Origin of the sequence: Microbacterium sp. ARD32 (assembly GCF_031844385.1) — a bacterium.
Lineage (GTDB): Bacteria > Actinomycetota > Actinomycetes > Actinomycetales > Microbacteriaceae > Microbacterium.
On the sequence record NZ_JAUZVD010000001.1, the window covers coordinates 1,420,194 to 1,475,230 of the forward strand.

Consider the following 55,037-nt stretch of genomic DNA (forward strand, 5'->3'; position numbering starts at 1 on the left):
AGCCCTGGTCAAGGACTACACCGACGAGCAGATCTGGCAGCTGCGCCGCGGCGGCCACGACTACCGCAAGGTGTTCGCCGCCTACAAGGCCGCGCTCGAGCACAAGGGCCAGCCCACCGTCATCCTCGCCAAGACCGTCAAGGGCTACGGCCTGGGGCCGCACTTCGAGGGCCGCAACGCGACCCACCAGATGAAGAAGATGACGCTGGAGAACCTCAAGACCTTCCGCGACACCATGCAGATCCCGATCACGGACGCGCAGCTCGAGGAGAACCCGTACCTGCCGCCGTACTACCACCCGGGCGAGAACGACGAGACGATCCAGTACATGCTCGAGCGCCGTCGCGCCCTCGGCGGCTTCATCCCCGAGCGCCGCACCGAGCACACCTCGATCACGCTTCCCGGCGACGCCACCTACGCGCTCCCGAAGAAGGGCTCCGGCACGCAGGAGATCGCCACGACCATGGCGTTCGTGCGCCTGCTCAAGGACCTGCTGCGCTCCAAGGACTTCGGCAACCGCATCGTGCCGATCATCCCCGACGAGGCCCGCACCTTCGGCATCGACGCGTACTTCCCGACCGCGAAGATCTACAACCCGAACGGTCAGCACTACACCTCCGTCGACCGCGAGCTGCTGCTGGCCTACAAGGAGAGCCCGCAGGGCCAGATCGTGCACGTCGGCATCAACGAGGCCGGCGCCACGGCCGCGTTCACCGCTGCCGGCACGTCGTACTCCACGCAGGGCGAGCCGCTGATCCCGATCTACATCTTCTACTCGATGTTCGGCTACCAGCGCACCGGCGACGCGCTGTGGGCGGCCGGCGATCAGATGGCACGCGGCTTCGTGATCGGCGCCACGGCGGGCCGCACCACGCTGACCGGTGAGGGCCTGCAGCACGCCGACGGGCACTCGCCGCTGCTCGCCTCGACGAACCCGGCCACCGTGTCGTACGACCCGGCCTACGGGTACGAGATCGCGCACATCATGCGCTCCGGCCTGGAGCGGATGTACGGCGGCACGCACCCGCATCCGGATGTCATGTACTACATCACCGTGTACAACGAGCCGCTCGTGCAGCCGGCCGAGCCCGAGGATGTCGACGTGGACGGCATCATCCGCGGCATCCACCGCATCTCCGTCGACTCCGGCGAGGGACTGAAGGCGCAGCTGTTCGCCTCGGGCGTGGGCGTGCCGTGGGCTCTGGAGGCGCAGGAGCTGCTCCGCAAGGACTGGAACATCAGCGCCGACGTGTGGTCGGTCACCTCGTGGGGCGAGCTGCGCACCGACGGCCTCGCCGCCGACGAGCACAACTTCCTGCATCCCGACCAGGCGCCGCGCACGGCCTACCTCACCGAGAAGCTGCAGGGCGCCGAGGGTCCGGTGATCGCGGTGAGCGATTACATGCACGCCGTGCAGGACCAGATCCGGCAGTGGGTGCCGAACCCGTACTACACGCTCGGCGCCGACGGCTTCGGCTTCTCGGACACCCGTGCGGCCGCCCGCCGGTTCTTCAAGATCGACGGACCGTCGATGGTCGTGCGCACCCTGCAGGCGCTGGCCGACCAGGGCAAGGTGGAGCGCTCCGTGGTGGGCGACGCCATCGCCAAGTACGCGCTGCACGACGTGAACGCGGGCTCCAGCGGAAACGCGGGCGGCGAGAGCTGACACCAGTGACCGGTTCCGCACAGCCGGCCATGGACAAGGCCGCCACTCTCGCCTGGCTGCGCCGGATCTCCGGCGACATCGCCACGGTGACGATCAAGCGGCTCGAGGACACCCTGCCCTGGTACGCCGACATGCCGCCGGCCCGGCGCTCCGCCGTCGGGCTGGTGGCGCAGGCGGGCATCACCTCGTTCATCCAGTGGTACGAGGATCCGTCCTCCACTCCCTGGATCGCGGCGGACATCTTCGCGGCGGCCCCTCGCGAGCTGCTGCGCAGCGTGAGCCTGCAGCAGACGCTGCAGCTGATCCGGGTGACGGTCGCCGTCACCGAGGAACGGGTGGCCGGACGCGGCGACGAGCTGCGCGAAGCGATTCTGCTGTACTCGCGGGATGTCGCGTTCGCCTCGGCCGACGTCTACGCCCGTGCCGCCGAGGCGCGGGGGCTGTGGGATGCCCGGCTGGAGGCACTGGTGGTGGATTCGATCCTCACCGGCGAGGCCGACGAGGAGCTGCCCAGCCGCATCGCCGCGCTGGGATGGCACGGACACGGCGAGGTCTGCGTGCTGGTGGGCACCACGCCGCCGCAGTTCGATGTGGACCAGGTGCGCCGCATCGCACGCCGGCTCTCGGTGGACGTGCTGATCGGAGTGCAGGGGTCGCGCCTCGTTCTGGTGGTGGGTCGCGCCCGGGTGCCCGGCAAGGAGTCCGCAGAGGGTGAGGAGCTGCCGTTCGCCGAGATCGCGCAGCGCCTGGAGCCGTCGTTCGGCCCGGGTTACGTCGTGCTCGGCCCGCCGGTCGCCGCGCTGGTGGATGCCGGCCAGAGCGCCCGCGCGGCGCTCGCCGGCTTCGCCGTCGCACGGGGCTGGCGCGGCGCGCCCCGCCCCGTCGAGGCCGACGATCTGCTGCCAGAGCGGGCACTGGCCGGCGACACGCTCGCCAAGCAGACGCTGATCGAGCGGATCTTCCGCCCGCTGCAGTCGCACTCCCCCGATCTTGTCGCCACGCTGTGGAGCTACCTCGACAACGGACGGTCTCTGGAGGCCACGGCCCGCGAGCTGTTCGTGCACCCGAACACGGTGCGCTACCGCCTCAAGCGCGTCAGCGAAGTGATCGGGTGGGATGCCACCGGTCCCCGCGAGGCGCTCATCCTGCAGACCGCGCTGATCCTGGGCTCGATCGGCACCTCGGAGCCGCCCCGCCGCCGCCCCGCCCCGCGTCGTCGCTGAGACGCAGTCGGGGGCTCCGCACCTATCGGCTGTGCGCCACACACAAACGAAACGCGGATTCTTGTGATGGATCATCCACTCACTCCGCGCCATCGTTGGCAGAATGGATGGGTGATCGTCGTCGCCTGCCCTGGACAGGGCTCCCAGACCCCCGGTTTCCTCGCACCCTGGCTCGAGCTGGACGGCGTCGCCGATCAGCTCGCCGCGTTCTCCGAATCGGCCGAGGTCGATCTGGTCGCGCACGGCACCGAATCGGATGCCGACACCATCCGCGACACGCGCATCGCGCAGCCCCTGATCGTGGCTGCGTCGCTGATCGCGATGACGCAGCTGTCGCTCCGAGCCGGACGCGGCGCTGACGGCGTCGCGGGCCACTCTGTGGGCGAGCTCGCAGCCCTGGTCGGCGCTGGAGTGATCAGCGCGGATGCCGCGATGCGTCTGGTCGGCATCCGCGGGCGAGCGATGGCGGATGCCGCAGCCCAGGCGCCCACCGGCATGAGCGCTGTGCTCGGCGGCGACGCCGACGACGTGCTCGCACTGCTGGCGGAGCTGGAGCTCACCCCGGCCAACTACAACGTCGCGGGTCAGGTCGTCGCCGCGGGGTCGCTCGGGAGCCTGGCGACGCTGGCCGAGCGCGCCCCGCGCGGCGTGCGCGTGATGCCTCTCCAGGTGGCGGGCGCTTTCCACACCTCGTACATGGCACCCGCCGTCGCCACCCTCCGCACGGCTGTCGACGATGTGGTCGCGGACGACCCCGGCATCACGCTGTGGTCCAACCGCGACGGCGCCATCGTCTCCGACGGACGTGATGCGCTCGACCGCATCGTCACCCAGGTCTCCTCACCGGTGCGGTGGGATCTGTGCATGGAGTCGATGGCGGATGCCGGCATAACCGGGTTCATCGAGGTCGCACCCGCCGGCGCCCTCGTGGGCCTCGCCAAGCGCGGACTGAAGGGCGTCCCTCAGGTCGCGGTGAAGACCCCCGACGACCTCGACGCAGCAGTCGCGCTGCTGAATGGAGAAGCAGCATGACCCCCGCCATCACCCAGGCCACCGGAGCAGCGCACACTCGCATCCTCGCCGTCGGCGCCGCGCGCGGTGAGAACGCGGTCCCGAACGACGACCTGATCGGCCCGATCGACTCGAGCGATGAGTGGATCCGTCAGCGCACAGGCATCATCACACGTGCGCGCGCCGTTCCGGCCACCACGGCGATCGACCTGTCCGCGACCGCGGCAGCCGAGGCCGTCGAGCGCTCCGGCGTCGACCCGGCGCAGATCGATCTGGTCATCGTCGCCACCATCAGCAACCCGAAGCAGACCCCGTCGGTGTCCGCGATCGTCGCCGATCGCATCGGAGCGACGCCCGCCGCCGCGTACGACATCAACGCCGCCTGCGCCGGCTACGCCTACGCCGTCGCGCAGGCCGACGCGCTGATCCGTGCCGGCGCCGCGCACTACGCCGTGGTGATCGGCGCCGAGAAGCTGTCCGACATCGTGGACCCGGCCGACCGCAGCATCTCGTTCCTGCTCGGCGACGGCGCCGGTGCCGTCGTGATCGGCCCCAGCGACGAACCCGGCATCTCTGCCACCGTCTGGGGCTCTGACGGCTCGAAGGCCGACCTGGTGGGCATGAACCACACCCTCACCGACTTCCGCGACGGAAAGGCGCCCTGGCCGACGCTGCGACAGGAGGGGCCGCGCGTGTTCCGCTGGGCCGTGTGGGAGATGGCCAAGGTCGCCCGCGAGGCGCTCGAGAGGGCAGGCATCCAGGCATCCGATCTGGCGGCCTTCATCCCGCACCAGGCGAACCTGCGCATCGTGGAGGAGTTCGCCAAGCAGCTGGGACTCCCCGAGTCCACCGTGATCGCGCGCGACATCGAGACCACAGGCAATACGTCGGCCGCCTCGATCCCGCTCGCGACCCACCGTCTGCTCGAAGAACATCCCGAGCTCAGCGGTGGTCTGGCGCTGCAGATCGGCTTCGGCGCAGGGCTCGTCTTCGGCGCGCAGGTGGTGGTGCTCCCCTGATGGGGGCGCCCTTCCCTAGACTGTTCAGCGGTTCCGAAACAATCCGAGAAAGAGGAAACACCATGGCTCTCACCAACGACGAGGTCCTCGCAGGGCTTGCCGAGCTGGTCACCGACGAGACCGGCATCGACGCATCGGAGGTCGCGATGGAGAAGTCGTTCACCGACGACCTCGACATCGACTCCATCTCGATGATGACGATCGTCGTCAACGCCGAGGAGAAGTTCGGCGTGACGATCCCCGACGACGAGGTCAAGAACCTCAAGACCGTCGCCGACGCCGTCAACTTCATCGTCGCCGGCCAGGAGTGACACCGCGGATGCCACCCCCCGCTGCCGCAGGCGCGGGGCGTGGCATCCTCCTTCCCTGACATCCTCCTCACGAAGGACCCTTCATGACCAAGCGAATCGTCGTCACCGGGATCGGCGCCACGTCAGCTCTGGGCGGCACGGCCGCCGAGAACTGGACCAACCTGCTCGCCGGCGTCTCCGGCACGCGCACGCTGGAGCACGACTGGATCGAGAAGTACCAGATCCCCGTGCACTTCGCCGCAGAGGCCAGCGTCCGTCCCGAGGAGGTGCTGCCGCGCCATGAGGCGAAGCGGCTGGACCCGTCGACGCAGTTCGCGCTGATCGCCGCTCGTGAGGCGTGGGAGGATGCCGGCGCTCCCGACATCGCGCCGGAGCGCCTCGGCGTCGACTGGGCAACCGGCATCGGCGGCGTGTGGACGCTGCTGGACGCGTGGGACACCCTGCGCGAGAAGGGTCCGCGCCGAGTCATGCCGCTGACGGTGCCGATGCTCATGCCGAACGCCGGCGCCGGCAACCTCTCGCTCCACTTCCACGCCAAGGCGTTCGCCCGCACCGTGGTCAGCGCCTGCGCCTCGAGCACGGAGTCGATCGCCAACGCGTACGAGCACCTGCAGGACGGCCTGGCCGATGTGGTCATCGCCGGAGGAGCGGAATCCGCGATCCATCCGATCACGATGGCGTCGTTCGCCTCGGCGCAGGCTCTGTCGCGCCGCAACGACGACCCCGCCACCGCGTCGCGTCCCGGCGCGATCGACCGCGACGGCTTCGTGATGGGCGAGGGCGGCGCAGCGCTGGTCCTCGAGACCGAGGAGCACGCCAGGACGCGCGGCGCGAAGATCTACGCGTACCTCGTCGGCGGCGGCGTCTCGGCCGACTCCTACCACATCACGGGCAACGACCCTGAGGGGGCCGGCGCCGCCCGCGCCGTCGAGGCCGCTCTCGCCCAGGCGGGTGCGAGCCCCGACGAGGTGTCGCACATCAATGCGCACGCCACCTCCACCCCGGTCGGAGATCCCAATGAGTACGAGGCGCTGAAGCGCGTGTTCGGAGAGCGCATCGATCAGATCCCGGTCTCGGCGACCAAGGCATCCACCGGCCATCTGCTCGGCGGCACCGGTGCTCTCGAGGCCGTCTACACGATCCTCGCCCTGCGGGACCGCGTGGCTCCCCCGACCATCAACATGACCGAGCCCGACCCTGCCGTCCCGTTCAAGCTCTCGGTGCAGCCGCAGCCGCTCGGCGACGGCGACCTGCTCGCGATCAGCAACTCGTTCGGCTTCGGCGGGCACAACGCGGTGGTCGCCTTCCGCAGCGCCGACTGACGCCTCGACGAACAGACCATGGGGCTCGGGGACGGCGGGGCGGTTCAGCCGTCCCCGCGCCTGGTCCCCAGGTGACCGCCGTGATCTGATCGGGACAGGACGAAGCCTCCGTGACCCTCGGGGTCAGGAGGCTTCGTCGTCGTGCGGAGGATTCGCTTTCTCGTCGTCCGGGAGCGTGTCACCGGATCGGCGCTACTCACGCCTCCTCCGCAGGTCTGTGCGGTCGCTGTGCGCCGGGTGTCAGCCCACCTTGTGCAGCCAGACGACCCTGGCATCGTCGCCCGCGTGCCGGAAGGGCTCCAGCTCCTCGTCCCAGGCCGCGCCGAGTGCGACATCCAGCTCACGCTGCAGCTCGACCATGCTGCCCGCTGCGATCTCCATCGCGTAGCGGATGCGGTCCTCGCCGATCACGACGTTTCCGGCGGTGTCGGTCTGCGCGTAATGGATGCCCAGGTCGGGGGTGTGCATCCAGCGACCGCCGTCGTTGCCAGCAGTCGGGTCCTCCGAGACCTCGAAGCGCAGGTGCTCCCAGCCGCGGATGGCCGTCGCGATGGCGGAGCCCGTGCCCACCGGGCCGTCCCAGTAGAACTCCGCCCGGCGCGTGCCCGGCTGCACCGGCTGGTCGCTCCAGTCGAAGTTGACGGCGCGACCGACAGCGCGTCCGACCGCCCATTCCAGGTGCGGGCAGAGCGCGCGAGGTGCGGAGTGGACGTAGACCACTCCGCGTGCGTATCCCGTCGCCATGATCTCTCCGTTTCATCAGGTGCGTCTTCCCCTACGACCTGACCGAAGAACCTCGGCGAGCTATGCGGTTATGAGGTGATTATCACCCAGATCCGGGCGAATCACAAGCGTGTGATTCGCCCGGATGCTTCGACAGGCTCAGCAACCCGCCAGGGGTCCCTGAGCCTGTCGAAGGGTCGAGCCTGCGGATGCGGGGCTCAGGCCTCGCTCATGGCGAGCTTGGCCTGCTGTCCCTTGGCCGCGTAGTAGGCGGCGCGAGCGGCATCCTTGCGGGCCTGCTCGGCGTAGCCGTGCTCGAGCACGTCCTGCGGCACCTCGAACTGCTCGTGCGTGTTCCGGCCGTTGTACTTCTCGATGTAGGCGTCGAGCTCGGGGCCGGAGGTCCACGACGTGATCAGGTTGTAGCGCGGCTCGGTGCCGTTGTGCGTGGTGGCGTGCCAGAGGCGCTGCGTGTCGATGATCAGCTGCGCGCCGGCCGGCAGCGCGATGCGCACCTCGCCCTGCGGGTCGGTGCGGTTCTCACGCAGCACGAAGAAGCTGTCCTTGTCGTCGGTGAGGTTGAAGAACCCGCGGACGACCCAGCCGGTGCCGTCAGGGTTGAGGCGGTTGTTGTCGTCCTGGTGCAGGTTGTAGAGGCAGTCGCCGTACGGCGTGGGCTGCAGCTCGATCACGCGGCAGCGACCGACGTTCGCACCCGGCTCCTGAGCGCGACGGGTGAGGTTCGGGGCCTTGGCGACCTGCGAGTCGATCCAGACGCCGTCCTTGTCGGTGCGCGGCGGCTTGTGGTTCCAGAAGCCGTTGCACTCGATCTCGCCCTTGGCGCTCGCGAGCGGAGCGAAACGAGTGTCCCCGGAGGACTTCCAGTCGACGTACTCGATGTCCAGCCACTCCTTGGGGTCGAGCTCCTGAGCGTAGCTGTCGAGAACGACGAAACCGGTCTCCTCGAGGGCTGCGGACTTGATGTATCCCATGATCTCAGTCATGTCCTTTCGTAGCGGGCCAGCACGTTTTAACAGGCCCTACTTAGGCAAGCCTACATCGGGGCCCTGGACGCGCCGTGGAGCCCGGCTGCGCAGAATCGCTCCGGACTAGACTCGTTGCGGCAGCACCCACAGGCCCGCCCGATCGGAGGACTCACGCAGTGATGGCAACGGGGACCAATGTCGAAGCGAACGCGACGGGCACCATCGAATGGCTCGCCGCACCGACCACGAACATCGTCGTCCCGGTCTATCAGCGGCAGTACCGCTGGGACATCGGCGCCTGCGAGAAGCTGCTCTCGGACGTGCGCGCCGTGGCCGCGGAAGATGCCGATCACCGGCACTTCATCGGCTCGATCCTCTCCGCTCAGGATGCCGACGGCGGCGACCTCGTGCTGATCGACGGGCAGCAGCGGGTGACCACCGTCATGCTGCTGATCGCCGCGCTGCACCACGCCGTCCGCGAGAGCGACCCGGCCATCGCATCCGAGCTGGAGCGCGTGCTGGTGCGCGCCGACGACTCCACCCGCACCAAGCTGCGCCCGCACCACGCCTGGGCCGACCTCTACGAGTCGGTGGTGCTCGATCGTCGCTCGGATGCCGATCGCGAATCGCGCTTCGACGACAACTACGCGTTCTTCCGCAGCCAGGTGCACGCCGACGAGGCCGCCCGCATCTGGCAGGGACTGCAGAGGCTCGAGCACGTCTCGATCACTCTGGGCGCATCGGCGAACGCGCAGCAGATCTTCGAGAGCCTGAACTCCACCGGTCAGCCGCTGCGCGACCACGAGCTGATCCACAACTACATCCTGATGGGGCTCTCGCACGCCGAGCAGCTGCGCGTCGAGGAGGAGTTCTGGCTGCCGATCGAGCAGCACACCGGCGAGACGATCGGCGCGTTCTGGCGTCACTACCTGGTGATGACGACGGGCCGCGAGATCGATGCGGTCGGCGAGCACGGCGTGTACGCGGCCTTCCGCGGCTCCTTCCCCCGGCTCGACCTCGCACGGCTGCGCGAGGATGCCGCGGCCTGGCGCGAGCACGCCGAGATCTACGGCATCCTGCTGGACCCGAGTCGCGAGCCCGACGACGGCATCCGCCTGCACCTGCAGCATGTGAACGCCTTCGGCCGGGCCACCTATCCGCTCGTCATGAGCGCGTACGGCGATCACCGTCGCGGCGCGATCACCCGCGCTGAGCTCATCGAGGTGCTGGAGTGGGTGCAGGCGCTGTTCCTGCGTCGCGCGATCGTGGGCCTGCCGACGAACCGCCTGATCGCGCGGCTGTGCCGTGCACGGTCGCAGAGCCGGGATTCCCTGATGCGCGCCGTCGCGCGCATCACGCCCTCCGACGAGCGCGTGAGCGCCGTGCTGAAGTACGGCGAGCTCCCCCACCCCGCCTACGTGCTCGGGCGGCTCGAGAACGTGGCGGATCCGACCGGCTTCGACGTGGAGAGCATCGTGCCCGCCGCTCCCGCCGACGGGTGGAGCGGTGACGGCGTCCGGCCGTGGCGGGAGTACTCCGAGGACGAGCAGAACAGCCACCGCGCCCTCGCCCCCACCCTGGGCAATCTCACCCTGCTGGAGCAGTCGCTCACCGAGCGGGTGTTCGGCGCCTCGTACCCCGAGAAGCGCACGCAGGCGTATGCGCGCAGCGCGGTCGAGGAGAATCGTGCGCTCGCCCGGGAGGAGACGTGGGGCACGGCCGCGATCTCGGCGCGCACCGTTCGGCTGAGCGCGGACCTGGTGCGGATCTGGGCGCGTCCGGAGGTGGGCGAGATCGACGACGACGGACTGACGCCGGTGCTGGATGCCGTGCGCCGACGCGGATGGCCCGCCGGCTGGGATCGCGAGTTCGACTACTGCGAGTACCGCGGCGAGCACTGGGAGGTCAAGGACGTCAAGGCGCTCTTCAACCGCGTCTTCCGGCGCGCCTGGACCGACGACCGCCCGGCGGCCCTGGCATACAGCGCGCGCCACGGCGGGCCGCTGTACGACGAGATGGCCTGGAAGGGGCACTGGGACACGCTCGCCGAGGGATGCCACCTCTACATGGGCTGGGATTCCAACTACATGATGACCGCCCTGCAGGGCGTGCTGGAGGAGTCCGGCATCGCCGCCGAGGTGTTCGTGAAGTACTCCTACATCGGAGACGTGATGTGATGACCGACCGCACGACGACGCGCCGCATGCCCGGCTTGACGATCCAGGACCACACGCTCGCCGTTCCGCTGGTGTGGGGAGACCCGGCCGATGCTCGCACGATCGACGTGTTCGCGGCGGTCGTGACGCGTGAGGGCGGCGAGGATCTGCCGTACCTGCTGTACCTGCAGGGCGGCCCGGGGCACGAGGCGCCGCGCGCGTTCGGCAGTCCGTCGTCGCCCGCGTGGCTGGATGCCGCGCTGAAGGAGCATCGTGTGGTGCTGCTCGACCAGCGGGGCACGGGACGCTCGACCGCGATCGGCGATCGCGACCTGGAGCGTGGAGCGGATGCCGTGGCCGAGCGCCTCACGCACCTGCGGGCGGATTCGATCGTGCGCGACGCGGAGGCGCTCCGCGAGCACCTGGGCGCTGCGACCTGGAACGTGCTCGGGCAGTCGTTCGGCGGCTTCACGACGCTCGCCTACCTGTCGACGGATGCCGAGTCACTGCATCACGTGTACTTCACCGGCGGGCTCAGCACGATCGATCGCACGCCCGACGAGGTCTACGCGCTCTGCTACGACAAGATGCGCGTCGCCTCGGAACGCTACTACCGGCGCTTCCCCGAGCACCGCGACAGCATGCGCCGGCTGGTCGACCTCGCGGCATCCGGTGACATCGTGCTGGCGGACGGCGAGGTCGTCTCTCCCTCGCGTCTGCGCTCGGTCGGGTCGGCACTGGGCACCAACGACGGCTGGCAGACGGTCTGGTCGCTGCTGGAGCTCGACCCGGCATCCAACGCCTTCCGGCACGACCTGGCGGCGGCCATGCCGTTCGACGGCCGCAACCCGCTGTACTTCGTCTTCCACGAGTCCAGCTACGCGTCCGGTCACGCCACGCGCTGGTCCGCCGAGCGCGTGGAGCCGGCCGACTTCGTCGACGACATGTCGCTGTTCACCGGTGAGCACGTGCGCCGGGAGTGGTCCGAGACCGTGCCCGCGTTCCAGCCGTGGCGGGAGGTGACGCTCGCGCTCGCCGAGCACGAGTGGCCGAGGATCTACGACCGCAGCGCACTCGAGGCATCGGATGCCCGGGGAGCCGCTGCCGTCTACGTGAACGACGTCTACGTACCGGTGGAGTACTCGCTCGAGACGGCCCGGCTGCTGCCCGGCGTGACCCCGTGGGTGACGAGCGAGCACGAGCACAACGGCCTGCGCGCCGGCCCCGTGCTGGAGCACCTGATCGACCTCGCCCACGGACGCCGCGTGCGTTGAGGCCGCGATGGATGCATCGCCGAACACCGAGGGTCCCGGCCCCGGGGGCCGCATCCGGGTGGGCACGTCGGGATGGCGGTACGCCTCCTGGCGGGGTGACTTCTATCCGCGCGGACTCGTGCAGCGCCGCGAGCTGGCGTATCTGGGCGACCGCCTCTCCACGGTGGAGATCAACGGGAGCTTCTACTCGCTGCAGCGTCCGGACAGCTACCGGCGCTGGCGCGACAGCGTGCCCGACGACTTCACGTTCGCGGTGAAGGGGTCGCGGTACATCACCCACATGCGGCGCCTGCGAGACGTGCGCACCGCGCTGGCGAACTTCTTCGCCTCCGGCGTGCTCGCACTCGGTCCCGCCCTGGGCCCGTTCCTGTGGCAGCTGCCGGCGCGACTGGAGTTCGATCAGGGCCTGCTCGAGGACTTCATCGCGCAGCTGCCGACGTCCACCGCGCACGCGCAGGCGCTCGCCGGCGAGCACGACGAGCGGCTGGATGGCCGCGCCTGGCTGGAGATCGACGAGGACCGTCCGCTGCGGCACGCCCTGGAGCCGAGGGCGCGCAGCTTCGACGATCCGGCGCTTCCGGCGCTGCTGCGCGCGCATGGGGTCGCGCTCGCCGTGGCCGACACCGCCGGCCGCTGGCCTCGGTTCGACGCGGACACCGCCGACTTCGCGTACCTGCGGCTGCACGGCTCCACAGAGCTGTACACCAGCGGCTACGACGCCGGAGAGCTGCGAGCGTGGGCCCGGCAGGCCATCGACTGGGCGCAGGGCGACGCAGGCGGCACCGGACCGCGCGACGTGTACGTCTACTTCGACAACGACGCGCACGGTCATGCACCGCACGACGCCGTCGCTCTTGCGGCGCTCATCGCCGGCGAGGGGGCGGACGGCCGAGAGGGATAGGCGCGCCGTCGGCCGGTCACACTGCGGAGCGGCCGGGCTGCCCGGTCACGGGCGGGATCGGCGGATGCGGCGCGCGCGGCGCGCGTCGCGCACGTCGTTCTCGGCGTTGCGCTGGAGGCGCTCCGTGCCGCGCAGCTGCACCTGCAGCGTGCGCTCGGCCGGGATGCCGGCGCGCAGTTCCCGAAGCCGCTCGAGCTCCGCATCGAAGAGCGCACCGACGAGCAGCGCCATGTTGCCCAGCCACAGCCAGACGAGGAAGACCACGATCCCCGCGAACGAGCCGTACAGCCGGTCGTAGTTCGCGACGCTGCCGACGTAGAAGCCGAATCCCGCCGACGCCAGCGCGAAGAGCACGATGGCGATCGCCGCGCCGACGCTGACGAGACGGAAACGCGGATGCCGGACGTTCGGCGCGAAGTAGTACAGGATCGCGACGACCAGCATGACGACGAGCACGACGGCGGGCCAGCGCGCCAGCCGCCACACGGTGAGGGTGACCTCGCCGGCGCCCAGCGCCCGCCCCAGTGACCGGGCGACGGGCCAGCTGAGGGCGGCGAGCAGACCGGCGATCCAGACCAGCACGAACACCGCCAGAGTGATCAGCAGCTGCACGGGCTTCGCCTTCCACACCACGCGTCCCTCGGGCACGTCATAGGCGCGATTGATCGCCCGGCCGAGCGCGGTGACATAGCGCGCGACCGACCACAGCGCGACCACGAGCGAGATCGTCAGCACCCATCCGCCGCCGGCCGAAGCCGCGGCATCCTCGACGGGCTCCCTGATGTCCGCGATGATGCTCGCGTCGAGCACCTCCTCGCCGGCGTCCAGGATGGCGCTGATGACATCCTGCTTGCGCCCCGTCAGGCCGATCAGCGAGAACGCCGCGACGATCGCAGGAAACCCGGCGAGCACCGCGTAGAACGTGAGTCCGGCGGCGGCATCCGCGCTCGAGGTGCGGAAGAAGCCGCGCGCCACCCGGCCGATGACCAGCCTCCACTGAGCGCGATGCGCTCCGTCGCGTCCCGTCGCGGGCGGGTGTTCATGCCTGGGCATCCTCACAGTATTCCCCGCTTCCGTCTCGGCGCCGTCTCCCTTGCTCGCACCGCTCCCCCGATGCTAGGGCGCTCTCCCGGGTGCTGCCGCTGTCAACCCCCTGGGCATCTCACCTGCGGCGCGGGAGGGTCGTGCCATGACTGATGCGACATCCGCGACCCCGCAGAGGCACGCCGACGGCGAGCAGGAGCCGGACACCGAGGACCTTCAGGAGCCCAGCACCGAGAAGGACGTCGATGAGGAGCCCAGGGCCGAGAAGCCGCACGACCCCGAACCCGACCACCAGGCGGTGGGCATCGGTGTCGTCGGCGGACCCCAGACCGACACGGACGACACGGACGACGAGAGCGCCGAGTAGGGCGGGCGGGACTTGAACCCGCGATCGTTGGGTTATGAGCCCACTGCCTTCACCAGCTTGGCCACCGCCCCGTAGATGCACCAGCCTACCGGTGCGCTCCGAGCGCTCGCGCCGCCGAGTGCGTGTCGATGTGGCCCAGGTAGATCTCGGCGTTCGTGATCAGGCCGTCCCGCTCCTCGTCCGTCAGAGCGCGGCGCACCTTCGCCGGGACTCCGGCGACCAGCGATCCGTCCGGCACCTCGGTGCCGCCCAGCACGACGGCGCCGCCTGCGACCAGGCATCCGCTGCCGATGACCGCGCCGCTGAGCACCACGGCGCCCATCCCGATCAGCGACCCGTCGCCGATCGTGCATCCGTGGACCACCGCGTTGTGCCCGATCGAGACGCGCTCGCCGATCCGCACGCCGTGCCCGGAGTCGACGTGCACCGACACGTTGTCCTGCACGTTGCTGCCCGCCCCGACCACGATCGCAGCGGAGTCCCCACGCAGCACGGCGTTGTACCAGACACTCGCTCGAGAGCCCAGCTCGACCTCGCCGACGATGCGCGCGCCGTCGGCGACGAATGCGTCCTCGGCGATCTGCGGCGTGCGGTCGGTCAGGGCAATGACGGATGCCGATTCAGCGACGCTCATGCAGGAGAGCCTACCCTCAGAACCGCGGAATCACGCGGCTCAGCGGCCCGGTAAGCGTTGCCTTGGCTTGCTTGCGGAATGCCCTGGCGTGAGTAGCGTTGACATCGACAAGGCCCGTCTCGACCACTTTCGGAGGATCCCATGAGCAAGGCAGACACCGTTCCCACCACCGCCGTCGACCCGACCGTCGCGGCAGCCGCAGCCCAGTTCCTCTCCCCCGTCGTCCACGGCCTGGAGGCACTCACCGTCAACGGCAAGCAGGCGCACTGGCACGTGCGCGGGGCGAACTTCGTGGGTGTGCACGAACTGCTCGACACGATCGTCGCGCACGCGGGCGACTTCGCCGACACCGCCGCGGAGCGCATCGTCGCCCTCGGCCTGCCGATCGACTCGCGCATCGGGACCGTCGCCGCGAAGGCCGCTGCCACTGCCGTGCCGGCCGGCTTCGCGCAGTCCGACGAGCTGGTGCGCGCGGTCATCGCGGACATCGATGCGATCATCGCCGACGTGAAGGCCGCGGTCGAAGGCCTCGATGACGTCGATCTCACCAGCCAGGACGTCGCGATCGAGATCCAGCGCGGCCTCGAGAAGGACCGCTGGTTCCTGGTCTCGCACATCGCGGCCTGACGCTTCGACAGGCTCAGGCGCGGTGGGTGATCCTTCCGCCCAGGATGGTCGCGGGCACCGGCATCCGGCTCAGCGTCTCCCGGTCCGCCGTCTGCGGATCGGCCGCGCACAGCACCAGGTCGGCGGTCTCGCCGAGCCCGATGGATGCCGCGCCGTGACGTGAGCTCGCCTGCAGCGCGACATCGATCGGCACGCGCTCCTCGGGATGCCAGGGCTCGCGGTCATCGCCCGTGCGGAACACCGCTGCGGCGATCGTCTGCCAGGGGTCCAGTGCCGCCACCGGCGCATCGGATCCGAACCGCAGCGACGCGCCGGCGGCCACCAGTGACGCGAGCGGGTACGCGATCGCCTGCTGGTCGCGCCACAGCTCGTCCGCCAGATCACGATCATCCACTGCATGCGCGGGCTGCACGCTCGCGGCGATCCCCAGCCGGGCGAACTTCGCCAGGTCCGCGTGGCGCACCAGCTGCGCATGCTCGATCGTGCCGCGCGCCTGCGCGAACGCGAACGCGTCCAGCGCGGCGGTCACGGCCCGGTCGCCGATCGCGTGCACGGCGGCGTCGATTCCGGATGCCGTGCTGCGCATCAGCAGCTCGCGCAGCTGCACCGGATCGATGTTCAGGGCTCCGCGGTTCCCCGGCTCCCCCGCGTACGCGTGCGAGCACGCCGCGGTGCGGGTGCCCAGCGAGCCGTCCGAGATGAGCTTGAGCGGCCCCACGCGCACCATTCCCCCGGTGCCGGGCAGCTCGTCACCGCTGTGAAGTCCTTCGGCGATGGCGCGCTCGAGCTGATCGGGGTAGAACACGAACTCCACACGGTGCAGGTCGAACCCGGCATCCGTCCGGCGTCGCCACGCCTCCGCGTTCCACGCCATGTCGAAGTCCACCAGCCCGGTGACCCCGCGCGCGGCGGCAGCCGCTCCGGCCGCGGACACGGCTGCGTCGACGGTTGCCGTGTCGGTGGCGTTGAGCCGACGCGAGATCTCGAAGGCGTCCTCCTCGCGCAGCAGCCCGTCATCGTCCGCGCCCTCGAAGCCCTCCCGGCGCAGTGCGGCCGAGTTCAGCCACACGCTGTGCACGTCGGCGTTGATCAGGTACACCGGGCGCTCCCCCGTGGCGGCATCCAGCAGCGCGAGCGTGGGGCCCTCGTGCCACAGCGCGTCACGGAATCCCGCGCCGACGATGCGACCGTCCGGCAGGGGCGCCGCTCCGGCCGCCAGCGCGGCCGCCTCTGCGGGGCCGGAGGCACCGCCGAGCGGGATCCGCTGCGCATCCAGAGCCCACTGCACGGTGTGCACGTGATGGTCCCACAGACCGGGGATCACCCAGGCGCCTTCGCCGTCGAGCGTCTCGACGGCCGCACGCAGATTCCCGGCGGGGCCGATGTCGGCGATGATCCCGCGGCGGATCAGAATGTCGACCGGCTCGTCCGTGGGCATCAGCTCGCGCGAGGGTCCCGCCACGCGCACGGCGCGCAGCAGCAGATCCGCGGTCATCGGCGGTGCGCCAGCCGGGCCTGGCGCGCACGCCGCATCTCCGCCGCCAGCTCCGGCTGCGCGTACTCCCCGTTGCCGTCGAGCTCGGCGATCACGTTCTCCACGATGCGGTCGGGCTTGTTCTGGCTGAGCTTGCGCTTGGCGGAGACCGTCGTCGGCGTCAGCCGGAAGCCGACGGTCCCGGACTCGAGAGCGCGCACGAACTCCTCGGTGTTGGGCAGCTCCCACATCATCCGCGGCTGCGGCAGCGCGCGCTCGAAGTGCGTGACCAGATCGTCGAGGATCCGCAGGTTCGCCGTGGTGTCGACGATCTCCGGGATGCCGCTCAGATGCACTGCCGTGTAGTTCCACGTGGGCACGGCCCGCACGTCGCCGTACCAGCTCGGGGAGATGTATCCGTGCGGTCCCTGGAAGATCACCAGCAGCTCGCGCTCTCCCAGGTGCAGCACCTGGTCGTCCGGCATGCCGACGTGGCCGACGATGGTGAGGTCGTCGCGCTCCGGATCCAGCAGCACGGGATAGTGCGAGGCCACCATCCCGTCATCGCCCTGGGCGACCAGAGTCGCCCACGGGTTCTGCTCGACCACCCTGCGCAGCTCGGCGATGTCGGTCATGGCGAAGCTCGGGTTCTGGCGCATGCGATCAGCTTACGGCGACGGGGACGACCTTCCGGCCGCACCCCGCCGCCGGTCGGGCTAGCTGTTCTTGACCACCGGGATCGCCTGCGTCTTCCAGTCCTCGAAGGCCGCGTCACCCGCCATGAAGGCGTTCACCTCTTCGGTCGTTGCGGTCAGCTTCGGATCGTTGTCCAGATACTTCTTCGTCTCACGTGCCACCAGGCCCGAGAGCACGAGCAGTCCGATGAGGTTCGGCAGCGCCATGAGTCCGTTCATGACGTCCGAGAACGCCCAGACGACACCGAGCTCCGTCGTGCAGCCGACGAAGACGACCAGCGAGAAGACGATGCGATACGGCATGATCGCCTTCACGCCCACCAGCCGCTCCAGACTGCGCTCGCCGTAGTACGACCAGCCGAGGATCGTCGAGCCGGCGAAGAGCACGAGCCCGATCGTCACGATGTAATGGCCCCACTCGCCCGGCAGTCCGTGCGAGAACGCCTCGCCGGTCATCAGGGCGGCGCTGATCTGCTCTCCCGTCTCGGGGTCGACCTTGTTCCACGTGCCGGTGGTGATGATCACCAAGCCCGTGCAGGTCACCACGATGATCGTGTCGATGAAGGTCTGCGTCATCGACACGAGCCCCTGACGCACGGGATGGCTGGTCTTCGCGGCAGCGGCGGCGATGGCCGCCGAGCCCATGCCCGACTCGTTCGAGAAGATGCCGCGTGCCACGCCCATCTGCACGGCGACGATGATCAGCGATCCCGCGAAGCCGCCGACCGCACTGGTGCCGGTGAACGCCTCGCTGAAGATCTGCGCGAACGCCGCCGGGACGCCGGCGATGTTGGCAATGAGGATGTAGATCGCGCCGAGCACGTAGAAGATGATCATCACCGGCACGAGACCGGCTGTCACGCGACCGATGGACTTGATGCCGCCGACGAGCACCAGCAGCGCGAACACGGTCAGTGCGATGCCGGTCACCCAGGTCGGGACGTTGAAGCTGCTCTCCAGGTTCGCCGAGATCGAGTTGCCCTGCGTCATGTTGCCGATGCCGAAGCACGCGATCACCGCGGAGATCGCGAAGAAGATCGCGAGGAACTTTCCGAAGCGGTTCCTGATGCCGCGTTCCAGGTAGTACTGCGGCCCTCCGGATTTCTCACCCGCGGCATCCGTCGTGCGGAAGCGCACGCCCAGGAACGCCTCGGAGTACTTCGACGCCATGCCGAGCAGGCCGGTCACCCACATCCAGAACAGCGCGCCGGGTCCGCCGACGCCGATGGCGGTGGCGACTCCGACGATGTTGCCCGTGCCGACTGTGGCGGCCAGGGCCGTGGTCAGCGCCTGGAACTGCGAGATGTCACCGTCCGACCCGGGGTCCTTGCGGGTGAACAGTCCCAGCCTGAGCGCGGCGCCGAGCTTGAGGAATTGGATCCCACCGAGGCGGATCGTGAGGTACAGACCCGTACCGAGGAGCAGCGGGATGAGGATCCACGGCCCCCAGACCCACGAGCTGATGTTCTTCAGGACGGCTTCGAGGCCGGATAGGTCCATGACTTCTCCTGTCGTGCATCATTGCGAACGGATTCGGACATCCTATTCACAGCGGGCACTCAGGTTCCAGCACTCGGGGCGCGAGTCGGTCATCTCTGACAGAACGGGCACCAGTACAGCTTGCGCGCGCCGAGCTCCTCGAGCGCGATCTCGGTGCCGCACACCCGGCAGGGGAGCCCCGCGCGGTGGTACACCCAGTGGCGATCGTCCCGGCTGGCCATCGCCGCCCGGTACTGCTCCGCGGTGAGGTCGTCCATGGTCATCATCTGGCCGGTGTCCACGCCGATCGCCAGCAGCCGCACCCAGTCGCGCCACAGCTGCCGGACGACCTCCTCGGGCACGTCCCTGCCCGGCGTGTGCGGGTTCAGCCGGGCACGGAAGAGCATCTCGGCGCGGTACACGTTGCCGATGCCGCTGACGACGGACTGATCCATCAGCAGCAGCGCGATCGCGGTGGGCTTGCGGCGCACGATGCGCACGAAGCGCTCCTCGCCCTCGGCGGGGTCTCCCACCAGCGGGTCGGGGCCCAGCTTCGCCACGGTGGCGAGCATCTGCTCGGGCGTCTGCAGCTCGCACGCGGTCGGACCGCGCAGGTCTGCACAGGTCACGGAGGTCATCAGCCGCAGGCGCACCTGGCCGACGACCGGCGGCGGCCACTCGACGCCCTCCTCTGCGAGCCCCTTCGTCTGCTCGGACATCCGCACGTGCACGCGGGTTCGGCGCGGTGCGCCGATCGAGGTCAGCGAGTTCTCCCCCGCGTCGTCGAAGATCTCCTCCTCCAGGTCGGTGCCGCGCTGGTTGGTCTGCCCCATCCGGCCGTTGGCCGAGGCGATCGTCGGATCGACGAGGATCTCACCGGCGAAGTCCCACGCACCGTACAGGCCCAGGTGCACGCGCAGCCAGGTGTCGCCCTCGAACTCCAGGAACATCTGCTTGCCGACCGCCTTCGCCTGCAGCATCTCGCGGCCGTCGAGCACGGACGCTCCCTCGGCGAAGCGACCCTGCGGGCTGGAGGCGCGCACCGGGAGACCTGCGAAGTTGCGGGCGAACTGGCGCGCGATGCGGTGGACGGAGTGACCCTCGGGCATGTCAGGCGCGTCCGTCGGCGCCGACACCTCCCTGCCGCGGATCCGGGAGCAGTGCGCCGGAGGTCTCGAAGTCGGCGATCTGGGCGATCCGCCGCACGTGCCGCTCCTCGTCCGAGAACGGCGTGGCGATGAAGGTGTCGATGAAGGAGATCACCTCGTCGAAGGTGTGCTGGCGCGCCCCGATCGAGATGACGTTCGCATCGTTGTGCTCGCGGGCGAGCTCCGCGGTGGAGGTGTTCCACACCAGCGCCGCGCGGATGCCGTTCACCTTGTTCGCGGCGATCTGCTCGCCGTTGCCCGAGCCGCCGAACACCACGCCGAGCGCCTCGATGCCGGAGGTCTGGTCGGCGACCACGGCCTGCGCCGCGCGGATGCAGAAGGCGGGATAGTCATCCAGCGCGTCGTACTCCACCGGCCCGTGGTCGGTCACCTCGTGACCGGCCGAGCGCAGATGCTCCTGCAGGCGGGTGGAGAAGTCGAGCCCTGCGTGATCGGTGGCGATGTGGATGCGCATGAAGACATCCTATTCGCGACGCTTCGATCCCCACGCCCCACTCCAGCCATCGCTGCGCGCTGGCCGGGGCCTCGGGGGCGCGTGGGCCCGGCTCAGCGACCCGACGGGTTCAGCGACGCCGTGGGTTCAGGGCAGGACACCCGCGGCGGCGCGCTTGAATCCGGCGCGCACGTTCTCGCAGCATCCCGGCCGGCACACGTCGAAGGAGCCGCCCACCGACGCCACGCGGGCACGGTCCGCGTCGGGGCGGCCTTCCAGCCGCTCCTGGATGAGGTCGACGATCCCGGCCGCGAATGCCGGCGACACGCCCGGGGTGGGGGTGCGCACGAAACGGAGCCCGGCCTGCTCGGCCGCCTCCTTCGCTTCGGTATCGAGATCCCAGAGCACCTCCATGTGATCGCTCATGAATCCGACCGGCACCACCACCACTGCCTGCCGGCCGCGGCCTGCGAGCTCGCCGATCACGTCGCAGACGTCCGGCTCGAGCCACGGCTGGGTCGCAGGACCCGAGCGCGACTGGTAGACGAGCTCCCATGGCACCTCCGCCGCCGCGGGAGTCAGCTCCGCCACCCGGTCCATCACCCAGGCAGCGACGGCCTCGTGCTGGGCGGCGTACGCGCCCCCGGGACCCCAGTCGATGTCGCGCGGCCCGGAACGCTCGGCATCGGTCGAAGGGATGCTGTGCGTCGAGAAGAGCACCTGGATGGCGTCGGCCGCGACGCCGTCGGCGAGGTACTCCTCCACCGCATCGTGCACGCCGGCCACGAACGCCTGCACGAAGCCGGGGTGATCGTAGAACGGGCGGATCTTGTCGATCGTGACCACGCCGTCGTACTCGGAGCCGTCCAGCACCCGTGCGAAGTCCTCGCGGTACTGGCGGCAGCTCGAGAAGGAGCTGTACGCGCTGGTGGCGAAGGCGAGCAGCGTCGTGTGACCTCGCCCGGCGGCCTCGGCGACGGCATCCTCCAGGTACGGCGCCCAGTTGCGGTTGCCCCAGTACACCGGCAGCGCGATCGAGCGCGCCTCCAGCTCGGCCTCGAGGGCGGCCTTCAGCGCGCGGTTCTGGCCGTTGATGGGGCTCACGCCGCCGAAGTGCCGGTAGTGGTGCGCGACCTCCTCGAGACGCTCGTCCGGGATGCCGCGGCCGCGCGTCACGTTGCGCAGGAACGGGATGACGTCGTCCTGCCCCTCGGGACCGCCGAAGCCGGCGAGCAGGATCGCGTCGTACGCGACCGGCTGCTCGACGAAGGGCTCACCCCCGGATGCTGCGGAAGAGGCGTGCAGGACGACATCCGTTGCTTCAGGGATCACGGCGCTCATCCTCGCACTCCAGGCTATGAGCCAGCGCGGAGCCGCTTGCCCTGCGCGGCGGCTGGCGTAGGCTGTCATGGTTGCCGTCGGCGCCAGCAGTGCCGACGATGCACGACACCCCTCACCACTGGGAGAAAACAGCTGTGCCTGGAGAGAACCTCACCCGTACCGAAGCGCAGGAGCGCCGCGCCGTCATCGACACGCAGTCCTATCAGGTCTCGCTCGACCTGACCAAGGGCGCCGCGGTGTTCGGCTCGCGCAGCGTGGTGCGCTTCACCGCGACACCCGCGAGCGCCACCTTCATCGACCTGATCGCTCGCGAGGTGCGGGAGATCTCGCTCAACGGAGAGCAGCTGGATCCGGCGCAGGTGTTCAGCGACTCCCGCATCGCGCTGGCCGGTCTGCAGGCCGAGAACGTGCTCATCGTCGACGCGGACTGCCTGTACACGAACACCGGCGAGGGCCTGCACCGGTTCGTCGACCCCGTCGACGGCGAGGTGTACCTGTACTCCCAGTTCGAGGTGCCGGACTCGCGTCGCATGTTCGCCGTGTTCGAGCAGCCTGATCTGAAGGCCACCTTCCAGTTCACGGTGACCGCTCCCGCGGCGTGGAAGGTGGTCTCCAACTCCCCGACGCCGGAGCCGATCGTGCACGATGCGTCCACCGACTCCGGCACCCAGCAGACCGCCACGTGGGGCTTCGAGCCCACGCCGCGCATCTCCTCCTACATCACCGCGCTCATCGCCGGCCCGTACGAGGCCACGTTCTCCGAGCTCACCAGCGCCTCCGGCCGGGTGATCCCCCTGGGCGTCTACGGTCGCAGGAGCCTGTGGTCGCACCTCGACGCCGACTACATCTTCGACAAGACCCGCGAGGGCTTCGCCTACTACGAGTCGAAGTTCGGCGTGCCCTACCCGTTCGCCAAGTACGATCAGCTGTTCGTGCCGGAGTTCAACGCCGGCGCGATGGAGAACGCCGGCGCGGTGACCTTCACCGAGACGTACGTGTTCCGCAGCAAGGTGACGGATGCCGTCAAGGAGCGCCGCGTCGTCACGATCCTGCACGAGCTGGCGCACATGTGGTTCGGCGACCTGGTCACCATGAAGTGGTGGAACGACCTGTGGCTGAACGAGTCGTTCGCCGAGTGGGCCTCCACCATCGCCACGGCCGAGGCCACCGAGTGGACCGAGGCGTGGACCACGTTCAACGCGATGGAGAAGACCTGGGCGTACCGGCAGGATCAGCTGCCGTCCACGCACCCGATCGTCGCCGAGATCAACGACCTGCAGGACGTGCTGGTCAACTTCGACGGCATCACCTACGCCAAGGGCGGCTCCGTGCTCAAGCAGCTGGCGGCCTGGGTCGGCATCGACGCGTTCTTCGCCGGCGTCGGCCAGTACTTCCAGAAGCACTCCTGGGGCAATACCGAGCTGAACGATCTGCTCGTCGAGCTGGAGGCCACCAGCGGCCGCGAACTGGGGACCTGGGCCAAGAAGTGGCTGGAGACCGCCGGCGTCAACACGCTCGCCCCCGTGATCGTCGAGGATTCCACGGGGACCATCACCCGGTTCGCCGTGACGCAGACCGCGCCGGCCGACTATCCGACGATCCGCCCGCACCGCCTCGGCATCGGCTTCTACAGCCTCGACGGCGACGCCCTGGTGCGCACGCACCACGTCGAGGTCGACATCGACGGCGACCGCACCGAGATCCCCGAGCTGCAGGGCCTGCAGCGCCCGGACATGGTGCTGCTGAACGACAAGGACCTCGCCTACGCGAAGATCCGGCTGGACGAGCGCTCCCTCGCCACCGCCATCGAGCACCTCTCCGACATCAGCGACCCGCTCGCCCGCTCGCTGGTGTGGGGGGCGGCCTGGGACCAGACCCGGGATGCCGAGAGCTCGGCATCCGACTACATCGACCTGGTGCTGGGCAACATCGGCCGCGAGACCGAGTCGACCACGGTGCGCACCACTCTCGCGCAGCTGCTGCTGGCCGCCGCCAGCTACGTCGCCCCGGAATCACGCGCCGCCGCGCGGGAGAAGATCGCCGACGGCCTGTGGACGCTCGCGCAGCAAGCCGAGTCGGGCAGCGACAGCCAGCTGCAGCTGGTCACCGCTTTCGCCAACGTTCTCGTCACCGACGAGCACGCCGGCATCGTCGGGCGGCTGCGCTCGGGCGAGGAGACCCTGCCCGGGCTCGAGATCGACGCCGACCTGTCGTGGCTGCTGCTGGTCGGACTGGCTGCCGCCGGGGCCACGGATGCCGCGACGATCGACGCCGCGCTCGCCGCGGACAACACGTCCAAGGGCGCGGAGTTCGCGGCCCAGGCGCGCGCGGCGCTGCCGAGCACGGCGGCCAAGCAGTCCGCCTGGTCGTCGCTCATCGACAACGCCGACCTGCCGAACACCATCGTCCGCGCCGCGGCCGCCGGATTCGTGCACCCGTCCGGCGCCGATGTGCTGGGCGAGTTCATCCCGAAGTACTTCGACATGCTCGTGCCGATCTGGGAGGGGCGCACCTACCAGATCGCCGATTACCTGATCGTCGGCCTGTACCCCCGCTCACTCGCGAACGTCGAGCTGCGCGACGCCACTCGTGCGTGGCTCTCGGAGAACCAGGACGCCGCGCCCGCCCTGCGTCGTCTGGTGCACGAGAACCTCGCGGACGTGGAGCGCGCACTCGCCGCGCAGTCGCGCGACGCGGAGGACTGATCCCCACGGCCCCCTCCGATCGTCGCTCCGCGCCGGTCGGAGCCTCCGGGCCGCGTGGGCCCTCCACAGCCCCCTCCGATCGTCGCTCCGCGCCGGTCGGAGCCTCCGGGCCGCGTGGGCCCTCCACAGCCCCCTCCGATCGTCGCTCCGCGCCGGTCCCCGCTCGGTAGGATCGAGGGGATGAACATCGTGCCCGCGGCTGCGACACCGGCGCCTGATCCCCCCGCCACCGGCGTGTGGGACGACGTGCTCGAGCGCCTGCTGATCTTCGGCGGCAGAGCTCTCACCGTGGTGGCGATCATCGCCGCGTGCGTGATCATCGCCTTCCTGCTGCGGTTCGTGATCCGCCGGGTCGTGCAGCGCATCGTCAACAGCGCCAAGAGCAAGGCCAACGTCGACGACACCCAGGCGCTGGAGCGCTCCCCCCTGGCCGACATGAGGCTCGTCCAGCGCACGCGCACCCTCGGATCGATCCTGCAGAACATCGTCAACGTGATGCTCGTGGTGATCGCGCTGGTGCTGATCGTCAACGCGGTCGATCCCAGCCTGCTGGGATCCCTGACCCTGCTCACGGCTGCGGTCGGCGCGGGTCTCGGCTTCGGCGCGCAGAACATCGTCAAGGACGTGCTCAACGGCATCTTCCTCGTCGCCGAGGACCAGATCGGCATCGGCGACGTGGTCGACCTGGGACTGGCATCCGGCGTGGTCGAGTACGTCAGCGTCCGCGTCACGCAGGTACGCGACGTCAACGGCACCCTCTGGTACGTGCGCAACGGCGAGGTGACCCGCATCGGCAACATGTCGCAGGGCTGGGCGCGCGCGATCATCGACCTGGGCGTCTCCCCCGACGCCGACCTCGACGTGGTCGAGGAGACGATGCTCGCGACCGCCGAGGGACTCGCCAAGGACCCCAAGTGGCGCACCCGCATCATCGAGAAGCCCGAGATCTGGGGGCTGCGCACCATCGACGGCGAGGCGCTCGTCGTGCGAGTGGTGGTCAAGACCCGAGCGCTCGCGATGGACGACGTGTCTCAGGAGCTGCGCCGGCGGCTGCGCGACGCCATGCTCGCCAAGGACATCACCGTGCCGCAGCTGGCATCCGTCAACCTCAGCGGCTTCGAGGGGGCGCGCCGGGTGCGCGGCGCCAACCCGCCGCGCACCCGGCCGAACCCGGTCACCGGCGTGCCCCCGATCGCCGAACGCGGCATCTGGCGGCGCCGGAGGCCGGGCGATCACGAGGGGGACCCGACGTGAGCTTCTACGACGAGATCGGCGGGCACGAGACCTTCCGGCGCATCGTCGAGGTCTTCTACCGCGAGGTCGCGCACGACCCGGTGCTCAAACCGATGTATCCGGAGGAGGATCTCGGGCCGGCCGCCGAGCGGCTGACGATGTTCCTCGAGCAGTACTGGGGCGGCCCGGGCACGTACAGCGAGCGACGCGGTCACCCGCGCCTGCGGATGCGGCACGTCCCCTTCCACGTCAATCCGGATGCTCGCGACCGCTGGCTCGCGCACATGCGCACCGCACTCGACGAGGCGCGGCTCTCGCCCCTGCACGATGCCGCCTTCTGGGACTACCTGCAGCGAGCGGCGCACTCGCTGGTGAACACGTTCGAGCCCTCGCCCGGCATCGGGCCGGCCACGGAGCGCCGTCCGGACCTGGGACTCACCTCCTAGCCCCGCAGTCACCATCGTCGACGAAGGAGTCGCCATGACATCGCCCACGCACCACACGGATGTGCTCGTCATCGGCTGGGGCCTGTCGGGCCTGGTCGCCGCTGGCGAGGCCCTGGCTTCGGGCAGACGCGTGACGATCATCGATCAGGAGCCGCGCGCGAATCTGGGCGGTCAGGCATGGTGGTCGTTCGGCGGCCTGTTCCTGATCGACTCCCCGGAGCAGCGCCGCATGGGCATCCGCGACTCGCTCGAGCTGGCCACCCAGGACTGGTTCGGCAACGCCGGCTTCGATCGACCCGAGGACGAGTGGCCGCGCCGCTGGGCGAGCGCCTATCTGCAGTTCGCCGCCGGCGAGAAGCGCAGCTGGCTGCGCGAGCGGGGCGTCGGCTTCTTCCCGGTGGTGGGCTGGGCGGAGCGCGGCGGAAGCGGTGCGATCGGGCCGGGCAACTCCGTGCCGCGCTTCCACATCACCTGGGGCACCGGCCCCGGCATCGTCGCGCCGTTCGCAGCCGCCGTGGAGCACGCGGAGGCGGAGGGGCTGGCGACGATCCTCCCCCGGCACCGGGTGACCGGGCTCGTGCTCGAGGACGGTTCGGTGGCGGGCGCGCGCGGTGACGTCCTGGCCGACGACCTCTCCCCGCGGGGAGTGTCGTCGTCGCGCACGCGTGCGGGTGAGTTCGAGATCAGGGCGGATGCCGTGGTCGTCGCCTCCGGAGGCATCGGCGGCAATCACGACCTGGTGCGAGCGGCGTGGCCGGCCCGCCTCGGAACCCCGCCGCAGCACCTGCTCACGGGCGTCCCCGCCTACGTCGACGGATCCATGCACGCCGTGTCGGAGGCGGCCGGCGCGCACCTGATCAACGGCGACCGCATGTGGCATTACGTGGAGGGCATCCAGAACTGGGATCCGGTGTGGCCGAGCCACGGCATCCGCATCCTCCCCGGTCCCTCGTCGCTGTGGCTGGATGCCACCGGCAAGCGACTGCCTGTGCCGCTCTACCCCGGTTTCGACACGCTCGGCACGCTGGCGCATCTGCGCACCACCGGTCACGACCACTCCTGGTTCATCACGACGCTCAAGATCGTCGAGAAGGAGTTCGCGCTCTCGGGCAGCGAGCAGAATCCCGACCTGACGGGCAAGGACGTCGCCCTGCTGCTGAAGTCGCGCCTGGCGAAGGGTCCGACCGGACCGGTGCAGTCGTTCCTGGACGAGGGGGCCGACTTCATCGTCGAGGACGATCTGGAGACCCTGCTCGGGCAGATGCAGCGGATGCCCGGCGGCGAGGCACTCGATGTCGATCACGCCCGCCAGGAGGTTCTCGCGCGCGACCGCGAGATCGGCAACGACTTCACCAAGGACGCGCAGATCTCGATGCTGCGCTCGATGCGCTCCTACCGGGGCGACAAGCTGATCCGCACGGCTCCCCCGCACCGGCTGCAGGACCCCGCTGCCGGCCCCATGATCGCCGTGAAGCTGCACGTGCTCACCCGCAAGTCGCTCGGCGGCATCCAGACCGATCTCGACGGCCGCGCGCTGGCGCCGGACGGTCAGCCGGTTCCCGGGCTGTACGCGGCGGGTGAGGCGAGCGGTTTCGGCGGCGGCGGCGTGCACGGGTATCGAGCACTGGAGGGCACGTTCCTCGGCGGCTGCCTGTTCTCCGGCCGCCAGGCCGGTCGAGCGGCGGCGCGGAACGACTGAGCCCGCTCCCCCTCCTGGGTCACTGAGCCTGTCGACCTCCTGGGTCACTGAGCCTGTCGACCTCCTGGGTCACTGATCCTGTCGAAGTGGCCGACCGGTCGCCCGCACGTCGGTCAGCCCCGTCGCGACCGGACCGCGGCTGAGCACGTGACCGCGTGCGAACGCGAGTCGCGTCCACCGCCCCGATGCCGTGACTCGCACCTGCTCGCCCCCCGCCACGAACCCGAAGGCATGGGCCGCGAACGCCACCCCGCGCGGCAGTCCGCCGAGATCCTCGTCCGGCTCGCCCCAGATGCGCGCGCGCAGCGCCCGCACGGCATCCTCTCCCGCGCCGACGGGGCTGCCATGGGCGACGGCGGAGATGCCCCACTGCGCGCGCTCGGCGATGACGCGCGCCGGGAGAGCGCCCACGTGCTCCCAGCCTCCGCGCGGCGGCGCGACGCCGGCCCACGCGGGTGACACGGCGGTGTCCGGCAGCAGCAGCTCGGCCGGTTCCGGGCTCGGTGTCAGCGACTCCACGACGAGGTCGCAGCGCAGCTCGGGATCGGCCTGCACGATGCGCATCGCCAGGATCGTCGGGGTCTGATCGAACAATCCCTGCGGCGCGAGCGCTGCGGCCGTGAGCGCCAGCACCCCGCCGGCTGCCTGCAGGCGCACGCCGTCGGCGCCGGCCTGGGCGGCGCGGCCGGCGAAGGTCAGCACGTCGCGCGCGGTGTGCGCGTCGGCGAGAACGAGAGGAGTGGTCATTTCTTCTAAACTAGCCTGATGACCGCCGAGGAGAGCGCCCGCCGATCCGTTCAGAACCTGATGCAGGTGCTCGACCTGGATGCCTCGGCCGCGCGGACCACCGAGGACATCTTCACCGGCGTCTCGCACCCGATGCCCACCGGCCGGGTCTACGGCGGGCAGGTGCTGTCGCAGTCGCTGGTCGCGGCGGAGCGCACTCTCCCCGAGGAGCGGATCGTGCACTCCATGCACGGCTACTTCCTGCGCCCGGGCGATGCGACCCAGGGGATCACCTTCGCCGTGGACCGCATCCACGACGGGCGCTCGTTCTCCACGCGCCGAGTGCAGGCGTACCAGGCCGGTGTGCCGATCTTCTCGATGATCTCCTCGTTCCAGGACGAGGATCCGGGCCTGGAGCATGCGGAGCCCTTCCCGGACGGTGTCCCGGAGCCGGAGTCGCTGCCCTCGGACGACGAGCTGATCGGGCGGGTGCATCCGATCACCGGCAGGCTGCTGTCGGACCGGCCTGCCGACATCCGTCACGTCACCGGCCCGCTCTTCCTCGAGGTCGCGGGCGAGCGCGTACCGCAGCAGGCGGTGTGGATGCGCATGCGCGCACCCCTGCCCGACGACCCGCGGCTGCATCGCGCTGCACTGGCCTATCTCAGCGACATGACCATCCAGGAGTCGATCCTGCGTCGCCACGGCATCACCTGGCAGACGCCGGGCCTGAAGGTCGCGAGCCTCGACCACGCGATGTGGTGGCACCGCTTCGGCCGAGTGGACGAGTGGATGCTGTACGTGCAGCAGTCCCCCAACGCCCGCGGCGGCCGCGGGCTCGCGAACGGTCGCATCTACACGCGCGGCGGCGTGCTGATCGCGACCGTGGCGCAGGAGATCATGATCCGCGTCCCCGAACTGTGACGCCCGCGGCCGGTCACCGGCGGCGATAGGTCAGCGGCTCGCCGACCAGCGGCTCCCACGCCGTGCGCATCTCCGGCGTGAGCCGCACGGGCCGGCCCGATGCGGCATCCACCAGCACCATGACGGTCGTCGCCCGTGCGTACAGCGCCTGCTGCTCCGCGGCGGCGTCCGCGTGCACCTCGTAGCAGACCTCCAGGCTGGAGCCGCCGAGCTTGCCGAACCACATCTGGATGTCCAGTGGATGCCGCTGATACGGCACCGGCGCGAGATACTCGATCTCCTGCCGGGCGATGAGCGTCAGCATCCCGAAGGACAGGCCCGAGTCCAGGATCGCCGTCGGCGGCGCGGACTCCCCCGGCGCGGGCTTCCAGAACGCGCGCACACGCGCTTCTTCCAGGAGCTTGAGCATCGCCGTGTTGTTGACGTGATTGAAGGCATCCAGATCCCCCCAGCGCAGCTGGATGGGGATGTGCAGACGCCCGTCCTCGCCGATGCGCTCGAGGGATGCCGTGACTCGGCCGCTCATCGCCGCTAGTCGCGGGTCAGCTTGCGGTGGGTGGTGCGGTGCGGGCGCGCCGCCTCCGGTCCCATCCGCTCGATCTTGTTCTTCTCGTACGCCTCGAAGTTGCCCTCGAACCAGTGCCACTGCGACGGGTTCTCGTCGGTGCCCTCGTAGGCGAGGATGTGCGTGGCGATGCGGTCGAGGAACCACCGGTCGTGCGTGATCACGACAGCGCAGCCCGGGAACTCCAGCAGGGCGTTCTCCAGCGAGCTGAGGGTCTCCACGTCGAGGTCGTTGGTCGGCTCGTCGAGTAGCAGCAGGTTGCCGCCCTCCTTGAGCGTGAGCGCCAGGTTCAGCCGGTTGCGCTCACCACCGGAGAGCACTCCGGCCTTCTTCTGCTGGTCGGGTCCCTTGAAGCCGAACTTCGACACGTACGCACGCGAGGGGATCTCGGTCTTGCCGACGGTGATGAAGTCCAGTCCGTCCGAGACGACCTCCCACAGGTTCTTGTTCGGATCGATGCTCGCGCGGCTCTGGTCGACGTAGCTGATCTTGACCGTCTCCCCGATCTTCAGCTCCCCGCCGTCCAGCGGCTCCAAGCCCACGATGGTCTTGAAGAGGGTGGTCTTCCCGACGCCGTTGGGCCCGATCACGCCGACGATGCCGTTCGGCGGCAGACTGAAGCTCAGCCCGTCGATCAGCATCCGGTCGCCGAAGCCCTTCTGCAGGTTCTTCGCCTCGATCACGACGTTGCCCAGGCGCGGTCCTGCGGGGATCTGGATCTCCTCGAAGTCGAGCTTCCTGGTGCGCTCGGCCTCGGCCGCCATCTCCTCGTAGCGGGCCAGACGCGCCTTCGACTTGGTCTGGCGTCCCTTGGCGCTGGATCGCACCCACTCCAGCTCGTCCTTCAGTCGCTTGGCGAGCTTGGCGTCCTTCTTGCCCTGGATGTCCAGGCGGGCCGCCTTCTGCTCGAGGTAGGTCGAGTAGTTGCCCTCGTAGCCGAGCAGCCTTCCGCGATCGACCTCGGCGATCCACTCGGCGACGTGGTCGAGGAAGTACCGGTCGTGCGTGACGGCGATGACCGCGCCCTTGTAGTCCTTCAGATGCTGCTCGAGCCACAGCACGCTCTCGGCGTCGAGGTGGTTGGTCGGCTCGTCGAGCAGCAGCAGGTCCGGCTTCTGCAGCAGCAGCTTGGCCAGCGCGACACGGCGGCGCTCACCGCCGGAGAGCGGACCCACCTCGGCATCCGCCGGCGGGGTGCGCAGCGCGTCCATCGCCTGCTCCAGCTGGGAGTCGAGGTCCCAGCCGTCGGCGGCGTCGATCTCCTCCTGGAGCACGCCCATCTCGGCCAGCAGCGCGTCGAAGTCGGCATCCGGGTCTGCCATCAGCGCGGAGATCTCGTTGAAGCGATCCAGCTTGGGCTTGATCGCCACGCCCTCCTGGATGTTCTCCAGCACGGTCTTGGACTCGTCGAGCTCCGGCTCCTGCATCAGGATGCCGACGGAGAAGCCCGGCGTGAGCTTGGCCTCGCCGTTGGAGGGTGTGTCCAGCCCGGCCATGATCTTCAGGATCGTCGACTTGCCCGCGCCGTTCGGACCGACCATGCCGATCTTCGCTCCCGGCAGGAACGCCATGGTGACGTCATCGAGGATGAGCTTGTCGCCCACCGCCTTGCGGGCTCGCACCATGGAATAGATGTACTCGGCCACGAAGCAGCTCTCCTTCAGTCAGCGGGCACGCGGAACGGCTCTGGGAGCCGACTCACCAGCCTACCCGTCTTCGCCCGTGCTCTCCGCGACGCCGTCCGCGCTCACCAGTCGATCGGCCGCGTGCTCCCCACCAGGCAGCGGCCCTCGGCCAGCTGCGGCATGACCGCCGTGACCGGTTCGCCGGTGGAGGGCCCGACCTGCCCGATCAAGCACGCGTCCTCGCCCCAGGCCACCGAGAACTGCAGGCTCTCCACGGCGCGCCCCACGGTGGTGAGGTCGTGCGTGACCTGCATCCGCTCCTTCGGGAATCCCGCCGCCGCCAGCGCGTCGACGTACGCGCGGCCGCGGAGCCGGTCTGACGAGGCCCAGACCTTCGCCGTGACCGCCGTGAACAGCGGCAGGTTGTCGTCAGCGGTGCCGTCCGGCATCAGCGTGGGCGCACTGCGGGGCGATGGCGAGGGCGATGCGCCGGGTGACGTCGACGGACGCGCGGACGCGGACGCGGAGGGGGCCGGCTCCCGGTCGACGTCGGATGCCGAGCATCCCAGCAGCCCGGTCGCGATGAGCACCGCTCCCGCTGTCGCACCCACGACGCGGCGCGCGGCGGCGGAGACGGTCGACCCACGAAGCACGCTCAGCAGTCTAGGCGGTGCTCGAGTGCGATCCGTCTCCGCCGCTCTGCGGCGTCTCCCCGCGCGACGGCCGCGGAGGCCCTCACGAATACGCGAGCTCGGCGTCGGCGGTGCTCTCACCGCCGTCCGCGGTCGTCAGGCCGGCGGCTTCCCAGGCATCCCGCTCCTGCGCCGTGGACTCGTCCGCCGCGGTCTCGTCGTCCGCGGACGACGTGACGTCCGGTGTCGCCGGCGCCGCCTGGGCCTGCCCGGTGGTCGCCGCACGCTGACGACGCACGAACGCGCTCGTGCCCCAGCTGAGGTCGTGGCCGATTGAGTCGGCGGTGATCTCCGCGTCGACGCTCTTCCGTCCGCCCGACTCCCACTCCTTCAGCTTGAGCCGGCCGACCACGATCACGGGGTCGCCGCAGTGCAGCGACGCCTTGGCGTGCTCGGCGATGTGGCCGAACGCCGAGACGGCGTACCAGCTGGAGGGCGTCTCCACCCATTCCCCGGTGCGCTGATCGAGGTAGCTGGACGAGGTCGCCACGCGGAAGTTGATGACGGCCTTGCCGTTGCGGGTCTCGTTCTTGACGGGGTCGTTGCCGATGTTGCCGGCGATCACGATGGTGTCGTTCCTGATTGTCATGCTCTGCTCCTGTCTTGCCGGGATGAACCCCGGGTGAGAACAGCGTGCACCGCGGGGTGGGACCTTCATCGGCCTGATCGCGCGATGTGTGGAGAACAATTCGGATTCCGCGAATGTGCACACCAGTGCCGGGTCGCGCGCCGAGGGCGGATCGCCCCGCCGGTGAGCGAGGACTGCGGCGGGCCGCCGGAGCGACGTCGGTGGTGCGTCCTACGGTGATGCCATGACCACCACGATTCCGCTGCCGGCCTGGCTCACCCGGGTGGGCGTGTTCGATCTGGAGACGACGGGAGTGGACGTCGCGACCGATCGGATCGTCACCGCGCACGTCGGCGTGCTCGATCGTCACGGACGCGAGATCGCCGCCCGCGACTGGCTCGCCGATCCCGGCATCCCGATCCCCGACGGAGCGGCCGCCGTGCACGGGATCAGCACGGAGCACGCCCGCGCTCACGGTCGTCCCGCGGCCGAGGTGGTCGCACAGGTCAGCGCCGCGCTGCGGACGCTGTTCGCCCAGGGCATGCCGATCGTGGCGTACAACGCCTCGTACGACTTCTCGCTGCTGGCGCACGAGTCGGCGCGCCATGGGGTCGCGCCGCTGGTGAGCCCGCAGCCCGTGATCGACCCGCTCGTGATCGACAAGGCCCACGACCGCTACCGCCGCGGCAAGCGCACGCTGAGCGTCGTGGCCGAGCACTACGCCGTGCCTCTCGACGACGCGCACGAGGCATCGGCGGATGCCGTGGCCGCCGGCCGCGTGGCGCTGGCCCTGGCGAGGGAGTTCGCCCTCCCGCTCACGGCGGCTGAGCTGCACACGCAGCAGATCGGATGGGCGCGTGATCAGGCTGCGAGCCTGACCGAGTACTTCATCAGGGTGGGCCGGCTCGATCCCGCCGAGAGCGTGGACGGCAGCTGGCCGATCCGTGGCTGATCGCCTGAGCGGGCGACGAACGGCCTACGCTGTGAGCATGGGCGAGCTGTTCGGCTGGATGCTGGTCGCGGCGTGGTTACTGGTGCCGGTCGCCGGCGTCGTCATGGTGATCCGGTGGAGCATGTCCGCCCGCCCTGTCGAGACGAAGTACGACGGCTCCGGCGCCGGCCTGGTCGACGGCTTCGACGCGGTCTTCAACCCCGAGGCGTACGAGGCTCACATCGAGCGGGATCGGGCGACCAAGCGCACCGCTCCCGCACCCTCACCCGGCGATCCGCCCTGGGCGATCGACGGCGACCACATCCGCATCGATGTGTGATCCTGGTCGCCGCGCGGCCCGAGAAGACGGCTCGCACTCACCGAGCAGCGGACAGCAGAACGCCCCCGGATCGAGTGATCCGAGGGCGTCCTCTGCTGGCTTCAGCTCTGAGAGCCGCCGAAGTTCTTGAAGCGCTGGTTGAACTTCTCGACACGACCGGCCGAGTCCATGATGCGCTGCTTGCCCGTGTAGAACGGGTGCGAGGCCGAGGAGATCTCGACGTCGACGACGGGGTACTCCACGCCGTCCAGCTCGATCGTCTTGTCGCTGGTGACGGTGGAACGGGTGAGGAAGGTCTCGCCCGAGCCGAGGTCGCGGAAAACGACGGCCTGGTAGTCGGGGTGGATGTCAGTCTTCATGGGATTCCTTACGTGTTGCCCTGGATTGTGCCAGAGCGAGGGAAGTCTGCGATGCGATTGCACCAAGGATCTACTTTAGCAGTCCTTCGGCGGGCTCAGGAACGGGCCGCCCGCGCGGCGTAGCGCCCCTCGTCCACGGTCAGCGTGATGGGCATGCCGAACGCGTCACTGAGCGCCTCCGCCGTCAGCGTCTCGGCGATCGGCCCCTGGGCGACGGCGCCGCCCTCGCGCATCAGCATCACGTGCGTGAACCCGACGGGGATCTCCTCCACGTGATGGGTGACCATCACCATGGCCGGCGTCGTCGGCGACGCGGCGTAGCCGCTGAGCAGCTGCAGCAGCTCCTCGCGGGAGCCGAGGTCGAGGCTGGCGGTCGGCTCGTCCAGCAGCAGCAGCTCCGGGTCGGTCATCACGGCGCGCGCGATCTGGACGCGCTTCTGCTCGCCGTCGCTGAGTGTGCCGAACAGGCGGTCGGCGAGATGATCGAGCTTCCAGTCGGCCAGCACGCGGCGCGCACGACGCTCATCGATGCTCTCGTAGTCCTCGTTCCAGCGGCCGAGCACGGAGTAGGCGGCGGTCATCACCGTGTTCAGCACGGTCTCCTCCCGCGGGATGCGGCGCGCCATCGCCGAAGAGGCGAAGCCGATGCGCGGGCGCAGCTCGAACACGTCCGTGCGCCCCAGAGTCTCCCCCAGCACCGTCACGGTTCCCGAGGTGGGGTGCATCAGCGTGTCGGCGAGCTGCAGCAGGGTCGTCTTGCCTGCACCGTTCGGGCCGAGCACCACCCAGCGCTGATCCTCAGTGACCTGCCAGGTGACGTGATCGACGATGTGACGCCCCTCGCGGCGCACGACGACATCGGTGAGATCCAGGGCGCTCGACATGCTGTCCAGCCTATCGGCTCAGGCCGTCAACTCCTCGTACAGCGCGCGCGTGGTGTCGGCGATCGCGCCCCAGCTGAAGCTCGTGCGCGCGCGCTCTCGGCCGGCGGCGCCGTACTCCGCGGCGCGCTCCGGGTCGCCGGTCACCTCGGTCAGCCCGGCGGCGAGGTCGGACACGAACTGCTCGGGGTCGACGGGCGTTCCTGTGCCGTCCTGCAGCTGCTCGATGGGCACGATGCGGCCGGTGACGCCGTCCTCCACGACCTCGGGAATGCCACCGGTGCGCGTTCCCACCACCGCGGCACCGCAGGCCATGGCCTCCAGGTTGACGATGCCCAGCGGTTCGTACACCGAGGGGCACACGAATGTCGTGGCCGCTGTGAGGATCGCCGAGAGCTCGTCCCGCGGCAGCATCCGCTCGATCCAGATCACACCCTGCCTGGTCTGCTGCAGCAGGCGGACGAGCTCCTGCACCTCGGCCATGATCTCCGGGGTGTCCGGTGCACCGGCGCACAGCACCAGCTGCACGTCCGGAGGCAGCAGCCGGGCGGCGCGAAGCAGGTACGGCAGGCCCTTCTGGCGGGTGATCCGCCCCACGAACACGACCGACGGCCGCGAGGCGTCCATGCCGATGCTCTCCAGGAACGCCGCGTTCTGCACCGGACGCCAGCGCTCCACGTCGATCCCGTTGTGGATGACGCGCACCCGCGCCGGGTCCACCTGCGGGTAGCTGCGCAGGATGTCCGCGCGCATCCCGGCGCTGACCGCCACGATCGCCGCGGCGTTCTCGTAGGCGAGCCTCTCGATGCCGCCCGAGACCGCGTAGCCGCCGCCGAGCTGCTCCGCCTTCCAGGGCCGCAGCGGCTCCAGGCTGTGCGCGGTGAGCACGTGCGGGATGCCGTGCAGCTGCGAGGCGAGGTGCCCGGCGAAGTTGGCGTACCAGGTGTGGCTGTGCACGACATCGGCTCCCGCGACGTCGCCGACCATGGTCAGGTCGGTGCCGAGGGTCTGCACCGCGGGGTTCGCGCCGGTCAGCTCCGCAGGCGTCCGATACGCGTGCGTGCCCGGCTCGTCCCGTGGGGAACCGAACGCCCGCACCTGCACGTCGATGCTCCGTCGCAGCGCGGACACCAGCTCGGCGACATGCACTCCGGCGCCACCGTAGATCTCCGGCGGATACTCCTTGGTGATGATGTCGACTCGCATGACTGCACGGTAGTACATCCGCCATGGTCCGCTCTATTGTGGAGCCATGTCGGCACCTAAGAAGGTTTTCGGGATCATCCTCGCCGGCGGCGAGGGCAAGCGACTGATGCCCCTCACGGCGGATCGCGCGAAACCGGCGGTGCCGTTCGGCGGTCAGTACCGGCTCATCGACTTCGCGATATCGAACCTGATCAACTCGGGGCTGAGACAGGTGGTCGTGCTGACGCAGTACAAGTCGCACAGCCTGGACCGGCACGTGTCGCAGAACTGGCGGATGTCCGCGCTTCTCGATTCCTACGTCACCTCGGTCCCCGCCCAGCAGCGGCTCGGCAAGCGCTGGTTCTCCGGGTCGGCCGACGCCATCCTGCAGAGCCTGAACCTCATCAACGACGAGAAGCCCGACATCGTCGTGGTCATCGGCGCCGACCACGTGTACCGGATGGACTTCCAGCAGATGGTGGACGCCCACATCGAATCCGGGGCGTCCGCCACGGTCGCCGGCATCCGCCAGCCCCTCGCGCTGGCCTCGCAGTTCGGCGTGATCGACGCCGACCCGGAGACGGGCCGCATCCGCCAGTTCCTGGAGAAGCCCGCAGCGCCCGCGGGACTGGCCGACTCGCCCAACGAGGTGCTCGTCTCGATGGGCAACTACGTCTTCGACACCGACGCCCTCATCGCCGCCGTGGAGGCCGACGGCGAATCGGCCAGCTCGGGTCACGACATGGGCGGCGACATCGTGCCCTACTTCGTCGACCGCGGCGAGGCCGGTTACTACGACATGAAGCAGAACGATGTGCCCGGCTCCTCGCCGCGGGACCGGTCGTACTGGCGCGACGTGGGAACGATCGACTCGTACTTCGACGCGCACATGGACCTCATCTCCACGCTGCCGATCTTCAATCTGTACAACACCGTCTGGCCGATCCGCACGCAGACGGTGAACACCCCGCCGGCGAAGTTCGTGCGCGACGCCGTCGGGCGCATCGGAAACGCGATCGACTCGATCGTGTCGGCCGGGTCGGTGCTCTCCGGCACGCACCTGGAGCGCAGCGTGGTGGGCGTGGGAAGTCTGGCATCCGGCGGCTCGACCATCACCGACTCCGTGCTGCTGGACGGGGTGATGGTCGGGGCGGGCGCGAGGGTGCATCGGGCAGTGCTCGACAAGAACGTGATCCTCGAGGACGGCGCGACCGTCGGAGTGGACCGGGAACGCGATCTGGAGCGCGGCTTCACCATCACCGACTCCGGCATCACCGTCGTCGGAAAGGGCGTCCTCATCGAGCGCTGAGGCCGGATGCCCGGATGACGACATCCGGGCGTCCGCCGGCCGATCGGGCCGATACGCTCGACGGGTGACCGCCGCGCGCTTCCTCGTCGTCCTCGATGCCGATTCCACGCTCATCCGCAATGAGGTGATCGAGCTGCTCGCCGACGAGGCCGGGCGCCGTGCCGAGGTGCAGGCCGCGACCGAGGCCGCGATGCGCGGCGAGGTCGACTTCGCCGCGAGCCTGCGCTCGCGAGTGGCCGCGCTGAAGGACGTACCCACGGACGCGTTCCCGCGCGTGCGCGCACGGATCGAACCGACCCCCGGCGTGCACGAGCTCACGGCCGCCGTGCACGAGCGCGGTGGCGTCGTCGGCGTCGTCTCCGGGGGGTTCCACGAGATCCTCGATCACATCGCGCCCGGGCTGGGCGTGGACCGCTGGCGCGCGAATCGCCTGCGCGTGTCGGAGGATGCGCTGGTCGGCGAGGTCGAGGGGGACATCGTGGATGCCCGGGTGAAGGCCGAGTCTCTGCAGCAGTGGGCGGCCGAGCTCGGCGTCGCCCCGCACGCCACGATCGCGATCGGCGACGGCGCGAACGATCTGCTGATGATGGAGGTGGCGGGCCTCGGTATCGCGTTCAACGCCAAGCCGGCCGTGCGCGCGGCCGCGGCCCTCGTCGTCGGGCCGCAGGACCTGTCCCAGGTCATCCCGCTGCTGCCCTGACCCACCACGCGACGCGCGCGGGCGGGTGATCGACGGCGCGGATCAGTGGCCCATGCCCAGACCGCCGTCGACCGGGATGACCGCGCCCGAGATGTAGCCCGCGTCGTCGCCGGCGAGCCAGACGACGGCACCCGCGACCTCGTCGGCGGTGGCGAACCGGCCGGCCGGGATGCTGGCCTTGTACTGCTTCTGCGTCTCCTCGGGCAGCTCCGCCGTCATGTCGGTCTCGATGAAGCCAGGAGCGACGACGTTGGCGGTGATGCCGCGTCCGCCGAGCTCGCGCGTCAGAGAGCGCGCGAAGCCCACCAGGGCGCTCTTGGATGCCGCGTAGTTCGTCTGCCCGGCGGAGCCGTACAGCCCGACCACGCTGGAGATCAGGATCACTCGGCCGAACCGGGCGCGCAGCATGCCCTTCGAGGCGCGCTTGACCACCCGGAACGATCCGCCGAGGTTCGTGGCCACCACGCTGTCGAAGTCCTCCTCGCTCATGCGCATCAGCAGGGTGTCCTTGGTGATGCCGGCGTTGGCGACGACGACCTCGACCGGTCCGAGCTTCTGCTCGACTTCGCCGAACGCGGCGTCGACCGACGCGGCATCCGTCACGTCGGCGCGCACCGTGAGCGTGCCCTCGGGGCCCTCGCCGCTGCGTGCGGTCACCGCCACACGGTAGCCGTCGCGCACGAAGCGCTCGGCGATGGCGCGGCCGATGCCCCGGTTTCCGCCGGTGACGAGGACGACGCGGTCGGTGCTCATGAGGACTCCTGACTGTCGGGACGAACGCACGTCATCCTATCGATCCGGATGCCGCCCCGCGGCGTTCGCGACGCGCGTCCGGGCGCGGGGGAACGGCGCGGGGGAAGGCATCCCGCGCCGCGTGCGCGGCGTAGGCTGGAAGCACCGTGAAGAGCACCCGACGTCCCCCATCCGTCACCTCGCTGCCTGAGGCACCGCAGGACGAGGCGAGACGACGCGTGCGCCGGTACGCGATCACGATGGGCATCCGCACGGTGTGCTTCATCCTGATGGCTGTCATCCAGCCGATCGGGTGGTGGACCTTCGCGTTCGCCGCCGGAGCGATCTTCCTGCCGTACATCGCGGTCGTGGCCGCGAACGCCGGTGCCGACAGCACCCCGGTGACGGTGGAATCGCCCGCTCTCGAGCTCGAGGCGCGGTCGCCTGCCGAAGACCCCGCCGCCCCGCGGGTGATCACCGTCCAGGAGGCCGCCTCCGAGCCGCCCGCCGAGGAGGAGGATCCGCGATGAGCGCGGAGTTCGAGTGCGCGCGCGCAGCGTGCCGGGCCGCCGCCACGCATCACATCGTCTGGCGCAACCCGCGCATCCACAGCGAGGACCGCAGGAAGATCTGGCTGGCCTGCGATGAGCACGTGGGGTTCCTCAGCGATTACCTGCGCACCCGGGACTTCCCCGTCGAGGTTCGTCAGGGGCTTCCGGCGTGAGGCAGCGGCTGCTGCGCTGGAGCGGATATCTGCTGGTCGCGATCCTGTTCGCCATCGCCTGCGCGTACCTCTCGCACTGGCAGTTCGACCGCAACGAGCAGAAGGCCGCGCAGATCGCGCTCGTCGAGCGCAACTACGACGCGACGCCCGTCCTTCTCGACGAGGTGGTCGACGCCGACGGCGAGCTGGACGCCGAGGCCGAATGGCATCCGGTGCAGCTGCACGGCGAGTATCTCGCGGATCAGCAGCTGTACGCGCGCAACCGGCCGCACGGGGGCACGAGCGCGTTCGAGGTGCTCGTCCCGTTCCGGCAGGACGACGGGCGGGTGCTGCTCGTCGATCGCGGGTGGGTCCCTCCGCGCGAGAACAGCACGCCCGCCACGACGCCCGCTCCCCCGTCGGGCGAGGTCACCGTGGTCGTGCGGATGCGTCCGGGTGAGCGCCTGCCCGCCTCGGGACGCAGCGCACCCGAGGGCCAGGTCCCCACGATCAATCTGCCCACGATCGCCGAGCGCGTGAACCCGGATCTGATCACCGGGGGCTACGGGCAGCTGGTCTCCGAGGATCCTGCGCCCGAGACCGGACTCGGCGCCTTCGAGGCGCCCACCGAGGACCCCGGCCCGCACCTCTCCTACGCGATTCAGTGGATCCTGTTCGCCGTGATGGGCTTCGCGTTCATCTTCTATGCGATCCGCACCGAGATCGTGAAGGCCAAGGAGGATGCCGGTGAGCGCGTCCCTCGCCCGCCGCGCCGCCGTCGCGACCGCGATGCCGACGATGAGGACGCCCTGCTCGACGCCGTCGGCCGCTGAGCCGCGCGATAGCCTGGAGGGATGCCGTTCCGTGAGCTCTCCCGCGACGTGAAGGCGCCGGGTCTCGTCGGCGCGCGCTCCTCGCTGCGTGACGCGTTCCGCGACTCGGGACTCGGGCTGCGGCGCGGGGTCGTGGAGCTCTCCCCGGCATCGGATGCCTGGGCGCGGACCTTCTCCGTCGTGCAGGAAGCGCTGGCGGCGACGGCACCGGCATCCGTCGTCGCGATCGAGCACATCGGCTCGACCTCCGTCCCCGGGCTCGACGCGAAGCCGATCCTCGACGTCGGGATCGCGGTGCGCTCCGGCACCGAGCTCGCCTCGCTGGATGACTGGCTGATCGGCCTCGGAATGCTGCTGCGCGGCGACGCGACCGACGTGCGCCCCGACCGCATGTACGGCTACGAGCTGGAGCCGATGATCCGCCTGGCCAACGTGCACGTCGTCGAGGCCGGTTCCGAGGCGTTCCGACGCTACCTGCGCTTTCGCGACCACCTGCGCGCGAACCCGTCTGACCGCGACGCGTACGCGGCTCTCAAGCGCGCGCTCGCCGCACAGCATCCCGACGATCGCCTCGCCTACATCGACGGCAAGGCCGACTTCATCACTGCCCGCCGCGACGACGCTTCATGACTCAACGGGCTCGATCGCCTCGCGCTTGGTCTTCGCCCAGCTCTTCGCACCGGTCAGCTGGCGCAGGAGCGAACGGTAGACCACCGGATAGATCAGCCACGAGTAGAACAGATAGAGGTGGGCGAGCGCGATGCCCGCGACCGCGCCCGCGAAGCCGCGGCCCCGCCGAGCCAGCAGCACGCCGACCACCCCGGGCAACGCCGAGAACACGTACGCGAGCACGACGATGAACACGGTCATCGGAGGGCGGGAGATCCCGGTCGCGAGGAACACCACGCTCAGGACGACGGTCAGTCCCACCCAGGCCTGCACCACCGGCGTGAGCAGATACCAGAGCTGGTCCCACTTCGGAACGAGACCGACGTGCCTGTTGCGCATCGTCGCGGCGAGCAGATCGAGCACCTGCCATCCGCCCTGCGCCCAGCGCGTGCGCTGACGGTACAGCGCGCGCAGCGAATGCAGGCCCTGCTGCTCGATCACCACGTTCGAGGCCTGCGCACCCCGCCACCCGGCATGGATGAGCCGCAGTCCGATGTCCTGATCCTCGGTGAGCCTCCCCGCGCGCCACGGCCCGACCCGGCCCTCGGCATCCTGCACCGCGATCTCGTCCAGCGCCGCGAGCCGGTTGAACTGCCCGTTCCCGCCCATGTTCGCGGTGCCCCAGCCGGTGCGGCCCAGCTGGAACACCGTGCCGAACACGCCGAACTCGAGATCCTGGGCGATCGTGAGCAGGCCGTCCCGGTTGTAGATGCGCACCTGCGACTGCACTCCCCCCGTGCGGCCGTCGGCGAAGAAGCGCGCCACCCGGCCTGCCATCGGGTCCAGACGCCCGTCCGCGTCGACGATCGTGACGATCACCCGTGCCGGATCCCAGCCGCGATAGGGCCCTTCGGCGAGCACCTGCCGGTGCAGATGACGCCACGCGTCGTTCAGCGCCTCGGACTTTCCCTGCCGCGCGTTCGGCGCGATACGCGTGAGCACCGTGAGATCGGGTTCGCTCATGCCGGCGAGCACGGCGCCGGTGCGGTCGTCGGAGCCGTCGTCGATGACGAGGATGCGCTTGTGCGTCACGCGCACCTCGCTGAGCCTGCCGACCGAATCGGCGATCACCGTCTCCTCGTTGAGCGCGGGCACCATGAACACCCACAGGTAGTCCTGCTCGTGCGCGAGTTCGTCGCCGCTGGATCGTGCGCGCGCCGCCCTGCGCACCTGGGAACCCGCGCGGACGGCGAGGATCAGCAGCGAGACCGTCGAGACGATCACCAGCACGGCCGCGATGACGAAGATCGGCGCCGCCCAGATCGGCAGACCGTCATAGATGTGCACGATGAAGCGGCTGGCGCCGCCGAGCCATCGCAGCACCTCCGCCCAGAAGACCTCAGGATCCGGCATCGGCCGCGTCGTCCTCCATGCCGAGGCGCCTGCGCACCGCCGTGCGCAGCCCGCTGCCGCTCAGCTCCTGCGGCGGCGGTCCGTCCCGCAGCACGTGCTCGAGCGCCTGCACGATGCGCTCGGACGCCCTGCCGTCGCCGTACGGGTTGGCCCGCGACGCCCGGCGCGCGTGCTCGGCGTCATCCTCGATGAGCAGCGTCGTCTCGCGCACGATGCGGTCGGTGTCCGCACCGACCAGCACGAGCGTCCCGGCGTGCACGCCCTCCCCGCGCTCGGTCGTGTCCCGCGCGACGAGCACGGGGGTGCCGAGCGACGGCGCCTCCTCCTGCACCCCGCCGGAGTCCGTGATGATGAGCCTGGCCGCGGCCATCAGCCGGGCGAAATCGGCGTACTCCCTGGGCTCGACGAGATGCACGTTGCCACGATCCCCGAGCGCGTCGAGCATGGGCTGCCGAGCAAGCGGGTTCGGATGCATCGGCACCACGAACGACGCGTGCCCGTGGCGCTCTGAGAGGATGCGCACGGCGGCGGCGATGCGGACCAGGCCCGCACCCCAGTTCTCCCGGCGATGAGCAGTCACCAGCACCAGCGGATGCTCCGGGGTCGCCTGCAGCGCTTCCAGTCCCGCCCCGAAGCCGCCCTCCTGACCGGCCGCCCAGTGCAGCATGTCGATCGAGGTGTTGCCGGTCACCACCACCCGGTCGTGATCGACCCCCTCGCGCACGAGATTCATCTTGTTGTCGGGAGTCGGCGCCAGGTGCAGCGCGGCGATGCGGGAGATGAGCTGCCGGTTCCCCTCCTCGGGGAACGGCGAGAGCAGGTTCGAGGTGCGCAGCCCGGCCTCGACGTGCACGACGGGGATCTGCAGGTTGAACGACGCCAGGGCGGCGGCGGCCGCCGAACTCGTGTCGCCGTGCACCAGGCAGGCGACGGCCCCGTCGACCCCGCGCCGCCCGTCGGCGGCGTACTCGGCCGGCACCGTGCTGCTCGACCAGACGCGGTCGATGCCGACCATGACCCGCGCGAACATCTCGTTCAGTGTCGGCCTGCGGTCATCGACGACAGCGGAGGCGCGCAGGTTCGCGTCGACCCGCATCCCCACCCGGCGGATCAGATCGTCCACGAGGTCGGTGTGCTGGCCCGTGGAGATGACGACGGGGCGGAAGGTGCCGGAGTCCTGCAGGGCACGGATCACCGGGATCATCTTGATCGCCTCGGGTCGCGTGCCGATCACCACCAGCACGCGAGTGCGCTCACCATAGGGGATCACGAGCGCCTCCTCTCGCTTCGTCGGCCCGCCGGCGGCGAGGCTCATCCTTCACGATAGCGACTCGGCGCATCGTGGCTCGCCGGTGCTCATGCCAGCTCGATCAACTCCTGGTACTCCCGGTTCCAGATGTCCTCGACACCGTCGGGCAGGATCAGCACGCGCTCCGGATTGAGCGACTCGACGGCTCCGGGATCGTGCGACACCAGCACGACAGCGCCCTCGTAGTGCGCAAGCGCACCCAGGATCTCCTCGCGCGAGGCGGGATCGAGGTTGTTCGTCGGCTCGTCGAGCAGCAGCATGTTCGCGGAGGACACGACGAGCGTCGCCAGCGACAGCCGCGTCTTCTCACCGCCGGAGAGCACACCTGCGGGCTTGAGCACGTCGTCGCCGGTGAACAGGAACGAGCCCAGCACCTTGCGCGCCTCGGTCTCGGTGATGTCGGGGGCCGCCGACATCATGTTCTGCAGCACTGAGCGGTCCACGTCCAGGTTCTCGTGCTCCTGCGCGTAGTAGCCGATCTTCAGCCCGTGGCCGGGCTCGAGCACGCCGGTGTCGGGCCGGTCCACTCCCGCCAGGATCCGCAGCAGAGTCGTCTTCCCCGCGCCGTTCAGCCCGAGCACGACCACCTTCGAGCCGCGATCGATCGCCAGGTCGACATCGGTGAAGATCTCCAGCGAGCCGTAGGACTTCGACAGTCCGGATGCCATCAGCGGCGTCTTCCCGCAGGGTGCGGGCTTCGGGAAGCGCAGCTTGGCGACCCGGTCGACCTGGCGCACCTCCTCCAGTCCGCTCAGCAGCTTCTCGGCGCGCGCGATCATCTGGTGCGCCGCAGCGGCCTTGGTGGCCTTCGCGCCGAACCGGGCGGCCTGCAGCTGCAGCTGGGTGGCCTTCTTCTCGGCGTTCGCGCGCTCCTTCTTGCGCCGCTCCTCGTCCGCCACGCGCTGGCGCTGATAGTGCTTCCAGCCCATGTTGTAGATGTCGATCACCTGGCGGTTCGCGTCCAGATAGAACACCCTGTTGACCGTCTCGCCCACCAGCTCGACGTCGTGACTGATCACGATCAGCCCGCCCTTGTAGCCCTTGAGGAACTCCCGCAGCCACACGACGCTGTCCGCGTCGAGATGGTTGGTCGGCTCGTCGAGGATCATCGTCCCGGCATCCGAGAACAGGATGCGCGCCAGCTCGATGCGCCGGCGCTGACCGCCCGAGAGCGTCTTGAGCGGCTGGTCGAGGATGCGATCCGGCAGCGAGAGGTTGTTGGCGATGGAGGCCGCCTCGGCCTCTGCCGCATAGCCGCCGAGCGACTCGAAGCGCTCGGTGAGGTTTGCGAACCTGCGCATGGCGCGCTCGGCGATCCTCGGATCCTCGGATGCCATCTCGTGCGACGCCTTCGTCATCCCCAGCTGCAGCGTGCCGAGGCCGCGCGCGTCGAGGATGCGGGTGCGGGCGAGCATCTCCGGGTCGCCGGAGCGGGGATCCTGCGGCAGATAGCCGAGTTCCCCGGATGAGGTGACCTTGCCGTCCGAGGGCAGCACGTCGCCGGCCAGCACCTTCGTCAGCGTGGTCTTACCCGCGCCGTTGCGACCCACCAGTCCGATCTTGTCGCCGTCGGCGACGCGGAACGACACGCCCGACATGAGCACACGCGCGCCCACGCGGATCTCGAGGTCTTGCACGGCGAGCACAGCGATGGTCCGTTCATCTGGAGGGGAGGTCGGCCGAAGGGCCAGCCTCCCAGTATACGTGCCGCCCGCGCGAGGACCCCTCTGAGGTATGACGGCGACGATACCCGGGAGTGATGTGCACCCGTGCATCCGCTTCGTAGGTTCCTGGGGTGGACATCATCAACGAGCTCATCCTGCAGGCGTCGTCATCTCCGTGGCTGTACCCGGTGATGTTCGCCGTGGCCGTGATCGACGGGTTCTTCCCGCCGGTGCCGAGCGAGACCGTGCTGGTCGCGTCCGCGGCCCTGGCCGCGTCATCCGGCGAGCCGGATCTCGTGCTGCTGTGCGCGGTGGCCTCGGTCGGCGCGATGATCGGCGACAACATCGCCTATGCGATCGGCCGGTCGATGGGAACCGACCGGTTCGCGTGGATGCGTCGCCCGCGCATCGCCCGTGCCTTCGCGTGGGCTCAGCGGTCGCTGGATCGCCATGGCGCCGCCCTCATCCTCGGCGCGCGGTACATTCCGGTGGGCCGGGTGGCCGTGAACATGTCGGCCGGCGCGCTCGGCTACCCGTGGCGCCGTTTCCTGCCCGTCAGCGCCGCCGCGGCACTGACCTGGTCGGCGTACAGCGCGGGGATCGGTCTGCTGGCGGGGCACTGGCTGAGCGGTCAGCCGCTGCTGAGCGCGGCGCTCGGCGTGGTGCTGGCGCTGCTGGTCGGCGTCGTGATCGACCGCGCGACCACCGCGCTCCGGCGCAGGCGCGCACCGCGGGTGCCGCAGGCGACTGCGGAGGCGAAGTCGGAATCGCTCCCCGTCGAGACGGGATGCGTCGAGGTGGGATGATGAGTGCCATGCCGAAGCAGAAGCGCCGCGAGCACGAGCGGTCACGGCGCCCGTCTGCAGGGCGCGACCGCGGCACGCTGATCGTCATCGTGCTGGGCGTGGTGGCCATCGCCCTGCTCAGCGTCATGGCACCGGTGCACGCCGCCGTCTACGGCAGCGACGTCGCCGCCACGATCGTGTTCGCCGGGGCGGCCGCCGGCGCACCGCTGGTCGCCCTCAGGCATCCGAGCATCGCCGCGGCGACGTTCACGATCGCCGCTCTCGCTCTCGCCCTGCTCATCCCGGAAACGCGCACCCTCACCGGCCCCTGGCCGTGGACGGTGCCGCTGCTGATCGCATTCGCCGTCACCGTGGCGACGCTGACCATCGCGCACGGATGGCGACGCGGCCTGACGCTGTACCTGCTCGGCTCGCTCGCCGGCGTAACCGCCTCCGCGACCGTGCCCACGACACCCAGCGGCAACTCGCTCATCGTCACCACCTCCATCGTCGGCGCCGTCCTGCTGGTGGCGGCTCTGCTCGCCGGACGGCTGCGCGTCGGCGCGGAGCTGGACCGCCAGCGCCGCGTCTCGGCCGAGGAGCAGGAGCGCCGGCTGCAGATCGAGGAGCGCACGCGCATCGCGCGGGAGCTGCATGACGTCGTCGCGCACAGCATGTCCGTGATCCAGGTGCAGGCATCGACAGCGCGGTATCGCCTGCCCGACCTGCCCGAGGTCGCGATCGCCGAATTCGAGGACATGGCGGCGACCACCCGCGGATCGCTGGCCGAGATGCGCCGGCTGCTGGGCGTGCTGCGCACCGAGGATCAGCCGGCCGAGCTCGCGCCGCAGCAGGGCATCGATGCGATCCCGGGGCTCGTCGAGAGCATCCGTCGCGCCGGGGCGGACGTCTCTCTCGAACTCGTCGCGGCGAATCTGTCGGCCGTGTCCGCCGGCGTGCAGGTCACCGCCTTCCGGATCGTGCAGGAGGCACTCAGCAACGCGGTGCGACACGCGCCGGGCTCCCCGATCACGGTGCGGATCGGCCAGGATGCCGAGGCGGTCAGCGTTCGGGTGCACAACGTCGCCGCGACGGATCCGGCGCCCGCGGCACCGGCGGGTCACGGCCTGCGCGGCATGCGCGAGCGGGTGGCCCTGGTGGCGGGTACGCTCGAGACCGGTCCGGATCCGGACGGGGGCTGGACGGTCATCGCCGTCCTCCCGTGGACGCAGAAGCAGGAGAACGCGTGACGATCGAGCTGCTCATCGCCGACGACCAGGCCATGGTGCGCGCCGGCTTCGCGGCGCTGCTGGATGCCCAGGACGGCCTCCGCGTGACGGGTCAGGCCGCCGACGGGCGGGAGGCCGTGGCGCTCTCGGCGCGCCTGGACCCCGATGTGATCCTGATGGACGTCCGGATGCCGGAGCTGGACGGGATCGAGGCGACCCGCCGCATCCTGGGTCCGTCGTACCCGGCGGCCAAGACGCCCCGCATCCTCATGCTCACCACCTTCGACATCGACGACTACGTGTACGACGCGCTCGAAGCGGGGGCGAGCGGCTTCCTGCTGAAGGACGCCCTGCCCGACGAGCTGGTCCACGCCGTGCGTGTGATCGCCGGCGGCGAAGCGCTGCTCGCACCGCGGGTGACCCGCCGGATGATCGAGCACTTCGCCTCGCGTCGCCCTCGCGCCGCGCGCCCGCACCCGGCGCTGAACGACCTCACCGAACGCGAGCTCGAGGTGCTCACGCTGATCGCCCTCGGCCGCTCCAACCACGAGATCGGCGCCGAGCTGTTCATCGCCGAGCAGACAGTCAAGACCCACGTCGGCAAGGTGTTCGCCAAGCTGGGTCTGCGCGACCGCGTGCACGCGGTCATCCTCGCCTACGACGCAGGTCTGGTCGAACCCGCCTGAGCGTGCGGACCCGCTCTCACCCCAGGGTATGAGCGAGTCGGGTCCGTGGCGTGATGTGCGGCATCGCACCGCCTCCTTAGTCTCCTGGCAACTGACCAGGAGAGGCTCTTCATGCACATCCCCACATCACATCGCGACAGCGCGGTCGATCTCGTTCGCGCCCTGGCCATCGCAGGCGTCGTGGTCCTGCATTCCCTCATGGTCGGGGTGACGCTCTCACCGGAGGGCCCCCTGTTCTCCAACGCCGGTGAGGTCGGCGGCTGGATCGTCCCCGTCAGCTGGGTGATGCAGGTGATGCCGATGTTCTTCGTCGTCGGCGGCTTCGCGGGCATCACCGCCCTGCGCGCGCAGCGCCGGCGCGGTACGCGCGGCACGGTCTTCGCGGTGTCCCGCGTGCGCCGGCTGCTGATCCCCGCCATCGCCTCGGTGGCGACCGCGGGCGTCGCGCTGGCGCTGCTGTCGGATGCGGGGCTGGATGCCGAGCTCGTGGACACGGCCGGATACCGTTACGGTCAGCCGCTGTGGTTCCTGGGGGTCTTCCTGGTGCTCCAGGCCATGCTGCCCGCCCTCGTGCGCCTGCACGAGAGAGCACCCCTGCGCACGATCGGCGCTCTGGCCGCTGCATCCGTGGTGGTCGACGTCGCCCGCGTGATCAGCGACTCCGACGGCATCGGCTACCTCAACCTGCTCTTCGTCTGGGCCACCATGCAGCAGCTGGGCTTCCTCCTCGCCGACGGCCGCATCGACGCGCTCCCGCGGCGCACCCGCATCACCGCCGCGGCCGTCGCGCTCGCACTGCTGCTCCTGTCGTTCGGAACGGGATTCCACTCCCCCGACCTCATCGCGAACACCAACCCGCCCACGACCGCGCTGCTGCTGGTGGGTGTCATCCAGACCGCCGCATTCTCCCTGTTCAAGCCGCAGCTGACGGCGTTCGCGGAACGTCGGCCCGTCGCGGCCTTCACCCGGTTCGTGTCGGCTCGCGCCATGACCGTCTACCTCTGGCACATGCCCGTGCTGCTCGCACTCGCGGGCCTCACCGCGCTGAGCGGCATGATCACCGGTGATCAGCTGCCTGCGCTCGCCTCGGGCCAATGGTGGCTCAGCCGCCCGCTGTGGCTCGTCTGCACGCTGGGCACCACCGCGCTGCTGGTCGTGCCGCTGTCGCGCCTGGAGCGCATCACCGCTCCGATCGACACCTCTCCGGCTCGCGCCGCCATCGCCGTGCTCCTCGGGGCATCGGCCGTGGTGCTCCTGCTCGTGGCCGGCACCTCGCCGGTGACGGCGACGATCGCCATCGCCTCCTGGCTCATCGCCCTGCACCTCACGGGAATGCCGCGGGCTGCGGCTGCGATCCCTGCGGTCCCGGGGATCGCACTCAGCCGAGGTAGAGCTCGTGATGTCGCACGCATCCCGGGTTGAAACCGGCGCCGTGCACGACGTGCGCGCCGATCGGCACGGTCATCGCGCGATCCCCCGTGCCAGCAGCGCATCGCCGACGTCGTCCGCATGCTTCATGGTCAGCACGAGCAGCGGCAGCGCCGCGCGCGGACCCAACCTCGTTCCCCGCGCCTGCTGGGCGTCGCGCACCTGAGCCGCCAGCGCGGCGACCACGGGGATCATCGCGATGGCCAGTGAGAGAGTCATCGCGACGGTTTCGGGATCGACGCCGGCTCGGCGCAGCGGGCGCAGCAGTCGGCGCAGCGCATCCAGCAGGTCGCCCATGCGCGTGGTGCGCGTCACCAGGTCGGCGAGCAGCAGCAGAGCCACGACGCGCCCCGTGCTGACGACGGCGACCTGCCAGGATGCGAACGCCCACAGCGCCCCTCCGAGCACGAGAATGAGCCAGCGCAGCCGCCACCAGCCCCCGCCGAGCGCGCTCAGCGGCAGCGCCCCTGCGGGATAGAGCGCAGAGACGACGACCAGCACGATGATGGACCCTGCCACGCCGATGGGGGCGAGCGAGAGCACGAGCGCGGTCACGGCCAGTCCACCCAGCTTCGCGAGCACCGGCATGCGGTGCAGGATTCCGGTGCCGGGACGGTAGAGCGAGATCACGCGCAGCTCCGGCGATACTCCGCGATCACGTCGTCGGGTGCCCCGACGGCGCGCACGCGCCCGTCTTCGAACAGCACCGCCTCGTCGCAGCGCGCAGCCAGGTCCAGATCGTGCGTCACGAGCACCACCGGCACGTCCAGGCCCAGCAGCAGTTCGCCGATCAGACGGGCGTTGCGCAGGTCGAGCAGGGTGGTCGGCTCGTCTGCGACGACCAGCTGCGGCTCGGTCGCGAGCACGGAGGCGATGGCCAGCAGCTGCCGCTGGCCGCCGGAGAGAGCGGATGCCGGCACCTCCGCGCGGTCTGCGAGGCCGTAGCGCTCGAGGATCTCCGCCACCCGCGCCGACCGCTGAGCTGCAGGCAGCTCACGCAGCGAGAGAGCGACGTCCTCGGCTGGAGTGGGCATGAGGATCTGCGCCTCGGGGTTCGTGAACACGAAGCCGACACGTCGGCGCAGCCGCGCAGCATCCCGCTTCGGATCCAGGCCCTGCACGCGAACGGTTCCCGACGTGCTGCTCCGGAGTCCGTTCAGCAGCCGGACGAAGGTGGACTTTCCCGAGCCGTTCGCTCCGATCACGGCGGTCCGCGCTGCACTCAGGCGCAGGTCGACATCCTGGAGCAGCACCGCTCCGTCGACCTCCACCCCGACCGCATCGCACACGATCGCGGTGTCGACGGCGGTCCGGTCATCGTGCATGCGCGGCGGATGCCTGTGCTCTCGACAGCCCGATCGGGAACGCCCGCGGATATGCGCGCCGCAGGGCGACGGACAGCAGCACGGCTGCGATCGCCTTCAGCAGGTCTCCGGGGAGGAAGACCAGGCTGGACACCACGGTCGGTCCGATCGGCACGCCGGTGACGAGGGCCTGCACCGGGATGCCGAAGAGGTACACCACCACGATGCCGCCGAGGATCGTGGCGGCAGCCGCGCGCCACCAGGTGAACCGTCCGCTGTGCGCGATCAGCCCGATGACGATCGAACCTGCGATCCACCCGGCCAGATAGCCGGCGGTCGGTCCCACCAGCACGCCGAGCCCGCCGCGCCCGCCGGCCAGCACCGGAAGGCCCGCCGCCGCGAGCGCGAGCACGACGAGGATCGCCAGCGGAGCGCGCCGCGCGCCGAGGACGAGCCCTGCGAGCATGACGCCCAGGGTCTGCGCGGTGATGGGCACTCCGCCCGGCAGCGGGACGACCACCGTGCCGAGCACGGCGATCAGTGCGGCGAAGACGGCGATCCGGGCGAGATCGGCGCCGAGTGCGCGAGGAGCTTCGGTCATCACGGGTCCTTTCGGCAGAGACGACGGCATTCCACCTGAACACCGTTCACCTGAACGATGTTCACTATACTGGTCGCATGTCTCCGGCACGACACGACCGCCACAGCGTGGTCGACTGCGCTCTGCGGCTGCTCGACGAGGTCGGGCTGCCCGACCTGACCATGCGGCGCCTGGCCACCGAGCTCGACGTGCAGCCGAGCGCGCTGTACTGGCACTTCGCCAGCAAGCAGGAGCTGCTGGCGGCCGTCGCCGATCGCATCCTGGATGCCGTGCCCGAGCCGGATCCGCGCATCGGGCCCGCAGGCGTCGCCGCCGCGGTGCGCGATGCGCTGCTCGCCTACCGCGACGGCGCGGAGGTCGTGCTGAGCTCGTACGCGCTGCGCCTGGGCTCCCGCCGCGCCCAAGATGCCCTGCGCGCCGCGCTGCGCGACGAGGACCGGTCCGCCGCGGACGCGCTGTTCGAGTTCATCCTGGGCCACGTCATGCTGCTGCAGCAGCGCATGCACGCGCTGAGCATCGGAGCCGTGCAGGACGAGGCCGCGGACCCGACACCGGACTCCGACGCGGTGTTCGCCGCCGGCATCCGCGGCTTCGCCGCCCTCAGCGCCTCCCGTCGCCCATCCTGAGGCCCGGCAGCAGGGCCAGCAGCAGCAGCCCGATCGCCAGCAGGTATACCGTGATGTACCCCGAGCCGCCGATGGGCAGCAGCACGAAGCCGAGACCGGCCACCGCGATCAGCACGGCCGACCCGGTGGAATCCGCGATCGACAGGGCCGACGAGTTGAACCCCTCATCGGCGGTGGTCGAGTACGCCAGCGTCAGCACGGTGAGCCGCGGGTAGAGCAGCCCCATGCCCGCGCCGGCGAAGAACCAGCCGGTCACCACGATCCACGGGTCGGCGCCCAGGATGCTGACGGCCAGCGCCGACGAGAAGCCGACGGCCATGAGCACGGTCGAGAGCGTGACGATCCGCGCGCTTCCCAGCAGATCGCCGTAGCGCCCCTGCACCGCCGAAGCGCCCGACCAGCCGAGAGCGGACAGCGTGAGCGCCAGGCCGGCGACCGTCGGCGAGAACTCGAACCGGTCGATCAGCAACCGGGGCACGTACGCCTCGGCGGCGAAGAACGCCCCGGCGGCGATGGCGCGCATGAGCACCACGCTGGGCAGCCCGGACGCCGCCCGCAGCGACCCGACGGGCAGCAGCGGCAGCAGTGCGACGCCGATCACCATGATCGCGACCACGGCGATCGCCGCACCCGTGCCCGGACCGCCCAGCGCCGCAGGCAGGTCGGCGGCGAAGCCGACGCTCACGGCGCAGACGGCCACCAGCACGGCCAGCAGCAGCCGCACGGCGACGCCGACCCGGCGGCGTGCGCGCCCGGCACGGGCCTCCGGCACGACCGGGACGGATACCGGCGCGACGGGCACGGATGCCGTCACGACGGGGACGGATGCCGTCACGACGGGCGCGGATGCCGGTTCCCCGGAATCGGACGCCGGTTCCCCCGTGCGGCCGGGATCGCCGGCATCCGCCGCCAGAGAGACGCCGCGCAGCCGGACGGCGACCAGCGCGAATGCCGCGACCGTGAGCACGGCGACGCCCAGGAACGCCCACCGCCAGTGCAGGAACTCCGTGACGGCGCCGGCCAGGAACGGTCCGACCATCGACGGCACCACCCAGGCCGCCGCGTAGGCCGCGAAGATGCGTCCATGCAACTGCGGCGGATAGAGCCGGGCCACCACCACGTAGAGGGCGACGGTCTGCCCGCCCGCGCCGAGCCCCTGGATCAGGCGTCCCGCGATGAACGTGTACATGTCCAGCGCCAGCCCGGAGACCAGCAGCCCCACGGCGAAGAGGGCGACGGCCGTGTACAGCGGCGGGCGGGGGCCGCCGCTGTCGCTCCACGCGCCCGATGCGACCATTCCGATCACCCCGGTGGCCAGCGTCGCCGAGAACGCCACCGCGAACAGCGCCTCGCCGTCCAGATCGTCGGCGACCACGGGCATGACGGTGGTGACCGCCAGCGCTTCGAGCGCGGCGAGGAAGATCAGCACCACGGTGCCGACGGTGATCCCCAGGCGGCTGCGATCCCAGATCGTCGGCGGAGCGGGCGTGCTCACAGGCCGGCCGCGCGCTCGTGCACGGCCGCGGAGATCGACGCACGCGCGCGGGCGATGCGCTCGACGGCCTCGGCGAGGATCTCGGGGCCGGTGCCGATGTTGAACCGCACGTGCCCCGCTCCCTCCGCGCCGAACGCCGGGCCGAAGTGCAGCGCCACCCTCGCCTGCCGGAGGATCTGCTTGGCGGGGTTCGGGCCCCAGCCCAGGTCGGTCAGGTCGACCCACGCCAGATAGCCGGCATCCGGCATCCGGTACCGCGCCTCGGGCAGGTGCTGCGCGAGCAGGGTCGCCAGCAGCCTGCGGTTCTCGTCGAGCGTGACGAGCAGGCCGTCCAGCCAGTCGTCGCTCTGCGGGGAGAACGCCGCGACCGCGGCCAGCATCCCGAACTGCCCGGTGCGCCATTCCACCTCGATCGGCAGGGAGCGCAGCACCGCGGTGGTGGCGTCGGACGCCGTGATCATCAGCGCGCACTTCAGGCCCGCGAGGTTGAACGCCTTGCTGGCGCTGGTCACCGCGTAGCCGATCCGCGCGGCGGCCTCCCCGCTGGCCAGGAAGGGCGTGAAGACCGCGTCGGGCTGCGTGAGGGGTGCGTGGATCTCGTCCGAGATCACGACCACACCATGCTGCTCGGCCATTCGTGCCAGCGCGTCGAGGGAGGCGGCGGAGTGCACCGACCCGGTCGGGTTGTGCGGATTGCACAGCAGCACGGCGCGCGCGCCGTCGGCGAGAGCGTCGCGGATGCCGTCCAGATCGAGCTCCCAGCCGCTTCCGGTGTCGCGCAGCGGCACGCTCTGGGCGACACCGCCGGCCTCCTGGACCAGGTCGAAGAAGGGCGGGTAGATGGGCGGGTTGACGATCACCCGGTCCCCCGCGCGGA

Annotated in this window: 56 protein-coding genes and 1 tRNA gene (2 of these 57 cut by a window edge); 29 read left to right on the forward strand and 28 right to left on the reverse strand. The window is 70.2% G+C overall.

Annotated features, from left to right (window positions below):
* From aceE to Q9R19_RS06745, 6 genes are all read left to right on the forward strand, one after another.
* Positions 1 to 1,666, forward strand: partial view of a pyruvate dehydrogenase (acetyl-transferring), homodimeric type gene (gene aceE / locus Q9R19_RS06720; protein ID WP_311255543.1) — the 3' portion only. It extends 1,061 nt beyond the left edge of the window; only the last 1,666 of its 2,727 coding nucleotides appear in the window; its start codon lies beyond the left edge, outside the window; the stop codon is at positions 1,664 to 1,666.
* Positions 1,667 to 1,695: 29 nt separating this feature from the next.
* Complete coding sequence (locus tag Q9R19_RS06725) at positions 1,696 to 2,889, forward strand: helix-turn-helix domain-containing protein (RefSeq protein ID WP_311255890.1); 1,194 nt, start codon at positions 1,696 to 1,698, stop codon at positions 2,887 to 2,889.
* 111 nt (positions 2,890 to 3,000) lie between these two features.
* Positions 3,001 to 3,921 carry an ACP S-malonyltransferase gene (locus Q9R19_RS06730; RefSeq protein WP_311255544.1) on the forward strand — a complete coding sequence of 307 codons (921 nt, stop codon included), beginning with the start codon at positions 3,001 to 3,003 and terminating at the stop codon, positions 3,919 to 3,921.
* The gene (locus Q9R19_RS06735; RefSeq protein WP_311255545.1) at positions 3,918 to 4,919 is read left to right on the forward strand and encodes a beta-ketoacyl-ACP synthase III; all 1,002 of its coding nucleotides are present in this window, start codon (positions 3,918 to 3,920) and stop codon (positions 4,917 to 4,919) included. Before Q9R19_RS06730 ends, Q9R19_RS06735 begins: the two co-directional genes overlap by 4 nt.
* 62 nt (positions 4,920 to 4,981) lie before the next feature.
* The gene (locus tag Q9R19_RS06740; RefSeq protein ID WP_087130211.1) at positions 4,982 to 5,230 is read left to right on the forward strand and encodes an acyl carrier protein; all 249 of its coding nucleotides are present in this window, start codon (positions 4,982 to 4,984) and stop codon (positions 5,228 to 5,230) included.
* A gap of 83 nt (positions 5,231 to 5,313) precedes the next feature.
* Positions 5,314 to 6,552 carry a beta-ketoacyl-[acyl-carrier-protein] synthase family protein gene (locus Q9R19_RS06745; protein WP_311255546.1) on the forward strand — a complete coding sequence of 413 codons (1,239 nt, stop codon included), beginning with the start codon at positions 5,314 to 5,316 and terminating at the stop codon, positions 6,550 to 6,552.
* A 240-nt stretch (positions 6,553 to 6,792) separates the two neighbouring features.
* Here Q9R19_RS06745 and Q9R19_RS06750 read toward each other — a convergent pair whose 3' ends face one another.
* On the reverse strand, positions 6,793 to 7,296 hold the full coding sequence (locus tag Q9R19_RS06750; RefSeq protein WP_311255547.1) for a DUF3145 domain-containing protein: 504 nt from the start codon (positions 7,294 to 7,296) through the stop codon (positions 6,793 to 6,795).
* A gap of 197 nt (positions 7,297 to 7,493) precedes the next feature.
* Entirely contained in the window at positions 7,494 to 8,267 is a 774-nt protein-coding gene (locus Q9R19_RS06755; RefSeq protein WP_311255891.1) for a hypothetical protein, read from the reverse strand.
* Positions 8,268 to 8,440: 173 nt separating this feature from the next.
* Here Q9R19_RS06755 and Q9R19_RS06760 point away from each other — a divergent pair, with 173 nt between their 5' ends.
* The 3 genes from Q9R19_RS06760 to Q9R19_RS06770 are packed head-to-tail and all read left to right on the forward strand — an operon-like array spanning position 8,441 to position 12,592.
* Positions 8,441 to 10,438, forward strand: a complete 1,998-nt coding sequence (locus Q9R19_RS06760; protein ID WP_311255892.1) for a DUF262 domain-containing protein — start codon at positions 8,441 to 8,443, stop codon at positions 10,436 to 10,438.
* Positions 10,438 to 11,691: an alpha/beta fold hydrolase gene (locus Q9R19_RS06765; RefSeq protein ID WP_311255548.1), complete on the forward strand. Its 1,254-nt coding sequence runs from the start codon at positions 10,438 to 10,440 to the stop codon at positions 11,689 to 11,691. Before Q9R19_RS06760 ends, Q9R19_RS06765 begins: the two co-directional genes overlap by 1 nt.
* A gap of 7 nt (positions 11,692 to 11,698) precedes the next feature.
* Positions 11,699 to 12,592, forward strand: coding sequence for a DUF72 domain-containing protein (locus tag Q9R19_RS06770; RefSeq protein WP_311255549.1), 894 nt, complete (start codon positions 11,699 to 11,701; stop codon positions 12,590 to 12,592).
* Positions 12,593 to 12,637: 45 nt separating this feature from the next.
* Here the strand turns inward: Q9R19_RS06770 and Q9R19_RS06775 are convergent, their stop codons facing one another.
* The gene (locus Q9R19_RS06775; protein ID WP_311255550.1) at positions 12,638 to 13,645 is read right to left on the reverse strand and encodes a YihY/virulence factor BrkB family protein; all 1,008 of its coding nucleotides are present in this window, start codon (positions 13,643 to 13,645) and stop codon (positions 12,638 to 12,640) included.
* 136 nt (positions 13,646 to 13,781) lie between these two features.
* Here Q9R19_RS06775 and Q9R19_RS06780 point away from each other — a divergent pair, with 136 nt between their 5' ends.
* Positions 13,782 to 14,003: a hypothetical protein gene (locus tag Q9R19_RS06780; RefSeq protein ID WP_311255551.1), complete on the forward strand. Its 222-nt coding sequence runs from the start codon at positions 13,782 to 13,784 to the stop codon at positions 14,001 to 14,003.
* Here the strand turns inward: Q9R19_RS06780 and Q9R19_RS06785 are convergent.
* Positions 14,001 to 14,074: transfer RNA gene (locus Q9R19_RS06785), tRNA-Ile, on the reverse strand. The two genes, Q9R19_RS06780 and Q9R19_RS06785, sit on opposite strands and share 3 nt — an antisense overlap.
* 14 nt (positions 14,075 to 14,088) lie before the next feature.
* The gene (locus tag Q9R19_RS06790) at positions 14,089 to 14,637 is read right to left on the reverse strand and encodes a gamma carbonic anhydrase family protein (protein ID WP_311255552.1); all 549 of its coding nucleotides are present in this window, start codon (positions 14,635 to 14,637) and stop codon (positions 14,089 to 14,091) included.
* A gap of 141 nt (positions 14,638 to 14,778) precedes the next feature.
* On the opposite strand from Q9R19_RS06790, the gene Q9R19_RS06795 reads away from it, so the two are divergent.
* Complete coding sequence (locus tag Q9R19_RS06795; protein ID WP_311255553.1) at positions 14,779 to 15,264, forward strand: ferritin-like domain-containing protein; 486 nt, start codon at positions 14,779 to 14,781, stop codon at positions 15,262 to 15,264.
* A 13-nt stretch (positions 15,265 to 15,277) separates the two neighbouring features.
* Here Q9R19_RS06795 and Q9R19_RS06800 read toward each other — a convergent pair whose 3' ends face one another.
* From Q9R19_RS06800 to Q9R19_RS06825, 6 genes are all read right to left on the reverse strand, one after another.
* Positions 15,278 to 16,759, reverse strand: a complete 1,482-nt coding sequence (locus tag Q9R19_RS06800) for an amidohydrolase family protein (RefSeq protein ID WP_311255554.1) — start codon at positions 16,757 to 16,759, stop codon at positions 15,278 to 15,280.
* Entirely contained in the window at positions 16,756 to 17,397 is a 642-nt protein-coding gene (locus Q9R19_RS06805) for an FMN-binding negative transcriptional regulator (RefSeq protein WP_311255555.1), read from the reverse strand. Before Q9R19_RS06805 ends, Q9R19_RS06800 begins: the two co-directional genes overlap by 4 nt.
* Positions 17,398 to 17,454: 57 nt before the next feature.
* Positions 17,455 to 18,933 (reverse strand): sodium:alanine symporter family protein, encoded by a 1,479-nt coding sequence (locus Q9R19_RS06810; RefSeq protein WP_311255556.1) that lies wholly within the window; start codon positions 18,931 to 18,933, stop codon positions 17,455 to 17,457.
* 89 nt (positions 18,934 to 19,022) lie between these two features.
* The gene (locus tag Q9R19_RS06815) at positions 19,023 to 20,021 is read right to left on the reverse strand and encodes a DNA-formamidopyrimidine glycosylase family protein (RefSeq protein ID WP_311255557.1); all 999 of its coding nucleotides are present in this window, start codon (positions 20,019 to 20,021) and stop codon (positions 19,023 to 19,025) included.
* 1 nt (position 20,022) lies between these two features.
* Positions 20,023 to 20,535: a ribose-5-phosphate isomerase gene (locus tag Q9R19_RS06820; protein WP_311255558.1), complete on the reverse strand. Its 513-nt coding sequence runs from the start codon at positions 20,533 to 20,535 to the stop codon at positions 20,023 to 20,025.
* Positions 20,536 to 20,661: 126 nt separating this feature from the next.
* Positions 20,662 to 21,855 (reverse strand): ferrochelatase, encoded by a 1,194-nt coding sequence (locus Q9R19_RS06825; RefSeq protein ID WP_311255559.1) that lies wholly within the window; start codon positions 21,853 to 21,855, stop codon positions 20,662 to 20,664.
* A gap of 134 nt (positions 21,856 to 21,989) precedes the next feature.
* On the opposite strand from Q9R19_RS06825, the gene pepN reads away from it, so the two are divergent.
* The 4 genes from pepN to Q9R19_RS06845 all read left to right on the forward strand — a co-directional run bounded on the left by pepN (position 21,990) and on the right by Q9R19_RS06845 (position 27,938).
* A complete protein-coding gene (gene pepN, locus Q9R19_RS06830; protein ID WP_311255560.1) occupies positions 21,990 to 24,560 on the forward strand; it encodes an aminopeptidase N in 2,571 nt (856 codons plus the stop codon).
* A 180-nt stretch (positions 24,561 to 24,740) separates the two neighbouring features.
* Positions 24,741 to 25,814, forward strand: coding sequence for a mechanosensitive ion channel domain-containing protein (locus Q9R19_RS06835; RefSeq protein WP_311255561.1), 1,074 nt, complete (start codon positions 24,741 to 24,743; stop codon positions 25,812 to 25,814).
* Positions 25,811 to 26,239 (forward strand): globin, encoded by a 429-nt coding sequence (locus Q9R19_RS06840; protein ID WP_311255562.1) that lies wholly within the window; start codon positions 25,811 to 25,813, stop codon positions 26,237 to 26,239. Before Q9R19_RS06835 ends, Q9R19_RS06840 begins: the two co-directional genes overlap by 4 nt.
* 34 nt (positions 26,240 to 26,273) lie before the next feature.
* A complete protein-coding gene (locus Q9R19_RS06845; protein ID WP_311255563.1) occupies positions 26,274 to 27,938 on the forward strand; it encodes an FAD-binding dehydrogenase in 1,665 nt (554 codons plus the stop codon).
* Positions 27,939 to 28,007: 69 nt separating this feature from the next.
* Here the strand turns inward: Q9R19_RS06845 and Q9R19_RS06850 are convergent, their stop codons facing one another.
* A complete protein-coding gene (locus tag Q9R19_RS06850; protein WP_311255564.1) occupies positions 28,008 to 28,685 on the reverse strand; it encodes a hypothetical protein in 678 nt (225 codons plus the stop codon).
* Between the two features lie 18 nt (positions 28,686 to 28,703).
* On the opposite strand from Q9R19_RS06850, the gene Q9R19_RS06855 reads away from it, so the two are divergent.
* Positions 28,704 to 29,588: an acyl-CoA thioesterase II gene (locus Q9R19_RS06855; RefSeq protein ID WP_311255565.1), complete on the forward strand. Its 885-nt coding sequence runs from the start codon at positions 28,704 to 28,706 to the stop codon at positions 29,586 to 29,588.
* Between the two features lie 13 nt (positions 29,589 to 29,601).
* Here the strand turns inward: Q9R19_RS06855 and Q9R19_RS06860 are convergent, their stop codons facing one another.
* The 4 genes from Q9R19_RS06860 to Q9R19_RS06875 form a co-directional block, all read right to left on the reverse strand.
* Positions 29,602 to 30,114, reverse strand: a complete 513-nt coding sequence (locus tag Q9R19_RS06860) for a thioesterase family protein (protein WP_311255566.1) — start codon at positions 30,112 to 30,114, stop codon at positions 29,602 to 29,604.
* A 5-nt stretch (positions 30,115 to 30,119) separates the two neighbouring features.
* Positions 30,120 to 31,799, reverse strand: a complete 1,680-nt coding sequence (gene ettA, locus Q9R19_RS06865) for an energy-dependent translational throttle protein EttA (protein WP_311255567.1) — start codon at positions 31,797 to 31,799, stop codon at positions 30,120 to 30,122.
* A 101-nt stretch (positions 31,800 to 31,900) separates the two neighbouring features.
* Positions 31,901 to 32,431 carry a DUF6993 domain-containing protein gene (locus tag Q9R19_RS06870; protein WP_311255568.1) on the reverse strand — a complete coding sequence of 177 codons (531 nt, stop codon included), beginning with the start codon at positions 32,429 to 32,431 and terminating at the stop codon, positions 31,901 to 31,903.
* Between the two features lie 82 nt (positions 32,432 to 32,513).
* Positions 32,514 to 33,059, reverse strand: coding sequence for a single-stranded DNA-binding protein (locus Q9R19_RS06875; protein ID WP_311255569.1), 546 nt, complete (start codon positions 33,057 to 33,059; stop codon positions 32,514 to 32,516).
* A gap of 223 nt (positions 33,060 to 33,282) precedes the next feature.
* On the opposite strand from Q9R19_RS06875, the gene Q9R19_RS06880 reads away from it, so the two are divergent.
* Entirely contained in the window at positions 33,283 to 33,990 is a 708-nt protein-coding gene (locus Q9R19_RS06880) for a 3'-5' exonuclease (RefSeq protein WP_311255570.1), read from the forward strand.
* A gap of 37 nt (positions 33,991 to 34,027) precedes the next feature.
* Entirely contained in the window at positions 34,028 to 34,309 is a 282-nt protein-coding gene (locus Q9R19_RS06885) for a hypothetical protein (protein WP_311255571.1), read from the forward strand.
* Between the two features lie 101 nt (positions 34,310 to 34,410).
* On the opposite strand, the gene Q9R19_RS06890 is transcribed toward Q9R19_RS06885, so the two are convergent.
* The 3 genes from Q9R19_RS06890 to glgA form a co-directional block, all read right to left on the reverse strand.
* Positions 34,411 to 34,668, reverse strand: coding sequence for a type B 50S ribosomal protein L31 (locus tag Q9R19_RS06890; RefSeq protein ID WP_311255572.1), 258 nt, complete (start codon positions 34,666 to 34,668; stop codon positions 34,411 to 34,413).
* A gap of 95 nt (positions 34,669 to 34,763) precedes the next feature.
* Complete coding sequence (locus Q9R19_RS06895; RefSeq protein WP_311255573.1) at positions 34,764 to 35,552, reverse strand: ABC transporter ATP-binding protein; 789 nt, start codon at positions 35,550 to 35,552, stop codon at positions 34,764 to 34,766.
* An 18-nt stretch (positions 35,553 to 35,570) separates the two neighbouring features.
* Entirely contained in the window at positions 35,571 to 36,755 is a 1,185-nt protein-coding gene (glgA, locus tag Q9R19_RS06900) for a glycogen synthase (RefSeq protein WP_311255574.1), read from the reverse strand.
* Between the two features lie 46 nt (positions 36,756 to 36,801).
* On the opposite strand from glgA, the gene Q9R19_RS06905 reads away from it, so the two are divergent.
* Both Q9R19_RS06905 and serB read left to right on the forward strand, forming a co-directional pair.
* Positions 36,802 to 38,043: a glucose-1-phosphate adenylyltransferase gene (locus tag Q9R19_RS06905; protein ID WP_311255575.1), complete on the forward strand. Its 1,242-nt coding sequence runs from the start codon at positions 36,802 to 36,804 to the stop codon at positions 38,041 to 38,043.
* 64 nt (positions 38,044 to 38,107) lie between these two features.
* Complete coding sequence (gene serB, locus Q9R19_RS06910; RefSeq protein ID WP_311255576.1) at positions 38,108 to 38,743, forward strand: phosphoserine phosphatase SerB; 636 nt, start codon at positions 38,108 to 38,110, stop codon at positions 38,741 to 38,743.
* A 42-nt stretch (positions 38,744 to 38,785) separates the two neighbouring features.
* Here the strand turns inward: serB and Q9R19_RS06915 are convergent, their stop codons facing one another.
* Positions 38,786 to 39,496 carry a beta-ketoacyl-ACP reductase gene (locus tag Q9R19_RS06915; protein ID WP_311255577.1) on the reverse strand — a complete coding sequence of 237 codons (711 nt, stop codon included), beginning with the start codon at positions 39,494 to 39,496 and terminating at the stop codon, positions 38,786 to 38,788.
* A 146-nt stretch (positions 39,497 to 39,642) separates the two neighbouring features.
* On the opposite strand from Q9R19_RS06915, the gene Q9R19_RS06920 reads away from it, so the two are divergent.
* The 4 genes from Q9R19_RS06920 to Q9R19_RS06935 are packed head-to-tail and all read left to right on the forward strand — an operon-like array spanning position 39,643 to position 41,641.
* Positions 39,643 to 40,005, forward strand: a complete 363-nt coding sequence (locus tag Q9R19_RS06920) for a DUF3099 domain-containing protein (RefSeq protein WP_311255578.1) — start codon at positions 39,643 to 39,645, stop codon at positions 40,003 to 40,005.
* A complete protein-coding gene (locus tag Q9R19_RS06925) occupies positions 40,002 to 40,199 on the forward strand; it encodes a hypothetical protein (RefSeq protein WP_311255579.1) in 198 nt (65 codons plus the stop codon). Before Q9R19_RS06920 ends, Q9R19_RS06925 begins: the two co-directional genes overlap by 4 nt.
* A complete protein-coding gene (locus Q9R19_RS06930; RefSeq protein ID WP_311255580.1) occupies positions 40,196 to 41,011 on the forward strand; it encodes an SURF1 family protein in 816 nt (271 codons plus the stop codon). The genes Q9R19_RS06925 and Q9R19_RS06930 overlap by 4 nt, the downstream gene beginning before the upstream one ends.
* A 21-nt stretch (positions 41,012 to 41,032) precedes the next feature.
* On the forward strand, positions 41,033 to 41,641 hold the full coding sequence (locus Q9R19_RS06935) for a GrpB family protein (RefSeq protein WP_311255581.1): 609 nt from the start codon (positions 41,033 to 41,035) through the stop codon (positions 41,639 to 41,641).
* Here the strand turns inward: Q9R19_RS06935 and Q9R19_RS06940 are convergent.
* The 3 genes from Q9R19_RS06940 to abc-f are packed head-to-tail and all read right to left on the reverse strand — an operon-like array spanning position 41,636 to position 45,988.
* Positions 41,636 to 43,033: a glycosyltransferase family 2 protein gene (locus Q9R19_RS06940; RefSeq protein ID WP_311255582.1), complete on the reverse strand. Its 1,398-nt coding sequence runs from the start codon at positions 43,031 to 43,033 to the stop codon at positions 41,636 to 41,638. The genes Q9R19_RS06935 and Q9R19_RS06940 overlap by 6 nt on opposite strands.
* The gene (wecB, locus tag Q9R19_RS06945; RefSeq protein WP_311255583.1) at positions 43,020 to 44,348 is read right to left on the reverse strand and encodes a non-hydrolyzing UDP-N-acetylglucosamine 2-epimerase; all 1,329 of its coding nucleotides are present in this window, start codon (positions 44,346 to 44,348) and stop codon (positions 43,020 to 43,022) included. The genes Q9R19_RS06940 and wecB overlap by 14 nt, the downstream gene beginning before the upstream one ends.
* A gap of 41 nt (positions 44,349 to 44,389) precedes the next feature.
* Positions 44,390 to 45,988: a ribosomal protection-like ABC-F family protein gene (gene abc-f, locus Q9R19_RS06950; protein WP_311255584.1), complete on the reverse strand. Its 1,599-nt coding sequence runs from the start codon at positions 45,986 to 45,988 to the stop codon at positions 44,390 to 44,392.
* A 149-nt stretch (positions 45,989 to 46,137) separates the two neighbouring features.
* On the opposite strand from abc-f, the gene Q9R19_RS06955 reads away from it, so the two are divergent.
* From Q9R19_RS06955 to Q9R19_RS06970, 4 genes are all read left to right on the forward strand, one after another.
* Positions 46,138 to 46,812, forward strand: coding sequence for a DedA family protein (locus tag Q9R19_RS06955; RefSeq protein ID WP_311255585.1), 675 nt, complete (start codon positions 46,138 to 46,140; stop codon positions 46,810 to 46,812).
* Between the two features lie 8 nt (positions 46,813 to 46,820).
* On the forward strand, positions 46,821 to 48,041 hold the full coding sequence (locus tag Q9R19_RS06960) for a sensor histidine kinase (RefSeq protein WP_311255586.1): 1,221 nt from the start codon (positions 46,821 to 46,823) through the stop codon (positions 48,039 to 48,041).
* Entirely contained in the window at positions 48,038 to 48,706 is a 669-nt protein-coding gene (locus tag Q9R19_RS06965; RefSeq protein WP_311255587.1) for a response regulator transcription factor, read from the forward strand. Before Q9R19_RS06960 ends, Q9R19_RS06965 begins: the two co-directional genes overlap by 4 nt.
* Positions 48,707 to 48,817: 111 nt before the next feature.
* Positions 48,818 to 50,128 carry an acyltransferase gene (locus tag Q9R19_RS06970; protein WP_311255588.1) on the forward strand — a complete coding sequence of 437 codons (1,311 nt, stop codon included), beginning with the start codon at positions 48,818 to 48,820 and terminating at the stop codon, positions 50,126 to 50,128.
* 39 nt (positions 50,129 to 50,167) lie between these two features.
* Here Q9R19_RS06970 and Q9R19_RS06975 read toward each other — a convergent pair whose 3' ends face one another.
* The 3 genes from Q9R19_RS06975 to Q9R19_RS06985 are packed head-to-tail and all read right to left on the reverse strand — an operon-like array spanning position 50,168 to position 52,039.
* Positions 50,168 to 50,764 (reverse strand): CbiQ family ECF transporter T component, encoded by a 597-nt coding sequence (locus Q9R19_RS06975; protein ID WP_311255589.1) that lies wholly within the window; start codon positions 50,762 to 50,764, stop codon positions 50,168 to 50,170.
* Positions 50,761 to 51,459, reverse strand: a complete 699-nt coding sequence (locus tag Q9R19_RS06980) for an ABC transporter ATP-binding protein (protein WP_311255590.1) — start codon at positions 51,457 to 51,459, stop codon at positions 50,761 to 50,763. Before Q9R19_RS06980 ends, Q9R19_RS06975 begins: the two co-directional genes overlap by 4 nt.
* On the reverse strand, positions 51,449 to 52,039 hold the full coding sequence (locus Q9R19_RS06985; protein WP_311255591.1) for a biotin transporter BioY: 591 nt from the start codon (positions 52,037 to 52,039) through the stop codon (positions 51,449 to 51,451). The genes Q9R19_RS06980 and Q9R19_RS06985 overlap by 11 nt, the downstream gene beginning before the upstream one ends.
* A gap of 77 nt (positions 52,040 to 52,116) precedes the next feature.
* On the opposite strand from Q9R19_RS06985, the gene Q9R19_RS06990 reads away from it, so the two are divergent.
* Complete coding sequence (locus Q9R19_RS06990; protein WP_311255592.1) at positions 52,117 to 52,665, forward strand: TetR family transcriptional regulator; 549 nt, start codon at positions 52,117 to 52,119, stop codon at positions 52,663 to 52,665.
* Here Q9R19_RS06990 and Q9R19_RS06995 read toward each other — a convergent pair.
* A complete protein-coding gene (locus Q9R19_RS06995) occupies positions 52,640 to 54,160 on the reverse strand; it encodes an MFS transporter (RefSeq protein WP_311255593.1) in 1,521 nt (506 codons plus the stop codon). The genes Q9R19_RS06990 and Q9R19_RS06995 overlap by 26 nt on opposite strands.
* On the reverse strand, positions 54,157 to 55,037 hold the 3' portion of the coding sequence (locus tag Q9R19_RS07000) for an aminotransferase class I/II-fold pyridoxal phosphate-dependent enzyme (RefSeq protein WP_311255594.1). The gene runs 316 nt beyond the window's last position; the window shows 881 of its 1,197 coding nt (coding positions 317–1,197); its start codon lies off the right edge, out of view — the gene reads right to left on this strand; its stop codon occupies positions 54,157 to 54,159. The genes Q9R19_RS06995 and Q9R19_RS07000 overlap by 4 nt, the downstream gene beginning before the upstream one ends.

Excerpts from the sequence above, each read along its gene's own strand:
- Q9R19_RS06725 (WP_311255890.1), top strand. The coding sequence starts at position 1,696 with ATGGACAAGGCCGCCACTCTCGCCTGGCTGCGCCGGATCTCCGGCGAC.
- Q9R19_RS06735 (WP_311255545.1), top strand. The coding sequence starts at position 3,918 with ATGACCCCCGCCATCACCCAGGCCACCGGAGCAGCGCACACTCGCATC.
- Q9R19_RS06740 (WP_087130211.1), top strand. The coding sequence starts at position 4,982 with ATGGCTCTCACCAACGACGAGGTCCTCGCAGGGCTTGCCGAGCTGGTC.
- Q9R19_RS06745 (WP_311255546.1), top strand. The coding sequence starts at position 5,314 with ATGACCAAGCGAATCGTCGTCACCGGGATCGGCGCCACGTCAGCTCTG.
- Q9R19_RS06750 (WP_311255547.1), bottom strand. The coding sequence starts at position 7,296 with ATGGCGACGGGATACGCACGCGGAGTGGTCTACGTCCACTCCGCACCT.
- Q9R19_RS06755 (WP_311255891.1), bottom strand. The coding sequence starts at position 8,267 with ATGGGATACATCAAGTCCGCAGCCCTCGAGGAGACCGGTTTCGTCGTT.
- Q9R19_RS06760 (WP_311255892.1), top strand. The coding sequence starts at position 8,441 with ATGGCAACGGGGACCAATGTCGAAGCGAACGCGACGGGCACCATCGAA.
- Q9R19_RS06765 (WP_311255548.1), top strand. The coding sequence starts at position 10,438 with ATGACCGACCGCACGACGACGCGCCGCATGCCCGGCTTGACGATCCAG.
- Q9R19_RS06770 (WP_311255549.1), top strand. The coding sequence starts at position 11,699 with ATGGATGCATCGCCGAACACCGAGGGTCCCGGCCCCGGGGGCCGCATC.
- Q9R19_RS06775 (WP_311255550.1), bottom strand. The coding sequence starts at position 13,645 with ATGCCCAGGCATGAACACCCGCCCGCGACGGGACGCGACGGAGCGCAT.
- Q9R19_RS06780 (WP_311255551.1), top strand. The coding sequence starts at position 13,782 with ATGACTGATGCGACATCCGCGACCCCGCAGAGGCACGCCGACGGCGAG.
- Q9R19_RS06790 (WP_311255552.1), bottom strand. The coding sequence starts at position 14,637 with ATGAGCGTCGCTGAATCGGCATCCGTCATTGCCCTGACCGACCGCACG.
- Q9R19_RS06795 (WP_311255553.1), top strand. The coding sequence starts at position 14,779 with ATGAGCAAGGCAGACACCGTTCCCACCACCGCCGTCGACCCGACCGTC.
- Q9R19_RS06800 (WP_311255554.1), bottom strand. The coding sequence starts at position 16,759 with ATGACCGCGGATCTGCTGCTGCGCGCCGTGCGCGTGGCGGGACCCTCG.
- Q9R19_RS06805 (WP_311255555.1), bottom strand. The coding sequence starts at position 17,397 with ATGCGCCAGAACCCGAGCTTCGCCATGACCGACATCGCCGAGCTGCGC.
- Q9R19_RS06810 (WP_311255556.1), bottom strand. The coding sequence starts at position 18,933 with ATGGACCTATCCGGCCTCGAAGCCGTCCTGAAGAACATCAGCTCGTGG.
- Q9R19_RS06815 (WP_311255557.1), bottom strand. The coding sequence starts at position 20,021 with ATGCCCGAGGGTCACTCCGTCCACCGCATCGCGCGCCAGTTCGCCCGC.
- Q9R19_RS06820 (WP_311255558.1), bottom strand. The coding sequence starts at position 20,535 with ATGCGCATCCACATCGCCACCGATCACGCAGGGCTCGACTTCTCCACC.
- Q9R19_RS06825 (WP_311255559.1), bottom strand. The coding sequence starts at position 21,855 with ATGAGCGCCGTGATCCCTGAAGCAACGGATGTCGTCCTGCACGCCTCT.
- Q9R19_RS06835 (WP_311255561.1), top strand. The coding sequence starts at position 24,741 with ATGAACATCGTGCCCGCGGCTGCGACACCGGCGCCTGATCCCCCCGCC.
- Q9R19_RS06845 (WP_311255563.1), top strand. The coding sequence starts at position 26,274 with ATGACATCGCCCACGCACCACACGGATGTGCTCGTCATCGGCTGGGGC.
- Q9R19_RS06850 (WP_311255564.1), bottom strand. The coding sequence starts at position 28,685 with ATGACCACTCCTCTCGTTCTCGCCGACGCGCACACCGCGCGCGACGTG.
- Q9R19_RS06855 (WP_311255565.1), top strand. The coding sequence starts at position 28,704 with ATGACCGCCGAGGAGAGCGCCCGCCGATCCGTTCAGAACCTGATGCAG.
- Q9R19_RS06860 (WP_311255566.1), bottom strand. The coding sequence starts at position 30,114 with ATGAGCGGCCGAGTCACGGCATCCCTCGAGCGCATCGGCGAGGACGGG.
- Q9R19_RS06875 (WP_311255569.1), bottom strand. The coding sequence starts at position 33,059 with ATGACAATCAGGAACGACACCATCGTGATCGCCGGCAACATCGGCAAC.
- Q9R19_RS06880 (WP_311255570.1), top strand. The coding sequence starts at position 33,283 with ATGACCACCACGATTCCGCTGCCGGCCTGGCTCACCCGGGTGGGCGTG.
- Q9R19_RS06885 (WP_311255571.1), top strand. The coding sequence starts at position 34,028 with ATGGGCGAGCTGTTCGGCTGGATGCTGGTCGCGGCGTGGTTACTGGTG.
- Q9R19_RS06890 (WP_311255572.1), bottom strand. The coding sequence starts at position 34,668 with ATGAAGACTGACATCCACCCCGACTACCAGGCCGTCGTTTTCCGCGAC.
- Q9R19_RS06895 (WP_311255573.1), bottom strand. The coding sequence starts at position 35,552 with ATGTCGAGCGCCCTGGATCTCACCGATGTCGTCGTGCGCCGCGAGGGG.
- glgA (WP_311255574.1), bottom strand. The coding sequence starts at position 36,755 with ATGCGAGTCGACATCATCACCAAGGAGTATCCGCCGGAGATCTACGGT.
- Q9R19_RS06905 (WP_311255575.1), top strand. The coding sequence starts at position 36,802 with ATGTCGGCACCTAAGAAGGTTTTCGGGATCATCCTCGCCGGCGGCGAG.
- Q9R19_RS06915 (WP_311255577.1), bottom strand. The coding sequence starts at position 39,496 with ATGAGCACCGACCGCGTCGTCCTCGTCACCGGCGGAAACCGGGGCATC.
- Q9R19_RS06925 (WP_311255579.1), top strand. The coding sequence starts at position 40,002 with ATGAGCGCGGAGTTCGAGTGCGCGCGCGCAGCGTGCCGGGCCGCCGCC.
- Q9R19_RS06935 (WP_311255581.1), top strand. The coding sequence starts at position 41,033 with ATGCCGTTCCGTGAGCTCTCCCGCGACGTGAAGGCGCCGGGTCTCGTC.
- Q9R19_RS06940 (WP_311255582.1), bottom strand. The coding sequence starts at position 43,033 with ATGCCGGATCCTGAGGTCTTCTGGGCGGAGGTGCTGCGATGGCTCGGC.
- wecB (WP_311255583.1), bottom strand. The coding sequence starts at position 44,348 with ATGAGCCTCGCCGCCGGCGGGCCGACGAAGCGAGAGGAGGCGCTCGTG.
- Q9R19_RS06960 (WP_311255586.1), top strand. The coding sequence starts at position 46,821 with ATGCCGAAGCAGAAGCGCCGCGAGCACGAGCGGTCACGGCGCCCGTCT.
- Q9R19_RS06970 (WP_311255588.1), top strand. The coding sequence starts at position 48,818 with ATGCACATCCCCACATCACATCGCGACAGCGCGGTCGATCTCGTTCGC.
- Q9R19_RS06980 (WP_311255590.1), bottom strand. The coding sequence starts at position 51,459 with ATGCACGATGACCGGACCGCCGTCGACACCGCGATCGTGTGCGATGCG.
- Q9R19_RS06985 (WP_311255591.1), bottom strand. The coding sequence starts at position 52,039 with ATGACCGAAGCTCCTCGCGCACTCGGCGCCGATCTCGCCCGGATCGCC.
- Q9R19_RS06990 (WP_311255592.1), top strand. The coding sequence starts at position 52,117 with ATGTCTCCGGCACGACACGACCGCCACAGCGTGGTCGACTGCGCTCTG.